Here is a 46494-nt window from a genome sequence, read left to right as displayed (position 1 = left end):
CATGGAACACGGTCATTTCCATAGTCTGATTGTTCAAATCGACGGAGAGGGCGATTGTCGCCTATCCATTCCTCCTGAGGGCGGAAATAACTCCCCCGACTACGCGTCGCAGAGGATGTCTCAGATCCATACAAGAGCCAATCCGGGTGCTGGTGCCGAATATTTTCAAAATTGTCTTCCGCATAATTGAGTCCTACGGCATCTAAATGGGCAGCGATTTTCTCGTGACCTCCTTGTCCGTCTCCAAAACGAAAGGCATCCATCCCCATGGTCACATAGCGACTAGAATCCACTTCTTTAATCACAGATACTAAGCGTTGAACGCTTTCTAGAGAATGCGTATCACCATTTGCCTCACTGACTTCATTTCCGATAGACCACATAAAGATGGCAGGATTATTTCTTCCAGCTACTACCATTCTCCGAAGGTCAAAGTCCGACCAACTATCCCCGTCTCGGGCATCTGGATGAGTCGCTTTTTCTTCGAAAAACCGTCCATAGTCAAAGGTTTTCTTCCCACCATACCAGGTATCAAAAGCTTCTTCTTGAACCAACAAACCAAGTTGGGCCGCCCATTTCAAGGTCTGAGGACTAGCAGGATTGTGACTGGTCCGAATCGCATTGGCCCCCATCTCCTTCATCTGTTTCAGACGGAGATACTCTGCCTTTTCATTTTCCACTGCTCCCAAGGCCCCGTGATCGTGGTGCAGACAGACCCCATGGATCTTCAAAGAGCGACCATTTAGAAAGAAGCCCTCATCAGCAGTCCAATCCATATAACGATAGCCAAAGCGATCTGTTCGTTCGGAGAGAAGTTGTCCGTCGCGATAAAGTCGGGTAACCAAACTGTATAAAACCGGTGTTTGATCCGCTACATCCCACAAGTCCGGATGGAAGACGAGTAAATCTTGTTCAAAAAGACAGGACCTATTTGCCCCTACCGTTTTTGCAACTGTAGTCTGACCGTTAGCCACGACCTTCCCTCTCGCATCAAGAATAAACTGCTCTATATACACCGATGGTTCGACCGCCCCTCGATTCACGACTTCCGTCACTAGTCGGGTCTTGACAAGACCCTCTTGCTCCTTTTCCAGATCAGGACTGGTAATTGTAATCCCCATCTCTGGAATGTGCACAAGGTCCTCGACCAATAAGTAGACATCGCGATAAATCCCACTTCCTGAGTACCAGCGGCTGCTGGGTTGCTGATTTTCTACATAAACCACCAGCTGTTCAGCCTGGCCATCGTTGCGCAGATAAGCTGAAATATCATATGAAAACCCTGTATAACCACTGGGATAGTGACCAACCAGCTGGCCATTCACAAAGACCTTGGCATTCATGTAAACCCCATCAAAGCAAATTCGAGTGGTCCTTTGTGAAGCATCCGTATCCAGTAAAAAGCTCGTCCGATACCAGGCTGTCCCTCCATTGAGCTGACCTGCTTCATTTTGAGCAGGTGAGTGGGGATCAAAATCATTAAAGATACTCCAATCATGAGGGAGACTGATGGCTTGCCAATCTGCTGCCCGAAAATCCGGCGACAAAGCTCTTTCCTGATCCACTGTCTGACTAAAATACCAATCCTTCTTCAGTTCTCTTCTTCCCTGTAAACGTCTCATATTCCGTCTCCTTTTCACTTCACTATACCAAAAAAAGAAAGCGTTCTCAACGCTTTCTTTTTCATTTCCTAAAATGACTCTTATTCTTCTATAATTTGTAGAAAAGCCCTTTCTACTGAAGATCCCTTGCCTTATAGACGGACCGACCGTCTAAGTAGGTCTCGACTAGCTCAAAGTCATCATTTAAGACTAGGAAGTCAGCCGCTAAACCTGCTTTAATCTGACCGCATCGATCCTCTATCCCAACCGACTTAGCTGGTTGAAGACTAGCCATCCGTATAGCTTCTTCCGGGCTGGCCAATCCCCACTTAATAATGTTCTTAACACCATCTTTGAGTTGCAAGATAGAGCCTGCCAGATTCCCTCCATGGACGAGTCGAGCTGTTCCTTCAGCAACGGTCACCGGTAATTCTCCAAGCATATAGTCCCCATCAGGCAATCCCCCTGCGCGCATGCAGTCGGTAATAAGGGCGATTTCAGCCTTCCCTTTTTGCCTAGCTAGGACCTGACAAGCCTTGGGGTCTACGTGATGCCCATCGCAAATCAACTCCGCAGTCGTCCCTGGTAGACTATACATAGCCCCTACAACCCCTAACTCTCGGTGAGTCATATTGCGCATGCAATTATAAGCGTGGACCCAGACCGAAGCACCAGCTTCAACGGCTTCGACAGCCTGATCGTAGGTGGCATTGGAATGACCAATCGCAACGACAACTCCCTCATCTGTCACTTTCCGAATAAAGTCCCTGGCTCCTTCTCGTTCGGGGGCTAGGGCGATTTTTTTGATCAAATGACCAGAAGCTTCCTGCCACGAGGCGAACTCTTCCAAGGACGGGTCCCGCATATATTTCTCATTTTGGGCCCCCTTGTACTCCTCCGAAAAATACGGACCTTCCAGATAGATTCCTTGAATTTTAGCACCGGTTTCTTGACCAGCAAAATCACCAATCGTCTTACAAACCGCTTCAAAATGGGCAGCGGTATCTGTCAAAGTGGTCGGTAAAAAACTGGTTACCCCGGTCGATAGCAGGCCACGACTCATGGTTTCTAGCCCATCTTGCTGATTATCCATGACATCTGCTCCCGCATAACCATGGATATGAGTGTCCACATAGCCTGGTGCGATCTGGTAAGAGCTATAGTCTAGTACCTGAGCTCCATCTGGTATGTCTTTTCGATAGGCACCAAACTTCCCATCCTTGACTTCCAAATAGCCTCCCTTTTGGACAGAATAGGGAAAATAAAAGGTCTTAGCCTTAATGTACACTACCATGCTATCCCCTCGATTCTAGTCTAGTTCCTTCCCAGCTTCTTGGTCTACAATTACGTAAACACGAGGATGACCTTGCAGGGCACTTGCTGGCACGTCTTCGGTCACCTGACCACGAAGCATAGCCTTCACAGCATTGGCCTTATTTGCCCCATAGGCCATGATGACAATGGTTTTTGCCGCTAAGATATTGGCAATCCCCATAGAAATGGCTTGCTTCGGTACTTCCTCTTCATTCGCAAAGAAGCGAGCGTTGGCATGAATCGTCGACGGCGTCAAATCCACCACATGTGTCAACGATTCAAAACTGGTTCCCGGTTCATTAAAACCAATGTGCCCATTATCTCCAATCCCTAAAATCTGAAAATCAACTGGATTTTCAGCAATCAATTGATTGTACTCCCGAACTTCCTTATCTAAATCAGCCGCTAAGCCATTTGGAAGGTAAGAATGTTTAAACGGTTTGTGCGAAAAGAGATGCTCCTCCATAAATGTGACATAGGATTGAGAGCTTTCCTTGCCCAAACCTACATACTCATCCAAGTTAACCGAGATGATGTCTGAGAAATCCAGATCACTAGCAACAATTTGCTTGTAGAATTCAATCGGTGTCGACCCTGTCGCTAGTCCCAGAGTTTTTGCTCCATTCGCCAACGATTCCCGTAAGATCGCAACTGCTTTTTCTGCTCCTTCGATCTGGTTCTTTACTTTGATAACTTCCATGATTTCCTCCTTGTATTGGTATATACCAATCATAGACCTTTTGATGGTTTTTGTCAAGATTTCTACCAAAACCAACTAAAGGTGTTTTTCACCTTTTTATAGAAAAGGCATCCTTCTCTATACGAGACAGACCCATCCATCCAACCTCCCCTTCAGACCCATAGGGTCAAAATCTAATTTCCTCTTTTGTAGACAAATCGAATCTGATACTCCTTTGTCTGTCCTGGATGGAGCCTGGTGTCTCCCCATTCTGGATGGTGGATCGCGTCTGGAGCAAACTGGGCTTCGAGAGCCAGTCCCTGGTGTTTCTGACAAGCTTTTCCCTGATCTCTTGTAAAGTAGGTCAGCTCTTCAGGATCGTTTAAACTATAGACGACTAAAGCTGATCGATCCGAATACACTTCTATTTGGTCCCCACTCTCCCGCTCGCAAAGGACTGCAATCGGGGTCCTTGCGTCTTCTCCTACTATAAAGGCATGGTCCAGTCCCCCCATTTCACCAAGAGCCGGTCCAAGATCTCTTGCTTGTCCAAAGTCAAACGCCGTGCCACTGATTGGGATCCGTCTCCCTGTCGGAATTAAGTCTTGATCCACTTCCAAGTACTCTTGAGACCGGATCTTCAAGCTGTGAGTCTCCAAGTCCTGACGCTCACTCAGGTTAAAATACACATGGTTCGTCGGATTAAACAAGGTTTCTTTCGTTGCATCTCTAGCTGTAAAGGTCAGAGTCAGTTGAGTTGTTTCATCCAGCTCGTAAGTCACCAAGACCCAAAGGTCCCCTGGAAAGCCATCCACAGCTTCTTTAGCGTGATAGGAAAAGGTGAGCCTCGCAAGGGAAGGAAGGAGTTCTGTCTCTACTTTCCAGACTTGAGTGTGAAATCCTTCTGGCCCTCCGTGCAAGCAATGCCCCTTCTGATTACAAGGCAATTGAAGACTTGTCCCATCTAGATCAATTCGTCCCTCCTTGATGCGCCCAGCGACTCGTCCCACTACTTGACCTGCACATAAGTGGCTCCTTAGATAATCAGACGGACGTTCTAGACCCAGTATGCATTCCTTTTCACGCCCCTCCTGGTCCTTGACTGTAAAAGACTGCCAGGTCGCCCCAAGACTCAAGAAACGTGCGCAGGTTCCTTGGTCATTGATGAGCATGATTTGCTCGATGTCTTGATCTCCAATGGTTTCGACGATTTGTCTCTTAATCTGCATGCTATCCCTCACTTTCTTTTGTGTTTTTTCTAGTTCTAAACTAGCAAACTTGTCCGCACAAAACCAGTCTTTCTTTTAGTCATCTGCTACACAAATTATGGAAAATCTAAGGCTAGGAAAAGGAAACACAAAAAAACTTCTAGCCCTGCTACCCAGAAAAGAGCTAAAAGTTTGTTAGAAAGTATGTTAATTAGAAGATAAGGACCTTCTCATCTAGAGTACGGGCATCTGTTCATGCATTCATGCGAATCACCAAAGATCGTGATCAATGGGCATCTCCATTCCAGATTGAATTTTTCACGATGACATAATCGACATGCCGAAGATCCGAGACTTTTTGCCCTCCAGCATACGAAATGGCGCTTTGGAGATCTTGTTCCATTTCGATAAGGGTATCTTGAATAGGGCCTTTCACAGGAAGAAGGATTTTTTTCCCTTCGACATTCTTGTAGGCCCCTTTTTGGTACTGAGAAGCGGAGCCATAGTATTCTTTAAAGAGTTCCCCATCAACTTCGACTACTTCTCCAGGACTTTCCAGATGACCTGCAAACAATGAGCCTACCATGACCATACTCGCTCCGAAACGGATTGATTTAGCTATATCCCCATGAGTTCGAATCCCACCATCTGCTATGATGGGCTTTTTAGCAGCTTTGGCACACCAACGAAGAGCAGCCAGTTGCCAGCCCCCTGTCCCAAAACCTGTCTTGACTTTGGTGATACAAACCTTTCCGGGTCCGATTCCTACCTTGGTCGCATCAGCCCCAGCATTTTCCAACTCTCGGACAGCTTCAGGTGTTCCGACATTTCCTGCAATCACAAAAGTCTCTGGCAGCTGCTCTTTAATATGACGGATCATAGATATGACACTATCCGCATGTCCATGTGCGATATCAATTGTGATAAATTCTGGTGCATCCGCCTTTAAGGACCGTACAAAATCATATTCATAGTCCTTAACCCCAACGGAAATGGAGGCAATCAAACCCTGCTGATGCATCCGCTGGATAAAAGGAATCCGTCCTTCTTCATCAAAGCGGTGCATGATGTAAAAATAACCTTCCTTAGCCAAGCGCTCCGCTAGATCCTCATCCAAAATGGTCTGCATGTTAGCTGGAACAACTGGCAGTTTAAATTGATAGTTGCCCAAAGTCACTCGCGTATCGGCTTCTGAACGGCTCTTTAGCACGCATTTGTTGGGGATGAGCTGGATATCTTCATAATCAAAAATGGGAAATTCATTTAACATTTCTGTTCTCTTTTCTATATGGATTACCTACCTATGCTGACGCATCGCTTAGCCCTGGGCCATTCCATGGATTATTATAGCAATAGTTTGGTTTTTAGTCAATATTTATTGTTTTTTTGTTAAGATATTCGTGTTTTGTAGATATAAACGATGTATAATAACCGATTAGTTCGTATTTCTTAAAACTATTTCATTATGGCCTTTCGGATACATTCTCCTTTTCTTCTATTTCCGAAGTCTTGATGCGATAGGCATCCTATAGAGCTGTAACCGGATCTATTCTAAGAGAGATGAAACGAGTTTGAGTTTCCAAGGAAGGACATAAAAACGAGTGCTTAAACCACTTCAGATAGAGGGGGTTACTTCCTGATTCTTAGGAAAATTCCGACCTTTTGTTCTCAACTTTTTTCGTGCCTCCATCCACTCACTTCTCTGTATCCCTACAGTCAATTTTTGTATTTCTACCTTCTTTACGGTACAATAAATGGGATCTTACAAAACGAATATGAAGAGGAATTCTTGGATGAAAACAGGACTCACACACGCTCAAGTCGCAGAGAAAATTCGACAAGGAAGAACCAATGCGGTGATATCGGACACTGAAAACTCCGTCATCGATATTGTCAAACGAAATACCTTTACTTTTTTTAACCTTATTTTTTTGATGATTGCCCTTTTATTGGCTATCGTCCAAGCTTGGAACCAGCTCACTTTTTTACCGATTATTATCATCAACACGGTCATTGGGATTTACCAAGAAATTCGGGCTAAGCAGATTCTTGATGAAATGAATCTCTTACACGCCTCCCATACCACCGTGATCCGGGAGGGGGAAAAGCAGTCCATTCCGTCCGATGAGTTGGTGGAAGGAGACCTCATCTTCTTAAAATCTGGCAATCAAATCCCTGCAGATGCGCGTGTCCTTGATGGTCAGATTGCTGTAAACGAGGCCTTACTGACAGGTGAAGCGGACGAAATCGAAAAAGGCATGGGAGCAAACCTCCTATCCGGTAGCTTTGTCGTCTCTGGACAGGCCTACGCAGTCTTAGAGAAAGTCGGAGCAGACTCCTATATCTCTCAACTATCTCTCGAAGCAAAAGCGATGGATGTCGGAGAACAGTCCGAGATTTTAAAATCCCTCAATAAGGTGCTGAAATACGTCAGCATCGTCGTGATTCCCATCGGTCTCATCCTTTTTAGCCAAAACTTCTTTTTTAACCAACATAATCTGCAATCGAGTGTTGTGTCGGCCGTCTCTGCCATTATCGGGATGATTCCGGAAGGACTCTATTTATTGACAACCCTTGCCTTGGTCATGGGAAGTGTCAAGCTAGCACGTCAGCAGGTCATGCTTCACAATATGAAGAGCATCGAGTCTCTCGCCCATGTCGACACCCTTTGCGTCGACAAGACAGGGACCATCACAGAACCTACCATGCAAGTCCAGCGGATTATCCCAAGTCGAGAACAGCCACTTTCTACCAGTGAACTCGAAAGTCTCCTCGCTCGCTATGTCGGGGCTAGTCAAGATGACAATGAAACCATGAAGGCCTTAGAGCGATTTGTCCTTGAAAACGACCTCTCCTTTAAACCATTTCCTGTGAAAAAAGTTCTCCCCTTCTCTTCTTCCGTGAAATTTGGTGGCATTCATTTCTCTGACGGAGTTTATTTATTAGGGGCACCAGAATTTGTGTTAGGACCAGCTTACAAAGAGGCCCTTCCCGACTTTCAAGAAGAGCTGACATCTGGAAATCGGGTCCTTGCCTTGGCCCGACACAGCACTCACGAACTCAGTCTTCCCTTACAGGGCAGTGTGACGCCACTCGCTTATCTCGTCCTTGCCAATCCCATCCGCGAAAATGCCGTTCGAACCTTTGCATACTTTGCAGAGCAGGATGTGACCATCAAGGTCATCTCAGGAGACAATCCAGAGACCGTATCTAAAGTGGCTAGCCAAGCAGGGATCCAAGATGCAACATCCTATGTGGACGCGAGTGAATTGCAATCAGAAGCTGACTTTGATCAAGCAATCGAGAAATACACTGTATTTGGTCGGGTCACACCGGAACAAAAGCGGCTGCTGGTGCAGGCCTTGCATCGTGCCGACCGTACGGTTGCCATGACAGGAGATGGCGTCAATGACATCCTGGCTATGAAAGAGGCTGACTGTTCCATCGCCATGGCCTCTGGTAGTGAGGCTGCGACTCAAGTAGCTCAAGTCGTCCTTTTAGACAATGACTTTGACCGCATGACAGATGTTCTCCATGAAGGCCGTCGGGTAGTCAACAATGTCCAACGTTCTGCTATTCTTTTCCTCAATAAGAATATCTTTTCCATGATTTTGGCTATTATTTCCATGACCTTCTTCATCAGCTATCCCATTAAGGCTTCTCAACTTTCACTCATATCCGCCTTTACGATTGGGATTCCGGGCTTCCTCCTTTCATTGGAAGTAAACACCAAGCGGATCCGAAAAAACTTTATACGACAGGTCATGATGAAGGCTTTTCCTGCAAGTCTGACGTCTATCGCGACCGTTCTAACGGTCATGCTCGCAGGCAAGCTCTTTCACATCAGTTCTGACCAAGTTTCCTCAGCAGGTGTCATTCTCATGGCTGTGGTCGGTTTTATGATCATGATTGAGATTAGCTTACCAATGAATTCTTTTAAATGGGGAGTTGTCTTGATCAACCTGATTGGAATCCTCATAGCAGGTCTGTTGATGCCCCGTCTTTTCTCCCTATCAAGCCTATCCCTAGGCGTCCTATTGTTGGTGGCTGCCCTCTCTGTCCTTGCATTCTTTATCTATCAAGTACTGGATAAAGCAGTGATGCGATGGAATCGCCGCCATTCATAAAAAAGAGAGTAAGACAGAAATCGGTCATTCCTTAGAAGTCGATTTGGTCGTCCCACCTCCGCACAGTTGAGTAGGGCTGTAAAAGCGGATGAAATCAGCGGAGTAGAGCCCACTCAACCACTGCGTCTTGCTCGACAATCCAAAACAATTGAGAGGCTAGGACTTTTGTCCTAGCCTCTTTTTGACACATGCGAAGAGTCCTTTTCAATCGAGTCCTGTCCGACTACTCTTTCTTTTCCTACTCAAGATAGAGTCTTTTGATAATGCCTCTTAGCTCGATAGGCTGAAGCTAACTTCCCTAGACCCTTGAAAAAGTGACCATTTACGATGTGTAAGATAGCGGTGACCATTGCTTGGTCTATGCGGTCTCCTGTCATCTTGGCAAGCGCTCGAAAAGGCATATTGTACAAAAAAAGTAGATTTAAATCAGGGATCCCTTTTCTCTCCGCCTTTTGAAGACGTCGGTCCAAAAGATGATAGACCCTTCTTGCTATCCAACTTTTGGCATATTGCATTTTAAGCAAAGGATCATTCAAGCCTAGATCTCGGCCTTTCGCGATCCCTTCGATCGGAAGTTCATGGCCTAATAAAACTGCAAATTCCTGATCTGATCCTTCTTCCACATGACCACTCCAATAGGATGGAAGGTTTTCTTGGCTAGGATACCGGTCTGTCGTCCCTTTTCGGTTGACTTCAGCAGATAAGGACAATTCCTCGACATTTGCTCCGACATACAGCTGGTACAAGCCCTCTTCTACTTCAAATGCCCCCGTTTCAACATTGAAATAACGGAAAGTCCACTCGTCAAATGGAATCTGGACGCGCTTGCTTTCACCTGCTTTTAGGAAAACTTTTTGGAAGCCTTTTAATTCCAAGGATGGACGGTATATCTTGGAATCTTTTTTTCCGACATAAAATTGGACGACTTCAGCTCCTGCAACATCCCCTGTATTCGTAAGAGAAAGCTCGATACCATCTGCTTTCACCTGCAAGTCATGATAGGTGAAGTGACTGTAAGATAAACCAAAACCAAAAGGATACTTAACCGCTCGCTCTACGCTGGTAAAATAGCGATAGCCAACATACAAGGCTTCTCGGTAGTAGGAATACAAGCCTTTAGCAGGAAAATCACGTGAGGATGGAATGTCTGATAAAGCATACGGATAGCTTTCACTTAGTCTGCCAGATGGATTCGCACGTCCGGTTAGGACATCTAAGAGCGCTGTGGCTCCTGCTTCTCCGGAAAGATAGCCATGAACCACTGCATCCACCTGCTCATCCCAAGATAGATCGAGTACAGAACCTGCAGAAAGCACGACAACAATTTTCTTCTCCAGTTTGACAAGCGCTTCTACCAATTGCAATTGATTTTTCGGAAGAGACAAATGACTGCGGTCCAAGCCTTCACTTTCACTGATTTCATCTAAACCTAGGTATAAAAGAAGAGTGTCCGCTTGTTTTGCAAGGCGAACTGCTTCATCGATCAGTCCTTCATCCGGCCGATCCGTCCGCTGGTAACCACTGGCAAATCCTACAAACTGAAGAGGATAATCCTGAATAGCACTCAAGGTGTTTTCAAGGTTCTTTGCCTGGATCAAGGAAGACCCTGCCCCTTGGTAACGGGGATGTTGGGCAAATTCTCCAATCAGGGCGACACGTTCACCCTTGGACAAGGGCAATGCCTTTTCTTCATTTTTCAAGAGGACAATGCTTTCTCTAGCGGCTTTTCGAGCCAAGTCATGTTGTTTGCTAGGATCAATTGGCTGACGGTCTACCACCGCAAGCTCGAAAACCACATCCAACAGTTCATCCACGCGCTGATCCAAGAGCTCTTCCTGCAAGTAGCCTGATTGGACAGCATCTACAATTTCCTTTTGTCCGATGGACTTGGTCCCAGGCATCTCTAAGTGGCTCCCGCTTGCTACACCTTTTACATGGTCATTGGAGCCTCCCCAGTCTGATACGACAAGGCCATCAAAGCCCCACTCATCTCGCAAAATATCTTGAAGGAGCTTCTTGTCTTCATTCGCATAGACACCATTGATCAAATTATAAGAGCTCATGAGGGCTTTGGGATGACCTTCTTTTACTGCTATTTCAAAGCCAGTCAGATACAGCTCCCGTAACGTCCGCTCATCAACAATCGAATCGGAAGCCATTCGGCGCAGTTCCTGACTATTCACCGCAAAATGCTTTGGTGTTGCCGCAATACCTTGTGATTGGATGCCACGAACCATTGCTGCAGCCATCTTCCCAGATTGATAGGGATCCTCTGAATAATATTCAAAGTTTCGCCCACATAGGGGACTCCGTTTGATATTTAGACCTGGACCAAGCACCATCTGGACACCAAGACTTCTTGCTTCTGCCCCAAGGGCGCTCCCGACTTCTTCAACTAATTCCGGATCCCAACTATTCGCCAATGTCGCTGCTGTCGGAAAGCAGGTCGCCGGGATAGACGCATTCAATCCGAGATGATCTCCATCCCCTTCCTGTTTTCGAATCCCGTGGGGACCATCTGATAGAAAGATAGATGGGATTCCCTTTTCAGGGATATCTTTCGTTTCCCAGACGGATTTCCCTGACATGAGCGCAGCCTTTTCCTCCAGCGTCAATGTGTCAATGATATGCTTGTGCTTCATTTTTTATCTCCCAATTCTTTTATCCTGCTATAAGATCTATTTCTAGCTCATCCATTCTCCTATCAAATAGCTCCTCTATCTCATAATGACAAATTTCATCATGGGATAGTTGATCACCACTTGTACTACAATATTGATGACATTGGCCAACATTTGCGCAATCCCAAGTCCGAACCCACAGGATTGGAAGATAGCCGTCGTATAAGGGGGCAACACAATCGATAAAACCCCAGCTACAAGAACCGTTAGAATATACCAATGAAGGGTTTTTCTGAAATCGTTTTGAGCGCCAAATACGAGTGTTCGTTGCACAATATAGTTCACTATTTGTGCACAAATATAGGCTAATAAGAAGGACAAGAAACCATTTAGTCCTCCGCTTTTGACATCATACTGAAAGATAAACCAGTTAAAACTCTGATGGGCAAAGCGGGTAAATAGAAAGTTCGAAGCCAGCCAAAGAACACAAAAATTGGTAATCGTTGCGACATTTGATAAAATATTAAATTTAATAAACTCCCATAAGTCTGGATGTTTTTCGATCCATTCTTTCATACCCTTCTCCTTTAAAAAGAGACAAGGAGGAAAACTCCTCCCTATCCTAATTTGCTACTTTTTTCTTTCTGAACTGTTTTTTCTGCTTTTCTAGCTGTTGATTTGATTAAGCCAAAGGCTGTCAAGGCAACTAGAAGTAGATTCACCACGATCAAGATCACTAACCACCATTTTGTCTTCGGTGAATAAAGGTCAAAGGCTGCTGAGTGAGCGACGGTGTACAAGATATTCTTGCTTGCTTTGCGTAAGGCCGCTTGACCTTCTTCTGTTCCAGTTGACTTTTCAGATGGAAGAGCCCCTAGAGTAGAGAGCATCAAGTCACCACCAGCACGAATAGCCTGATCAGAACTCATATAAGAACCTGGCATAAAGTAGTCCGTGATGACCATTCCTTTAAAGCCCCATTCATCGCGCAAGACAGTTTGTAACAAAGCTTTATTACCACCAGCCCAAAGAGTCCCTAAGCGGTTAAAGGCGGACATAATAGCTGTTGAACCACCATCTTTTACAGGAATTTCAAATGCTTTAAGGTAAATTTCACGGATGGCTTGTTCATTCGCCCAAGTGGCCACACCGATCCGGTTGTCTTCTTGATCATTCAAGGCAAAGTGTTTGGTATAGGTATAAACGCCATTTTTAAGTGCGGCTTGAGACAAAGCTGAAGCCATTTTACCAGAAATCGTTGGATCTTCAGAATAGTACTCAAAGTTTCGACCAGAGAATGGTGAACGGTGGATGTTGACCGCAGGACCATACAGACCGACCACACCATGTGCTTTTGCTTCTTTTGCAAAGGCATCTCCCATCTCTTTTGCCAATTCTGTGTTCCAAGTAGAAGCCACCACCACTTCGGAGTTGTATTGGACGCCGTGGATATTTTGGAAAATTCCGTTTACTCCAGCAGGCCCATCGATGTCCAGAGTGGCTGGCTTGTCTACAGATGCTACCGCACCCGTCGTATATCCGCCATAGCCAATCAATTTAGCCATTTCAGCAGTAGACATTTGATCCAATAACTTGTCCCAGCGCGGATCATCATAGTCTGCATCTTTTAGGTCAAGAAGGCGAAGATCTCCTTTTTGACCGGTTGCTTCACTGGCTTTTGCACCCGAATCCGATACGCGGTCGTTTTTGACGTCTAGTTCTTTGATTTGAGTTTCAGTAGCTTTCTTATTTTCTGTTCGTTTGGTTGGCAGTGTTCCAGCCCAGTCTGCACGGCTTGCATAACTCACATCTCCTGCGGCATCGTCAAACTGATTGGTCACAGCTTGTTTATCAGTTGAACGTTGGTTGCGGATTTCTGTTTGTGCCACGGTATACGTCTTGCTATCCAATACTTGATGGGCATTATTCATCAATTTAATCTGATAATCTCCCTTATCAAGGACATAAGCCTTGGCATTTTTGTAATCATAAGATGCAAGATCATCCCGGTTAAATTCGATATTGAGGGTTTGTGACTCCCCTGGTGCCAAATCCTTTGTTTTAGCAAATCCAGCCAAAACGACATGAGATTTTTCAATGCCTCCTTGGGTATATGGGGCTGTGAAATACACTTGAGCGACTTCTTTTCCAGCCACATCCCCAGTATTCGTTAGTTTAGCTTGGACGGTTATCTTACCATCGGCTTCTGTCAGTCCCGTCATTTCTTGTTTGAAGCTAGTATAGCTTAAACCATATCCAAATGGGTACTGAACTGTCTGGTTGTAGTTTGACTCATCCACTTGACCAGTTTGATTATCGACAAATCTGGTCTCGTAGTAGCGGTAGCCAAGATAGATTCCTTCTTGATAATGAACGAAGTGATGAAAGGCCTCTTTCTCCTTACCATCCATGCCTTTTATCGAATAACCTGTATTGGTATAGGTGAAATCTCCCGTATTAAAGAAAGTTGGGTTGCTTTCCAAATCATAAGCGTAAGTATCCACCAATCGTCCAGATGGATTGACTTCCCCTTTCAGGATTTTTCCTACAGCAGACATCCCTGTCACACCAGGTCCCCCGATCCAAAGCGCTGCATCTACCTTTGAGTCTTTTAAGAAGCCAAGCTCCATGGCATTCGAAGAATTGACGAGGACGATGACTTTATCAAAATTTTCTTCTACTTTTTGAAGCAATTCTTTTTCGACAGTTTGCAACTCAAGGTAATGCTTTCCAGCGTCCCCTTGTTTGTAATCCTTCATATCCTGAGGAAGGTCTGCTCCCTCACCACCATTTCGTGATACGACAAAAATAGCTGTATTTGAAAATTTCTTGGCATTGGCCATCAGGTCCTCTGAGTATTCAGATTGTGCTGGCTCATAGATATTATAATCGCCGCCATTCAAAGAAAAGACATTCTCTTTTTTCTTTTCCGGCAGGTGTTTTTTATAGAAGTCTGTTAATTCATCATTGACCTCGAATCCTGCATCTTTGAGAGATGTTTGTAAGTCGACGTTTTGCGACTCATCGGCTGCTCCTGACCCTGACCCGCCATAGGTCAATTTTACGGATGAGATTCCAAATACATTGACTTTCGTTTCATCCTTTAATGGAAGAGCCTTGTTTTTATTTTCGAGTAAGACGCTTCCTTCTTCCTGGATCGATGAGACCAACTTTCTTGAAACAGCACTTGTCTCCTTTATGGCTGCTTGATCTGCATAACTGGGTGCAAAATAAGCATCGATGACATTGGTATACGCACTTACTGCAACATTAGCAGCAATGACAAGGATCCCTAGTAAGGCAGACAGTCCAAAACTAATCCGGCGTTTGAGCGACTTCAGGGATTTGATTTTGACAATACGGTAAATCCCGAAAACGATAGCAGCTACGACTGCAATGGTCGCTAAGACAAGCGTGTAGCGAACAACTGTTTCAGCATCCCAGGACTGATAGCTACTTGGATAGGTATCTGCAGCAGACACGGGTGAACCAATAAAGGACATGGACACAATCACTGCGAGTAGACTTCTTTGTTGATTTCGATTGATCATGAGAACCTCCTATTTGACTTTGTAAGCCCTTTCTTGTTTTTAGTATAGCGACAAATCAATGAAAAGAAAACCCTTTCTTCATAAACTGTTCATTTATCTGCATAACCTGTTCATTTTGTTAAAATGAGTCAATTCATGCTATACTAAAGGATATGAAACAAACCATACATATCGCCATTGTCGAAGACCAACTTCAAGAGCAAAAGAAATTAAACAACTATATCGTAAATGCTGCAAAGGAGCATGGGGTCTCTGTTTCCCTTCACTACTTTAATGACGGACTTGGCATTACCAGTGATTATCAACGTCAATATGACGTCATTTATTTGGATGTCGAGATGGCTATTATGGATGGGATGACAACCGCCAAAAAAATCCGTGAAGTCGACCCCGATGTCTTGATCGTCTTTGTGACCAACCATTCCCAAGTAGCCATCCAGGGCTATTCAGTGGATGCCATTGATTTCCTCTTAAAGCCGTTGACTGCCTTTGTGTTTGAGGAGCATTTCAAAAAAATCCTTCGCAAGCTGCCGTCCGATGCAGAGCAGGAACAGTTTTTATACATTAAAAACAAGAACAAAACCTATAAAATCCCTCAATCAGAGATTACCTACATTGAAAGCGAAGGGCATTCCATCCATATCCACTATGGAGAGCAAATCTTGACGACTACGACAACCCTCAAAAAGTTAGAAAGCTCCCTTGATGGTCACTCCTTTTTCCGCTGTAATTCTGGATTTATCGTGAACCTCGCCTACGTGGAACAAACGCAAGGAAATCTGATTACAGTAGCTGGAGATACCATACCAGTCAGTCGCCCTCGTAAGAAAGACTTTATGAAAGCTTTGACCGAATATATCGGAGATACCCTCTTATGATGAACACTTTTCCTGATATTCCGCGCATCTACACAGCCTTAGCCGAAAGTGCCGCCTGCTGCATCATCGCCATGGATTCCCTGAAGCATCTGGGGCTTAAAAAGGGTCTCCTTCGGATTTTGATCCTCTTATGCGCTCAGATGATCCTCCAATTGTTTGCAGGACAACTCCCTTTAATTTTCTGGATTCCAGGAATCCTCCTAAATATTGTCTGGATGTTTCTCTCTATTCGGCTCTTAGGCGTCTCAAAGCTCTCCCTGCAGCTGTATCAAACGGCTAAATCCTTTATCGCAGCAGAGCTTGTGGCTTCTGTCTCCTGGCATCTCTACTGCCTTCTTCTTTATAAAAGCCCTTATGACTCAGGATGGAGTCAAGCCAGCTTTATGTTCCTATTTGGCGGATTGACATTATCCATCCTCTATTGGCAAAACCGAAAGCTCTCGACGAGTGATTTAGAATCGATCATTGAAATACGCGATGTCTACACCGCCTGTTTCACCTCATTAGCAATTTTCGTTCTTTCCAACTCTGGCTTTCTGCTCAACCATACGGAGCAATTCAGAGACTCGACGAGCATTTTTATTTTACGGACGACGATCAATGTCTCCGGAATTTTACTATTACTGACCCAGGAGACCTTGCAGCATGAGCGCTATCTCAAAGAAGAACTAACCTCTATTCATTCAATGTTTCAACTCCAGTACAAGCAATACCAAGCTTACCAAGAAAATAGTGAAATGATTGGTCGTAAAGTCCATGATCTCAAGCATCAATTAGCCATTTTAGAACAAGAAGCTGATCATAAACGTAGACAACGGTACTTCAGCGAGATTAATGAAGCCATTCAAAATTTTGAAGCCAAGGTTAACACTGGAAATCCCGTTTTGGACACCATTTTAACCCAGAAAAACCACTACTGTTTGCACAATGATATCAATTTCACCTGTCTCGTGAATGGTGCTGGTCTAGATTTCATGGATGTGATTGATTTATCGACCCTCATTGGCAATGCTATTGACAATGCTATCGAGGCAGTGGAAAAGATTTCTAACCTGGATCAACGGCTGATCACTGTAAAAATCGCCCCTTACAGTCAGTTTATGGTCTTTCGTTTTGACAACTATTTTCCTCACCATCTGCAGGATCATCTAGCTGATTTCCCAACTACTTCAAAAAAAGACAAAGAGGCTCATGGCTATGGTTTAAAGAGTATGGATTACATCGCCAAAAAATATGGTGGCCACATGACCTTTCGGCAAAAAGGAGATTGGGTTCATGTAAAAATCTTGATTCCTACCAATTCCAGCTCATAACAAAAATCTCTTTCCCGGATGAGAAAGAGATTTTTTGATCCTTCTATACTCATGAAAAATCCAATCCTTACAGGCTGTGTACGCCATTCTTTAGATTAGTTCCTGAAAGGCTTCTTGGTCTAGATAGATCCCCAAGTAGGGAAAGTCTGGATTTGGATTGATCGTGACATCATAGTGATCAATGATCTCCGCAATCGTCATCATCCAGCCGTCATAATCAAGATCGTAACGCTTTCGAAATTGATTCCAATCGGTAAACATCTGTATGGCCTTGCGCTTTCCTCTTCCATCCATGGTGACGAGAGCAAGGCTACTTCCTTGAGACAAAACAGCATTCCCCTCCTCATCATAGGAGAGTCCATCCACCTGGCTCGGAACCAAGAAACGTGCCTCTGCTAGGTTCTGGCGCATCAGATAATGATAATGAGCATAGTCTCCTTGACTTTCAGGGTGCTCTCTAACATCCCCTAACTGTGCCATTAAAAGCAACCACCGCATGATCGACGGGTTATGAATAGGCCGTTGGACCTCTGGTAAGTGACTGAAGTCGGGCTCTTCTAGTAATTTTGAAGACGCTATGGAGACCGCATCTGATCCCAATTCAATCCCCATCGCACCGTCGATATAAAAAGCATGATGGAGAAAATTCAGAATTCCTTGACCATCTGCTCGGTCGATTTTGACAATGGAAAATTGGTCCTCTGGATAGGAAGCCGCCACTTCCAAATCTCGATCAGTAAAAATCCGAATCATCGGCTCTGAGGAAGACCGTCGTCCATCCTCTAACACCGTTAGCTGGCTAAAGAGGGCCGGCTCATCGGTATTTCGATGATACAGGCAATAGAGATGGTCTAGCTCAAGGATCTTTTGCGTTAACACTTCAGCCAGTCGACGAATCCTCTGATTGGCTATGGCCAACTGCTCTTCCGTCAGCTGGTCCATCCCGACACGCTCTTTTAAAAACCATATAAAGAGCCGCCAAGCTTCAGCTAGATCGGTTACCCTTGCTTCCTTAAAATCCTCTTCCGACAAGTCTAATTCTTTAAAGGCGACATAGTACTCCCCAATCTGATTTAGATAGTCGTCGTAAGCTTCAATACCTTGGTCTGGACGAGAAACAGCCTCTTTGGATGGCTTCTTTCGTAAAAAATCAAATACTCCCATATCTATTCTTTCTCTTTTCTTCTATCATGATGTCTGTCCACTGAAGGATGGATCTGCATCTTGCCATTATCCTTTAGACCATTAGCCTAATTCTGAAATATTCCGAATAACTGGATGATTCATTGGGTTCAGATGATGCAACTGATCCTCAGAATAAGGAAAAGTGTTCAACAAAATTCCATCCAAACCAATAGCGCCTGCTCCAGCCATATCGGTAAAAAGGTCATTGCCAACCATGACCGTTTCGGATACCTCTAGATGATTTTCCGCTAGGACACGACGGTAAAGGTCTGCTTGAGGCTTGCGCATCTGGTAATCGGAAGAGAGATAAATCTTCTCAAAAAATGGACGACAAGCTGTCAGATCAATTTCCGACTGAGTGAAAGAAGCTTGAGCATTGGACAGCAAGAAAAGCCTAGCTCCTTTCTTTTTCAACTTCTCCAAGGTCTCATGGGTACAAGGGTAAGGAGCCAAGCGCTTTCGACTAAGGATACGAAAGGTATTAGCAAGGTAATCCCCCCAAGATCGCAGATTCACGCCCTTAGATAGGTGGGTCTTTTGCTTTTCGCCGGATAGATAGAGCTGGGCAAAGATCACTCGCAGATCAGGCTCTGGAAAATCGATTTGCAAGTGACTTTTTAATTCCTTTTCCGCCCTAGCAATCAAATCTTTGTAGGCAATATGTAACCCTTCCCCACTATAGTTTATGCCATAGGCACGGTAGAGCGCTGCAAGTTGCTCCCAAACAAGAGGGTCTTCCTCATCTGTATGGATATCCACTAAGGTACCATAAAAATCAAATAGGTAGTTTTTATATGCGAACTTGGGCATTTTCTAGTCTTTCTCCTGTAACAAACATGGTAAAAGTGGCCTTGCAAACATTGACTCCATCTTGATTATGGATCTCAACGTCCACCACGCGGGTAGTCCGTCCACTATGCACACAAACCCCTGTGATGGTCAAGATATCCCCCAACTTTCCAGCCTTGAGGTAGTTAATCGAAGACTGGAGGGTCACGCCATCTACCCCCTGAGAAACCACGACTAGACCAGAAATCTGATCACATAGGGTAAATAGATAGCCACCATGCGCATTCCCGTAGTAATTAAGGGATGAATCCACGACCTTTGTCGTCACAACCACACGTCCATCTCTCATTTCTTTGATTTCATAGTTTTCAAATGCCGAAATAGCATCAAAATGAATATCTTTCATCCTTTTCTTTCCTCCTACCACAACCCTTTAATCATACTACTTTTGGCGATGACAGGCAAGTTTACCTAGAATGAGGCCTTTCTATTTTATCTCGCTAAGAAGGAAAAGAACCGATTTGTTTTTCTCGACCTTAGAGAACTTCACTGGTATAATAATAGCAATAAAGAATCAACAGCAAGGAGAATCTGATGACGAGCATTTATGATTTTACCGTGATGGATCAAGCCAACCAGGCTTTTCCCCTTTCCAACTTCCAAGGAAAGGTGCTACTCTTAGTCAATACAGCGACAGGTTGCGGCCTCACTCCTCAATATGAAGGATTACAGTCTCTTTACGACCAGTTTCAGGACCAAGGATTTGAAATTTTGGATTTCCCCTGCAATCAATTTATGGGACAAGCACCTGGTAGTGCGGAAGAAATCAATAGCTTTTGTAGCCTCCACTACGCTACCACCTTTCCGCGCTTTGCAAAGATCAAAGTGAATGGAGCAGAGACCGACCCCCTCTATCAGTGGCTAAAAGACCAGGCATCGGGTCCTCTAGGAAAGCGAATTGAATGGAATTTTGCAAAATTCCTGGTCAACCAAGAAGGACAGGTGGTCCAGCGCTTTTCATCCAAGACACTCCCTGAAGAGATCGCATCCAGTATCCAGAAACTCTTGGCTTCTCCTGAGACGGACTAGACGACTTTCTAGTATCGCAGCAGACAAGTTCAATTTCCCATCTTAACCAAGGATTTAGCTCTGTATCCACAGGCTAGATCCTTTTTTTGACCACTTCGTTTGTAAAGCTATCTGAGACACTAGATTGAGGATAGAAAGAAGAGGGAACGATCTAACAGTCTCGTGGGGGGAAGTAACGTTTAGGGGACAGCAGGATATCCATTTCAATCAAAAACACCCCAAAGAGAAAGTTTTTCTCTCCCTTTTGGGGTGTAGGAAATACTGTTTTAGAATCAGGTTAGCGAAACCATTCCTTTTAACTATTTGAATCACTGTCCAATAATCGAAGGAAACGATTGAAATAGCTCGTTTCTTGTTTTAGTTCTTGGCGAATCGAAGCCGCTTCTTCTGTCTCATCTGTAATGATGGCATCAACTGGACGCTGAAGGTAGTTTTCGATTTTTTGTGAATCATTAATGGTCCAAACAAATATTTTTTTGTTTTCTTGATGCGCCTGAGTGACTAGTTCTTGCCGATAAGAAAAGTCTTCGATGACATAAAAATCGACCTGATTCTCAGCAAACAGACCAAATTGGATGGGAATCACATAGCCTGTTTCAATCGCGGGATCTTTTTCTTCAATTTCCTGTATGAGGTCAAGATCCAAAGACATCACACGGTATTCTTTTTCAATACCTAGGCGCTTAGCTTCAGCAATAAAAAGGTCTGCATAGTTGGATGGTTCTCCCCCATGTGGTTTTAACTCGACCAAGAGAGGCATGTGTAATTCCTTGGCCCGCTTGACATAATCCTCAAAAGAGGAGATATGCGAGCGATGTCCATCCTGAGTGATTTCAACCTTTTGCAATTCTTCTAGCGTCATATCTTGCACCCGGCGGTCTATCCCTGCAAGACGTTTCAACTTGTTATCATGCATCACTACGAACTGGTTATCCTTTGTCAAAAGAATATCCATTTCGACTGCATTGGCCTTATTCTCAGACGCTGCTTCTAAGGCCTCGAGCGAATTTTCTACTCCATGCCGGATATCTCCTCGATGCGCTATAATCATCTCTGATTGATTCAAGGTTGCAGTGGCGATGTCATAAGCCGATGAAATGGAGACAGCTAATAATGTACCTACTGTTCCCAAAAAGAGCCACTTCATCCGTCCAGAAACTTGACGTGGCTGAAGCATGGCTTTGTTCTCATGTTGCAAACCGGACACCAAGATACTTAAGACACCAAGTTTTGTAAAGACCGAGAAAGCAAAACTAAAGACCCGAACCAAGACCAAAAAAGCAATTTCCATCCACCGATTTTGACCACTTGGATCTAAAAAACTGACGACCCCAACAAGTAAAAATACTAAAATAGCATAGGCCAGGGACAGGATAAATTCAAACAATCCGATCGAAATGAGCAAGGGAAAGAGGCCCTTTCGGGTCTTTTTCCAGCTATCTTTGACTGAGTCTAAAAAAGGTTGGTCCTTGGTGATGAGATAGGGAACTACGTAGAGCAAACGAGCATTTAGATAGACAAATCCTATCAAAACGACAAAAGTCCCGATTAGACCGCTGGTCGACTTCATGAATTCTCCAGTAATAAAGTCTGGAACATAGAGATGCTCGGTTAGGCTGGAGCCAATGACCAAGCCAGCTAAGGGAATGGTGACGATGAGGTAAAGGAGAAAATACAAAAACTGAATTCCAAAAATATTTTTAAGCCTTCTCAAGGACTGCTTGAGAACCTCTTTCAATTCAAGATCTCCGCCAGCTTGTGATACATAAATCACTGAGACGAGCGTCGAAAACTCCACCAGGAAGAAAAAGGCAAATACAATTAGAAAAAGAGCCAGCAGGAACACACTGATGGGATTGGACAAAATCACGAAAAGATTGTTTTTATCCAAATTGTATTCATCCGAAGCGATGATGGCCAATCGAAACACCCACCGTAAAACCTGAAAGCCAAACGCCATCACAATCTGTAGCATTATCGCGACAGAAAGATAGGAAAACTTGTATCGATTAATCATAGACAAAGCTTGGCCAATGCGGTGTCTAATAGCCTTTTTTCAGACATAACTACCTCTCAATAATAGAAACTTGCTTTATTGTATCCAAGTTTTAGAACCTTGTCAATTGACTTTTCTTATCCATCTCCAAAACTTATTCTGACGATTGTTTTCAAAGAATAGCCTATCTCGTCGGTCTCCCATCGTCCATTCTAGAGAAAAGACAAAATGGTCTGACGTCAAAAAAAATCTGAGACGCATCTGTCTCAGATTGTAGGCTAATCAATTTCTAATCCACCCGTGTAGAGTCGATAATAGGTTCCCCGCTCAGCCATCAAACTTGCATGATTGCCTCGTTCGATGATGCGTCCATGGTCCATGACCATGATGACATCCGAATTGACAATCGTCGATAAGCGGTGGGCAATGACAAAGACAGTCCGACCTTTCATCAGACGGTCCATTCCTTCTTGGACCATTTTCTCCGTACGAGAGTCGATAGAGGAAGTTGCTTCGTCTAGGATGAGAACAGGAGCATCTGCTAAGGCTGCTCGTGCAATCGCAATCAACTGACGTTGGCCATTGGATAAGCCAGCTCCATCATCAGTTAAGACTGTCTCGTAGCCCTGGTCCAGATTTTTGACAAAGCTGTCGACATTGGCAATCCGAGCCGCCTCTAAAATTTCTTCTCGAGTGGCGTCTTTACGACCATAGGCGATATTCTCTGCAATGCTACCTGTAAAGAGGTGCGTATCTTGCAAAACGATTCCTAACGAACGGCGGAGGGAATCCTTTTCAATCAATTTAACATCGATCCCATCATAGGTGATCGAACCTGACTGGATATCATAAAAGCGATTAATCAGATTGGTAATGGTCGTTTTACCAGCTCCGGTCGCTCCGACAAAGGCTACTTTTTGACCCTTATCCGCAAAAAGGTTGATATCATGAAGAATCTGATGTTTGCCGTCATAGGAGAAATCCACATCCGTAAAGACGACATTTCCGACTAAATCAACTAGCTCAAACTTCCCATTTTCCCGTGGATGTTTCCAAGCCCAGTAATTGGTTTTTTCTTCAGTCACGACCTTTTCGCCATCTACTAGCTTATAGTTGACTAAGGTCACCACTCCCTGGTCAACCTCTTCTTCCTCGTCCAACAAATCAAAGATTCTGTCCGCCCCAGCTAAGGCCATGAGGACAAAGTTAATTTGTTGGGAGACCTGTGTGATGGGACTGGTAAAGGACCGGTTGAGCTGCAAAAAGGCCATCAAACCTCCGATTGTCAAACCACCAACACCCCCTAAAGCTAAACTTCCACCGACAATGGCTGTAATGACGAAGGAGATATTCCCTAAATTTCCAAGGATGGGCATCAACACATTCCCATAACGATTGGCAAGATAAGAAGACTCAAAGAGTTGTTCGTTAATCCGATTGAATTCGGCGATACTTTCTTCTTCATGGACAAAGGCTTTCACCACCTTTTGACCAGACATCATTTCTTCGATATAACCATTTTCAATCCCGAGATTCGCTTGTTGCTCTCCGAAGTAACGCCCTGACTTGCCCGAAATATCACGAATGACAAAAATCATTACCAATAGCATGAGAAGGACGACTAGAAAGAGAAGCGGACTCACTCCAAGCATCGCGAACGTAACACCAATAATGGTAATAGTTGATTGGAGCAACTGAGGAATGGACTGTTCAATCGCTTGGCGCAAAGCATCAATATCATTCGTGTAGATAGACATGATATCTCCATGCTGATGCGTATCAAAATAGCGAATCGGCAACTTTTCCATTCGACTAAAGAGCTGATTCCGAAGAGTGCGCAACATATCCTGAGAGATTGTCGCCATGATGAGCGAAAAGCCGTAGTTGGCCAAGACTCCAAAAAGAGAGAAAATGGCAACACCCGATAAGAATTTCAAGAGAGGTCCAAAATCACGACTTCCTGTAGAAAGCATGGGCTCTATATACTGGTCCACCAGTGACTGGATAGACGCCGTAATATTTACAGTCGCAAGAGAGGAGATAACGATAAGGGCAAAGGAAACTAGGAGTGCAACCTTATAATCCTGCCACATGAACTTCAAGAGTCGAAGGATGGATCCAAAACCCGCTTTTTTTCTATTTTGCATCTGCTTCTCCTTTCCCTTGTGTTTGCATTTCATAGATTTCTCGGTAGATTGCGTTGGTCAAAACCAAATCCTCGTGCCTGCCAATCGCATCAATTTTCCCATCATTCATGACGATGATGCGGTCTGCATCTTGAATAGAGGAAATTCTCTGACCGATGATAATTTTCGTTGTATCCTTCAGACTCGCAGCCAAGCCCTGACGGATAGAGGCATCTGTCTTGGTATCGACGGCAGATGTCGAGTCATCCAAAATCAGAATTTTTGGATTCATCAAAAGAGCACGTGCGATACAGAGACGTTGGCGTTGACCTCCAGAGACATTGCTTCCACCACGCTCAATTTTTGTGTCATAGCCATCTTTAAAGTCTTGGATAAATTCATCCGCTTGAGCAATTTTGCAGGCTGCGATAATTTCTTCATCCGTCGCATGTTTATTTCCCCAGCGCATGTTTTCCTTAATCGTCCCACTAAACAAGACATTTGTCTGAAGAACCATCGCTACTTGCTTGCGCAAATAGTCCAGATCATAGTCTTTCACGTCCTGACCACCGACCCGAACTTGACCTGCTTCAACATCATACAAGCGAGGAATTAATTGAACAAGACTGGATTTCCCAGAACCCGTTCCTCCAATAATCCCAATAAACTCACCCGATTGGATATCTAAGTTGATATCTTTTAATACGTGGGTTTTATCGCCATTTTCATCTTGATAGGAAAATTGGACATGATCAAACGAAACACTGCCATCCGCCACTGCTGTAAGACCCGACTCTGGAGAGACGATCGTCGACTCCGTATGCAAGACCTCATTGATCCGAGAGACCGATGCAATCGAGATCGACAGCATGACGAAGATCATCAAAAACATCATCAAGGACATCAGGATGGTCATCGTATAGGTAAACATCGAAGTTAGTTCACCTGTTGTCATTGTCCCTCCAACGATTAATTGGGCTCCAAGCCAGGAAATCAGGATAAAGGACGTATAGATGGACAACATCATTGCCGGATTGCTGAGGGTAATCACTCGAATGGCTCTCATAAACATATTGTAAATCCGCCGAGAAGATTTTTTAAATTTAGATGTTTCTTCAGCTTCCTTGACATAGGATTTGACTACCCGCATGTTGGTGATGTTTTCTTGGATATTGTTGTTGAGTTGGTCATAGGCCGCAAAAACTGCTGTAAAACGCGGGTAGACAATCTTTGTAATCAAGAACAGAACAGCCCCTAAGAAAAGACTAACACCAACGAAAATAAAGGCCATCTCCGCATTGATGAGGAAACTAGCTGCAATTGCAAAAATAAGATTCAAGGGTGCCCGAACACAGACCCGAATAATCATTTGGTAGGAATTCTGAACATTTGTGACATCGGTCATCATCCGCGTCACCAATCCTCCAGATGAGAAGGAATCGATATTTTCAAAGGAGAAGGTCTGGATCTTCTTGAAGAGGGCTTTACGTAAGTTTTTCGCAAAGCCTGCTGAGGCAAAAGCCCCGTAGCGTGCCGATTGCATTCCACAAAAAAGGGATAAAAAGGCACAAACCAGCATAATTCCTCCATAGAAAAGAATATTGTCCATATTGGACTGTTGGACTCCTTGGTCCAACAAACTTGCCATTACAAAGGGAATCGAAATTTCAAACATAACCTCTAGGACCATATAAAAAGACGCTAGAAAGGATGGTTTTCGATATTCCTTTATCTCAGCAATAAGTGACTGAAGCATACTTACCTCCATAAAAATAGTTGTTTTTCAAAATGAGAAATCTTCTCTTCTAATAATAGAAAATCATTGTAAAGAGTAGATGAAAGGTCTCATCCATCTCTTATAGGTTATCAGGGGAAGTTCCCTATTTCCTTTACATAGATAAACTTACCTAGCAGACCAGCTGTAGGTAAGTTTTTTTGTATGATCCGGTACCGAATCATTATACTGAAAAAGTTTTAAAAAAGCAATGAACCTTAGTGCTGCAAGGTTTCCTTTTCTTACTTAATCCTTTCGCTTCTTTCCTCCCCAAGCAAAGACAAGGCAAGTCAGCTCATATAGGAAGAAAAAGACGAGAAAACAATGGAGAAAGAAGACCTCGGGCAGGATCAAAATCACCGGATCGTGAGCAGGATCAAAGAGCCAGGTTGAATCCCCGACAAACAATACTTGGTGGAATAAAACAAAAAATTGGTCAAAGCCTATGAAGAAAACAAAGAGGAAAAGAAGGAATGGACACACAGCTAAACCGAAAAAAATTCTCCGGTAAAGCCGGCCAAAACCTTTCCCAAAAATCTCTTTTAGATAGCACACAAATCCGGGAAGCGAGAGGAAAAAGAGGAACTGTACGAGATGAAATAAGAGTTTAACCTGTGCAAAGTGATGAAGACCATTCGTGGAAGAGGGCAAATCTGGCATGGCTAAAGTCCAACTGAAAGGATTGGTCAGGTAATCCATGAGATGGTGAAAATTTAGCAGGATCCGCTCAGACGAGAGACCCGACAGAGCTGTTAAATCCAAGCCTGAGATTTCTAAAGGATACAAGAGCCAGGCAAGGTAGATCGTAGCGAGAATGGCAAAGCTGAAGCTAAAAACAATCGTTGAAAAAAGGACAATCTTATTTTTCATCCAAACTCCATTCATCTAGGTCACGAACGACATGGGTCGGAGGGATCGGTAGGTCAGGCACTTCTTCTTTAGTCGTAAAGCCGGTCAAGGTCAAGAGAGTGGGAAAGCCATTGTCAATACCAGCTCGGATATCCGTTAGATAATTATCTCCAACCATCAAGGTCTCTTCTCTTTTAGTCCCCAATCGCTCAAGGGCTTTTTCCATGATGGTTGCTTTGGGCTTGCCAATAATGGTCGCTTGTACACGCGTTGCTGCCTCTAGAAAGGCTATCAAACTTCCAGCTCCAGGAAGGAGACCACGTTCGGTTGGAATATTAAGATCAGGATTAGACCCTATGAAGTGGGCACCTTTTTGGATTGCTAAGGTCGCAATGGCAAATTTTTCATAGTCTACTTTCCAATCAAGGCCCACTACCACATAGGCTGGATTTTCCGTATCCTCGGTGTAACCCGCCGCTAGAATGGCCTCCTTCAGACCTGATTCGCCTATGACATAGGCTGTTTTCCCTTTTCCTAACTCCTCCATATAGTCGATCGTAGCGAGACTAGCCGTATATATCGTCTCAAGACCCGTCTGAATCGAAAATTTATCTGCCAGCATCTCTTGGACAGCTTGAGGGCTTCGGGTGGTATTATTCGTAACAAATAAATAAGGGATCCCCTTCTCTTGCAAGCGAGCAATAAATCGTTCACCAGCAGGGATTCGTTCATTCCCCTTATAGATCGTTCCATCTAAATCTATCAAATAGCCTGAGTAGTTCATCCTCTTTCCTTTCCTAATCGACTACGGTTTCCCAGTGTTCTGCTGCTGCCGCCTCAAAACACAACTGGAGTTGCGCAACTGTGTTTTTTCCTTCTGCTAATGGTGGAAGTTGATCCATAGAGAAATAGGCCGATTGCAGAGTTTCATTATTTTTTTCAAATTGACCTCCCAGCTCTCGACACAAAAAGAATAGCTTGGTCACATAATGAGCAGAGGTGACAGGATTGTTCTTTCTCTTATCCAGAACGGCAACCAATCTTTCGACGGCAATCTCAAGCCCCGCTTCTTCCTTAGCTTCTTTCTGGACATTTTCTAGAACCGACTGATCGACGTCACACCAGCCACCTGGTAATGACCAGGTTCCATTATTCTCTTGGACGAGTAAGATTCGTCCTTCCTTGATAATCGCAGCCCGTGTGTCAATCTTAGGCGTTTGGTAACCCGTTTCATTGGCAAAGAGATCCCTCACCTTGTCCTCGGGAAGCCCAGATGCACAGGCTAACATTTCCACCGAAATTTGTCGGATTTCTTCAAAACGTTCTCTGTCAAAGACATTTTCAGTATAAGCCAAACCATTCTGTGCTAGAGATTGGAGCTTGGTTGCCCAGGTCAACCATTCATCTTTATGAGACATAATCCTCCTCCACATTTTGCCAGCGAACAATCGCCTGAGCATTAACTTGTCCATCTGAGACAATTTCATGCTGGCTGGTCAATCCGTCCAGCTCATAGCGTGACTGAATCAAACCACCCGGTGAGACCTCTTTTGAGTACTTGAGTTGCAACCGTTTCGGGATGTGGTGGGATAGAAAATCAAATCCCATAACCTCATAGACCCATTCAATATAGCGTCCATTATTGACATGTCCATTCATGTCAATGTCATAAAACCGAACCCGATAGTCTTCGCTCGCGAAATGATCTAAAGTAGAATATTTGGGTCCCCGACGCAACTTCTTCTCAAAATCCGCTTGGTAACACGCTACAATTTCGGGCAAAACAGGGTGAACTTTTCGGCTTTCCCAGTCAAGGAGAGCAAAGCTACTGCAGATATCAACCAAGAGCTGACCTTCCTGGTCCAAGACGCGAAAAGCACGGTAACAAAAGAACTTGTTGTAGGCCAAGGCTTCAGTCTCAATGACAACCGTCTCATACAAGCGAGGAAGATGGTTGACCTGAATATCATGATCCGTAATGATCCACACCAGACCATAGTTTTCAAAGACCCAATCATCGCTATTATCTAGAGCGATGGACTGACGTCCCGATACCGAAATACATTCTCCTAGCAAGGCCGGTAAATTGGCTAAATGGTTGACATCCGACATACTGTAGGGAATGGTAAATTCCTCTTTATAAATTAATCCCATAGTCCATAACTCCCTTCATCTAAAATAAATCTCTCCGCGACCGTATCACCGAGGAACAGACCTCGCTTGGTCATCCGTAAACGATCGCCCTCCTCTTGTAAAAGCCCCTCTTCTTTTAATCGGTCAGCAATCGGCCCATAAACCCGGTCAAAACTGACACCAAACTTGGTTTGAAAGTCTGTGATGGAAACCCCAGCCTTCTTCCTCAAGCCTAGAAACATCTGCTCTTCCATCATTTCCTTTTGAGTGAGCTGTTCCTCATGCAGGCGGGCATGCCCCTTTTCTTGGATGGAAGTCAAATAATGCTGGATAGGCCCCCGATTACGGTAGCGCATCCCAGCTAGATAGCCGGAAGCCCCAGCTCCTAAACCATAGTACTCAGCATTATCCCAATACATGAGATTGTGACGACTTTCAAAGCCTGGCTTGGTAAAATTCGAAATCTCATAATGTTCAAATCCATGTGCCTCTAGTTCGGACAGGATATACTCAAACATCTCTGATTCCACGTCCTCTCCAGGCAAATGAAGTTGGCCCCGCTTTTGACGATTCATAAAGATGGTGTGTTGCTCAAGGATAAGGCTGTAAAGACTCAGATGGGGGATATCTAGGTCTAAAGCACGCGCTACATTGTCTTTTACCTGGTCTAAGGTCTGGTCCGGTAGGGCATAAATCAGGTCAATGGAGATATTGGTCAAACCCGCTTCTTTTAAGGCCTCAATGGTTTCATAAATCTGCTGACGATTGTGACTTCGACCAATCCGCTTGAGCATCCCATCATCAAAAGTCTGCACCCCGAGGGAGACACGATTACAGGCCGATGCCTGAAGCACTTGAATTTTCTCCTTCGTTAAATCACCTGGATTGGCTTCAATGGTAAACTCCTCAATGTGACTGAGATCAATTTCTTTTGATAAGTTGGTCAGAAGATAGTCGAGTTGAGAAGCGGAGAGAGCAGATGGTGTCCCACCTCCGATATAAAGAGTCCGCAATTGGGGTAATTTATAATGCTGGATTTCTTTAATAAGAGCCTGAAGATAAGCATCTACAGGCTGGTTCTTGATAAAAACTTTCGAAAAATCACAGTAATAGCAAATCTGTGTGCAAAAAGGGATATGAATATAGGCAGACGTCGGTTTTGATAACATGTGTTTATTATACCATATTTTTGAATGGCTAGCTAAGAGCCATTGGGGGAGGAGCCAACATTTGAAAAACCAATAGAATGTCCCTTAGATCAACTCATTAAAATCCCAAACAGCATCTACCCATCCCTCATAAAAATCAGGTTCATGGCAGACCATCAAGATAGAGCCTTTATAAGCTTGGAGGGCACGGCTTAACTCCTCTTTGGCATCCACATCCAGATGATTGGTCGGCTCGTCAAGGATTAAGACATTGTTTTCTCGATTCATCAACAGACAAAAGCGCACCTTCGCCTGTTCACCACCGGATAGGACTTGAATCTGACTTTCAATGTGCTTGGAAGTCAAGCCACACCGTGCTAAGGCAGCACGAACTTCTGCTTGGTTCAAGGAAGGAAACGCATCCCAAACGGCTTCCAAGGGAGTTTTCCGATTTCCAGAGGCTACTTCTTGTTCAAAATAACCAATTTCAAGGTATTCTCCCCGTTCCACTTGCCCTCCTAAGGAAGGGATAAGGCCTAAAAGACTTTTCAATAGAGTGGATTTTCCGATACCATTGGCTCCGACAATTGCAATTTTTTGATTCCGTTCAAAGGTTAAGTTAAGCGGGACCCTGTTTAAAACACGGTCATATCCAATCTCGAGATTTTTTGTCTGAAAAATGAAACGACTAGGCGTTCGAGCTGATTTAAACTCAAAGGAAGGCTTTGGCTTTTCAGATTGTAACTCAATAAGTTCCATCTTATCCAGCTTTTTCTGACGGGACATGGCCATATTTCGAGTCGCGACACGCGCTTTGTTGCGGTTTACGAAGTCTTGTAGGTCGGCGATTTCCTTCTGTTGGCGCTCATAAGCTGCTTCAAGCTGAGCTTTTTTCATAGCATGCACTTCTTCAAATTGGACGTAATTTCCACTATAGCGAACCAAATCCTGGTTTTCGACATGGTAAACGATGTTAATGACATCATTTAAAAAGGGGATATCGTGGGAGATCAATACAAAGGCATTTTCATACTCTTGTAGGTAGCGTTTCAGCCACTCGATATGCTCAGCATCCAAATAATTGGTCGGCTCATCTAAAAGGAGAATGTCCGGTTTTTCGAGAAGCAACTTCGCTAGAAGAATCTTTGTCCGCTGCCCTCCTGAAAGAGCTGTGACATCTGTCTCCATCCCATAATCCATGACCCCTAAAGCTCGAGCCACTTCATCGATCTTGGCATCTAATGTATAGAAATCACGGCTCTCCAGACGATCCTGTAGTTCTCCGACTTCTTCCATAAGGGCATCCATATCTGCTGCCTCATCCGCCATAGCCATGTAAATGTCATTGATCCGTGCTTCTGTCTTAAACAATTCATCAAAGGCCGTCCGCAACACGTCGCGCACCGTCATTCCTTTTTCTAAAACAGCATGTTGATCTAGATAGCCTGCAGTGACATACCGGGACCATTCTACTTTCCCCTCATCTGGCTGCAAACGACCCGTCACAATGGACATAAAGGTGGATTTTCCCTCTCCATTTGCCCCGACAAGACCGATATGTTCCCCCTTTAACAGGCGAAAGGAAACATTCTCAAAGATGGCTCGATCGCCAAAACCATGACTTAAATTTTTTACCTCTAATATACTCATCTATTTTCCTTACAATGCAAAAGACGGCTTGGCCGCCTTTTATCCTCTTAGGTTTTCACCCAATCCTTACACTATTCCGATTTCTTCTTGGACCACTGCTGCAATCGTATCGACATAATAATCCACGGCTTCATCCGTTGGGGCTTCAGCCATCACACGCAAGAGGGGCTCCGTCCCACTTGGTCGAACTAAGATTCGGCCATTTCCAGCCATTTCCTCTTCCATTTGGGCAATGATTGCAGCAATCGCTGGGACCTCCATCGCGACATCTTTTTTACTATTGTCTACACGGATATTAACTAGTTTTTGTGGATAAATGGTCACTTCATCAGCCAACTCTGAAAGAGACTTCCCGGTTTCTTTCATGATTTTTGTTAGCTGTACAGCAGTTAATTGACCATCTCCAGTAGTGTTGTAGTCCATCAAGATGACATGACCGGATTGTTCGCCACCCAGATTGTACCCATTTTTCCTCATTTCTTCCACCACATACCGATCGCCAACGGCTGTAATCGCCTTTTGAATACCACATTGATCGAGGGCTTTGTGGAAACCAAGATTTGACATGACGGTCGTGACAATGGTATTTTCAGCTAATTGATTGGCTTTAGAAAGGTATTTCCCGATGATAAACATGATCTTATCTCCATCGACGAGTTGACCTCTTTCATCCACCGCAATCAAGCGATCGGCGTCACCGTCAAATGCCAGCCCAATTTGGCTCTTACTTTCAAGCACTAACTCTTGAAGGGCTTCTGGGTGGGTAGACCCCACTCCATCATTGATGTTGATGCCATCTGGACTTTCACCCATGACTAGAAGATCCGCCCCCAAATCCAGGAATACTTGGCGAGCTGAAGTTGCGGCTGCACCATTTGCTGTATCAAGAGCAACCTTCATCTCTCCAAGCTCAACCCCTGTAGAAACCAAAAATTTCTGATATTTGCGAACCCCTTCAGGATAATCTACCACATCTCCTAATCCTTGAGCAGACGGTCTTGGAAGCAAGTCTTCAGTCGCATCTAGCAAGGCTTCAATCTCCGCTTCTTTTTCATCGTCCAATTTAAAACCATCTCCACCGAAGAACTTTATCCCATTGTCCAGAGCTGGATTATGACTGGCCGAAATCATCACCCCTGCACTGGCTCTTTCTGTTCGAACCAAGTGAGCAACTCCTGGAGTTGCAATCACACCTAACTTATAAACGTGGATTCCAACGGAGAGCAGGCCGGCTACCAAAGCCGCTTCCAACATTTGCCCTGAAATACGTGTATCACGAGCCACCAATACCCGAGGAGTCTCCGTCTCATGTTGACTTAAGACATACCCACCAAATCGGCCTAATTTAAACGCTAACTCTGGTGTTAATTCTACATTGGCTTCCCCACGCACACCGTCTGTTCCAAAATATTTTCCCATTTTCTAATTTCCTTATATTCCTATTTCTTTTTAATCGTTACATGCATCTGTGTCTCATCGCTTGAGAGAGAGACTGGTAGTACATTTCCTTTGCTATCTACCGCCTGAAGACGAGCTGTCCCAGAAAAATCAGCCTTTAAGGCGGTTTCGTCTGGAATAATCGCTTCGATATGATCGATCCGAGCTAAGGTGCTTTCGTCTGTTGTGATCGTGATGCTCGTTGTATCTACTGTCACTTTGTCCACTTGATAACCAGTAGCCACTTGTTCCGTTTTCACAACCCCTTTTACAGCGAAATCCTTTTTGGCAATTTTCCCAATCTGCACCGTAATGGTTGAGGGATCGATGTTGGCCGTGATTCCAGTCGGCAAATTCACGGCTTCCAATTTGACCGTATGAGTTCCAGGTTCCAAGTTTCTCAAGTTTGCCCGAATCTTAAAGCTTCGCGTTCCCTCTTCTGTCTCCCCTTGAAGCAAGACGCGATTGGAGCCAGAAAGTTCCACTGTAACCGTTGAAGTAAATCCTGAGATATAATACTGACTGCTATCATAGTCCATCTCGATAGGGATATACGTCAAGGTATGTGAATAATTTTCAGTTGGAGAGGCTTGACTGGGTTCGACCTTATTTTGATAATTGCCAAGAGTCGCATTGAAAAACAAGGCCAAGGCTACGATGATTGATCCGGTCAAATGACCAATCCATTTTAATTTATTCTTCATTTGCGAAGCCCTCCAATTCGTTTAATCCAACCAGATGGTTGGGTGTCTTCCGTTTGGAAAAGGGTTCTAAGTTCTTCTTCAAACTCTTCAATCGAAAGCCCATGCTTGAACACGCCATTTCGTGCAATCGAAATGCCTCCCGTTTCTTCTGAAACGACAAAGACAAAGGCATCAGAAGCCTCCGACAAACCAATCGCGGCCCGGTGACGGGTTCCAAATTCCTTTGAAATACTCTTACTTTCTGATAGAGGGAGATAGGCACAAGAGACCGCAATCTTATTGTCTTGTATAATCACAGCTCCATCGTGTAAGGGAGTATTTGGAATAAAGATATTGATCAATAATTCTCCGGAGATATCCGCATCCAACGGAATCCCTGTAGAAATATATTGTTGCAAGGTTTGAGCTTGTTCAACGGCAACCAAGGCCCCGATTTTTCGAGGTGCCATATACCTGACCGACTTCACAAATGCCTGGATCAGAAGTTCCTCTGCTGGGACCGATTGACTATTGAATATCTGAGTCGTTCGACCAAGCTTTTCGAGTGCCGCTCTTAGCTCTGGTGCAAAGATAATAACACCAGCAATCACCCCATAAGTCAGGACCTGATTCATCAGCCAAGCAATCGTTTGAAGCCCCAAAAGCGTCGCAATCACATAGCCTGCAATGAAAAACAAGACCCCACGAATCAGTATCATAATCTTTGTTCCAGAAACAAAGCGGATAAAATTATAAATAATGATAATGACCATGAGAATGTCAAACAGGTGCATCAAAGCCATCCATGGACTAGAGACTAAACTCGCCCAATAATTGGCATTCATAAAGTTTTGAAGATTCATAATCTTCCCTCATACTTTCCGTCTACATACAAAGAATATTATACCACAAACTTGGCTATTCGGTAGATAAATGACTGATGTTCATTTCTAGTCTTTCTGTTTGTTTTATGATAGAATAAGACTATAAATGAAAGACAATCATCGACTTTAAAACCGGTCAGAGTGCACGTTTATCCTTTTCGAAATCGGACGAAATCCCACTCTTTCCAACAACCTCGCTTACAACTTTAAAAACACCAATCCAAAAACTATTGAACCAAGGACTAAGACTATGAAACTAAAAACAGCCATGGGCCTTATCGCTGGACGGAGTGCACATTTTGTCCTTTCAAAGGTCGGACGTGGGTCAACTCTTCCCGGCAACATCGCCTTAAAATTTGATTCAGATATTTTAAACCACTTAGCCAAAGATTATGAGATTGTCATCATCACAGGCACAAATGGAAAGACCATGACCACCGCTTTGACAGTGGGGATCCTGGAAGAAGCCTTTGGCTCCGTCACGACCAACTCTACGGGTGCCAATATGTTACCTGGGATTACGACGACTTTTTTGACAGCTAAGACCAATAAAAACGGGAAAAAGATTGCCGTCCTAGAGATCGACGAAGCAAGCCTCGCTAAGGTCACCCGCTACCTGACCCCAACTCTGATCGTCTTTACCAATATCTTTCGTGACCAGATGGATCGGTATGGCGAAATCTATAATATCTACAAGATGATCGCAAAAGGAGCTGCTCAAGTCCCTACTGCAACCATTTTAGCAAATGGAGACAGTCCACTGTTTCAATCAAGTGACCTGGTCAATCCTATTCGCTACTACGGTTTCGATCACAATGAAGGACCTGCTCAGCGAGTTCACTACAATACCGAAGGAATCCTCTGTCCAAACTGCCACCATATCTTGACCTATAAGATGAACACTTATGCAAACCTAGGACATTATCTCTGTGAGCATTGTGATTTTAGACGTCCTCCTTTAGACTATCGTTTGACTCAGCTACTCCATCAAACAAACGTCTCCAGTCAATTTGTCATTGACGGACAGGAATACGCCATCAATATCGGTGGCTTGTACAATGTCTACAATGCCCTTGCTGCTGTTTCAGTTGCGGAGTTTCTCGGTGTTCCTTCAGATAAGATCAAGGCAGGATTTGATAAGAGTCGAGCTGTTTTCGGACGACAAGAAACCTTTACCTTAGGTCATACAAAATGTACCCTCGTCCTCATTAAAAATCCTGTAGGAGCTACGCAAGCAATTGAAATGATGAAACTAGCTCCTTATGATTTCAGCTTGTCTGTCTTATTGAATGCCAACTACGCAGATGGAATCGACACCAGTTGGATTTGGGATGCAGACTTCGAACAGGTCACTGATATGAAGATTCCACAGATCCTGACAGGAGGGGTTCGCTCTTCAGAAATGGCCCGCAGGCTCCGTGTCACAGGTTATCCAGCCGATCAAATCCATGAATATCCTGAGCTAGAAGAGCTCATTTCAGTGATCGAACAGCAAGACTGTCCTCATGCCTATATCTTAGCAACCTATACTGCTATGTTAGAAATGAGGGAATTACTCGCTCAACGTCATGCTGTGAACAAGGAGATGAAATAATGGTTTACACTTCCTTAGAAACGACTCGTAAAGTCGGAGATTATTCCCTACGTATTGCTCATTTATACGGGGATCTGATGAATACTTATGGGGATAATGGCAATATCCTTATGCTCAAATACGTTGCTGAAAAGCTAGGAGCTTCGGTACATGTGGATATCGTATCCCTCGAAGACCCATTTGATGAGGACCAATATGACATCGCTTTTTTTGGTGGGGGCCAAGATTACGAGCAGTCGATTCTTGCTTCTGATTTACCCCTTAAAAAAGAAGGCTTAAGCCATTTTATTGAGAAGGACGGCGTGATGCTGGCGATCTGTGGTGGTTTCCAACTTCTTGGTCAGTATTACATCGAAGCCGATGGGAAGCGAGTTGACGGCCTAGGACTGATGGACCATTACACCGTCAACCAGTCCAACAATCGCTATATTGGAGATATCAAAATCTACAATGAAGACCTTGATGAAACCTACTATGGGTTTGAAAATCATCAGGGACGGACCTTTCTAGCCGACCATCAGCGCCCGCTTGGAAAAGTCATCTATGGAAACGGAAATAATCACGAAGATGGAGTGGAAGGCGTTCACTATAAAAACGTCTTTGGAAGTTACTTCCATGGTCCAATTCTCTCTCGCAATGTCAACCTAGCCTACCGCATGGTCACAACGGCTCTCAAAAATAAATATGGCCAGGATATTTCTCTTCCGACCTATCAAGACATCCTGTCAAATGAAGTTCCGGAGGAATACCATGATGTAAAGTCGAAAGCTGATTTTACTGAAAACTAAGATGTTTTTCTCCTATAAATCAAAGAAACCAGATGGTGTAGTTGGAGCTTATTCCCACTACACCATCTGGTTTTTTAGAATACCAAGAATATCTGAAGATCACGGATCACTGATCCTCAGTCCTTCGCTTCTTCTTTCTTTTGATGACGGATTTGATGAATTTCTGCGACGCGTCCAGCACGATCATCCCAAACCAATCCCGTCAGAGCCCCACCATAGGCTGCTCCGGTATCAATTCCGATTTTCCCATCCTTTTCCCAAATCGTTAGTCGTGTATCGTCTTTAAAGAGATGACTAGTTACCGTATGTCCAAAAATAATGGTCTTATCCAAATGGTTCGGAGTCGAATGAAACGGCTCTCGTTGCCAAATAAAGTCACGGATTGATGTTTCGTGCCAGTCGTCAAGACTTAGGTCGACTGCAGCATGGACACAAATAGCCGTTTCTGTCTCAAAATAGAGGGGGCGATTTTTTAAAAAATCAAGTAAATCAGGGTATTGTTTGTGAATGCTTTGCGCCATTTCTTCTGGCGAAAGAACTTCAAAAGCTTCTTCGCCTAATAAACTCGTGATGGTCGCCCCACCCCCATTTCGCATATACCAGTCAAAGGCCTCTCGTGGATCTTCCAGCCAATCAAAGAGAATCTTTTCATGGTTCCCGCGGATATAAATCGCCCCTTCCTCTTCTACCAAGCGCTTCCCTTCTAGGAAACACTCTAAACTTTGTGGCCCTCTTTCTGCCAAATCTCCAAGCAGGACCAACTGTTGTTCTTCTTTTTTCCAATACTGAAGGATATCCTTCATCATCGCATATTCGCCATGGATATCGCCAACAATGTATAATTCTCTTTTCATACCTTATGAACTCCCATTAATTCTTCAAAACTAGAAATAGCATGCCCTTCACCACACAAGCTTCGAAAATCACGTGTTAGCGGATGACGGACTCCAATGACTTCTATCTTTGCAGCTTGGGCAGATTGAACACCGGAGATTGAATCCTCAAACGCCAAGGCCTGATTCGCTGTAAGTTGAAAATGGTCTAGGACCTTCAAGTAGGGAAGAGGATCCGGTTTGGCCCTTTCGACATCGTCTACAAACAAACAAAAATCCATCTTTTCGTAGAGCCCAAGATACTGTAAAATTCTCTTCCCTCTTTTTCTAGGAGAGGAAGAACAGACCGCACACCTTTGATCCACCGAGAGATTTGTGAGATAAGCTTCTACTCCAGGCATCATCTCAATCCGCCCTTGTTGAAGGGCAAAATCAATGTAATCCTCGCGAAACTGTCGTATGTTAGATACTTGCTTCTCTGTCAATCCTTGTTGATAAAAAACGCATCAATCGCTCGTGGGGATTGTCCAGATAAGGTTGAAAGCTGGCATCTGTCAATCGACAAACCAATCTGGTCAAGCCCTTGCTTCCAGCCTTCAAGATAGACATCTTCTGTGTTACATAAAAGACCATCCAAATCAAAAATCAGTAAGGATTTCTTTCCGAATACTTTCATGTCCCCTCTGTCTATCCTCCTTAAGCTTCCAACTTTAGTGAGAGCTCTTCCCACTCTGCTAAGAGTCTTTCCTGTCGTTCTTCGATTTGCTCCAGCTCTTCTTGTAGTCGGCTCAACTCTGCAAGCTCATTGGTCGCTCCCATACGATCTTGAAGCTCTTCTAGTTGGACTTCCGTATTATCAATCTTTTCTTCCAGTTCTTCTAAGAGCCGACGGAGTTTTCGTTCTTCCTTCTGATTGGCCTTTTGCTGTCGATACTGGTCTTGTCCCGATTGTTCGTCTGGCAAGTCCTCCTGGCTAGAAACCAGCTCTTCTTGCTGGCTTTTTTTACTTAGGTAATAATCATAATCCCCTAGATACAAATGAGAACCGTTTTCTGAAATTTCAAGAATTTGTGTCGCCACACGATTGATAAAATAACGGTCATGGCTAACAAATACCAAGGTTCCATCAAAGGCTATCAAGGCCTCCTCTAATACTTCCTTGCTGTCAATATCCAAGTGGTTGGTCGGCTCATCTAACAGCAGAAAATTGTGGTTTTCCATAGATAGCTTGGCCAATAATAATCGAGCTCGCTCCCCACCAGACAACATAGAAACCGTCTTTTTCACATCGTCACCTGAAAAGAGAAAGGCTCCTAGCCGATTGCGAATGTCCACTTCTGGACTTGTCCGAAAGTCATTCCAAATCTCGTCTAGCACCGTATTACTCGGTGTCAATTGGGAATGTTGCTGGTCATAATAGCCCATATCTACATTGGCTCCCAAGCGAATATCACCCCTGATTGGAGATAAACTTCCCTCGATAGATTTCAGAAGGGTCGTTTTTCCGATTCCATTGGGACCGACGATTGCGATTGCGTCCATTTTCCGGACGTCTAGCTGGATGGGTTCTGACAAGACCTGCCCATCATAACCAATCGCAACATCCTTTACTGTTAAAACAACATTCCCAGATGGCCTCTCAGCAGAAAAGGCCATGTGAGCGGACTTTTCATGATTTTTTGGTTTTTCCAACCGGTCCATCTTTTCCAACTGTTTACGTCTAGCTTGGGCCCGTTTAGTTGTCGACGCACGAACGATATTGCGTTGAACAAAATCTTCTAGTTTTGCAATTTCCTTTTGCTGTTTTTCATAGTTTTTCTCTTCAGTGGCCAATTTTTCAGCCTTCAAATCCATGAACCGAGAATAATTCCCCACATATCTATCCAGAGAGTGTGGATTTAAATCTAGGGTAACCGTCGCGATTTTATCCAGAAAATAACGGTCATGACTTACGATTATTAAGGCACCACGATAATTACTTAGATAGTTTTCCAACCAAGAAATCGTTTCGATATCTAGGTGGTTGGTCGGCTCATCCAGAATCAAGAGCTCCGGCTGTTCCAACAGCATCTTGGCTAGCGCTAGACGAGTATTTTGTCCTCCAGAAAGCTCGTGAATCTTCATTGGCCACATCATCTCATCAAACTGGAAGGCCTGTAAAATGGAGCGAACATCCCGTTCATAGGTAAAACCGCCCCGCTGACGAAAATCCTCTGACAAGGCATCGTAAGTCGCCATCAGTCTCGTCAAGTCCTCTCCTGTTGATTGTGACATCTCTTCTTCCAGCTTCCGTAATCGTTTCTCATCCGAACGCAATTCGGAAAACACCGATAACATTTCTTCATAGATCGTTTTATTGGACTCGAATCGACTATTTTGTGCCAGATAAGAATAGGAAAGCCCTTTTTTCATCTGAACTGTTCCGGATGTGGGGCTTTCTTCTCCCACCAATAGTTTCAAGAGGGTAGACTTTCCTACTCCATTTCGCCCGACCAAGGCGATACGATCCCGCTCATCAACCTGTAGGGAAATATTTTCAAATAGCACATCTCCCGCAAATGAGCGCTCTAATTTGGTTCCTTGTAAGATAATCATAGCCTTATTGTAACAAAAAATAGGAGTCAGAACTAGTGGCACCTATATCATTTTATATATTATTTCTTTATCAAAAAAAAACGGCCCAATAGCCGTTTCCTCTGTTATTCTCCTGAAATAAGCGTTTCTAGTCCGACCTTCATCATATCGGTGAAGGTGTTTTGCCGTTCTTCTGCCGTTGTATCCTCATCTGGATTGACCAAGCTATCCGAAATGGTCATGATGGCCAGAGCCTCTACTTGGTGTTGGGCAGCCAAATAGTAAAGGGCTGCTGCTTCCATTTCGACCGCCTTGACGCCCCATTTTCCAAGCTCAATGTTCTTTTCAAAGTAGTTTGAGTAAAAGACATCTGATGACAAGACATTTCCGACATGAGTCGTCATACCCAAGTCTTTGGCAATATGGTAGGCCTTGTCTAAAAGATCAAAGCTTGCGATTTGTGGGAAATCAAACTGTGGCCAGTCGTTGCGGATAATGTTGGAGTTGGTCGCCGCTGCTTGGGCTAAAACCAATTCTCGCACATGAACATCCTTATTTAAAGATCCTGCAGTCCCTACACGGATCAATTTCTTCACACCATAATCGACAATCAACTCACGCGCATAGATGGAAATCGAAGGCATTCCCATCCCAGTCCCCATGACCGAAACACGCTCCCCTTTATAGGTTCCCGTGTACCCAAACATATTACGGACTTCATTGAAACAAACAGCATCTTCAAGAAAATTCTCAGCGATAAATTTAGCCCGAAGAGGATCTCCTGGAAGAAGAATTTTATCAGCAATTTCACCTTGCTTAGCAGAAATATGGATAGACATAATATAAGATACCAAGGGCGTTAAAGAGGCACAGTAAAAATAGGAAATCCGACAAAGATGCATCGCATCTAGGAGGATTTATCTTTTTTACACAGCCTCTAGCTCGGGTTCAATTTCAAACCCGAACTCCCTTTCCTTTCATTTTTATTTTATCAGTTTCAGAAAGTTTTCCGCTCGTGTTCAAATCTGAACGCACGCTCTTTCCTTTCTATAAATTTTTTTGAGTGATAGGCGTTAAAGAGGCACAGTAAAAATAGGAAATCCGACAAAAATGCATCGCATCTAGGAGGATTTATCTTTTTTACACTGCTTCTAGCCCGGGTTCAATTTCAAACCCGAACTCCCTTTCTTTTCATTTTTATTTTATCAGTATCAGAAAGTTTTCCGCTCGTGTTCCAATGAGAACACAGGGTCAACTTTTCTATCGTTTGAGGTATTGAGAAATCTACAGCAGTTAAAAGGATAGCATACCTGTAAAAACCAAGCGGAACAAGAAAGAGCCAAGCAAACAATTCAGCGGTTGCGCAATGTCTTCTAAATGACACGATAATTGACCTACATTAGATCACAATTTATGCCGAGAAAGCTAACCGACCGTCCACAGATTATTCCAAAGAACAGCCCCAATCTCGCCTTCATCGGTCTGTTTGTAGAACTCGAAGGGGATGTTGTATTGACAGTAGAGACATCTGATAAGCCCATCCTGCCACTTTTTCAAGGATAGTATGATATCCGGATGAGGGCTGTCACTCTAAAAACTCTACTCGAAAAAGAAGAATTACGAGCTACGGATCTCTTTAGTGGCAATCCTCTGGAACAGTCCACGCTCTTAAAATCCGTTAACCACCTCTTTAAACATATCCCTGATGTGCCGGACTATTCTCAAGAAACACGAGAAAATCAATAAACACTGCTTCTCATTCCCTTCTTCTATTTTGGAGAAGGGGTTTTATTGCTTTTTCTCTGATCTTATCAAGAATCCTCGAAAGCCACTGAGCTGAAAAGCTAGCGAGTAACAGGGGGAGACTTAGAAGGAGCGGCTGCCCCGTAAATCCAAGAACCAAGGTTGCCCCTGTCAAAGGGGCTTTTAGCGTGGTCCCTAAAAAGACACTAGCTCCCAAGAGCATTCCCATAGAGGGTGAAAAAGCGAACCCTAAACGATTTGCGATCACGGTTACCAAATAGCCTGCTCCAATCCCCAAAGCAAAAGAAGGCGTCAAGGTCCCTCCGTAGGCTCCATTTCGCAAGAGAAGGTAAACAAATAGTCCCTTCAAAATCAAAACGAGAGGCAAAGCTGGCAGAGATTGTTCCGATAAAAGCAACTGGGCCATGACTTGCCCATTCCCCATAAAGATCGGGAAATCGATAGCAACCACTGCCAAGGTTAGAAAAACGATTGGCAAGACCCAGAGGATTTTACGGTCTTTAGTCCGATTCTGGCTGGCTCTTTTGGTCAACCAAGCAAAGCCCATAGCCAAGGGGGTTACCACTGTTGCTAACAAAAGGGCTTGCAAGAAACTACCTGCTGTCCATGAAAGGGAGGCCATTTGGTAGAGAGGAGCATTTCCCACAAGCGGTTGGGCCAGAAAATCAGCCAAGTAACAACTGATCAGAATCAAGAGGACATTGCGACTGGTCCAAGCAATCCCCAGAGTCTCAAGGACAAAGAGACTACTTGCAAAAGGAACCTGATAGACAGCAGCAAGACCCGCACCTGCTCCGCAAGCAATCAATAATTTGCGATCCTTTTTCATCAAATCCAGCCATTTGGACAAACGACCACCGATTAATGCACCGACCTCCCGTGGTGCCCCTTCCTTGCCAACTGAGGCACCCGCTCCAACAATGGCTACTTGCGCTGCAGCATGAGCGATTTGAAGACGAATCTTTGGCTCTCCTTCCCCTACAAGGTTCATTTGCTGTTTGATTGATAAGATCTTGTACCGTCTCTGAAGTTCAAACCAAAAGACAGCAGCCAATAAACCCGTCAAGCCGAGAGCCAGAAAGCGCCGTAGCCCTCCAGCCTGATCATACTGTTTCCATAAATTACTAGCATCACTCCCAAATGCTACTAGTTGAACCAATTCGAGTAAGTAATGGCAAGCCATCCCGACAAGGCCCGCCCCAACTCCAAGAGCAAAGATCGCCAAAATCAACCTTAGTGGGTAAGGAAGACGAAGGATTCTAGATCGCATCTTTTTACAGTTCTGCCAAGATGGCTTTAATCAATCCTTTAAAATCCCCCTTGACCTGCTGAGTCACTGCGACCACTTCTTCGTGACTAAGCGAATCTTGGAAACCAGCTGCGTGATTGGTGATGCAGGAGATACCAAGCACCTTTAAACCTGAATGAACGGCAACAATCACCTCTGGCACTGTAGACATGCCGACTGCATCTGCTCCTAGTGTCTTAAGGGCACGAATTTCAGCAGGTGTTTCATAAGCAGGTCCTGACCATCCACAATAAACCCCTTCGTCCAACTTGATACCAGCTTCTTTCGCTACACGATGCGCAATCTCACGGTATTCTGGCGTGTAGGCTTTCGACATATCTGGGAAGCGAGGACCAAACTCATCTAAATTTTCACCAATGAGGGGATTTGCCCCTGTCATATTGATGTGGTCAGAAATAGCCATAAGCGTTCCAGGACCAAAGCTAACACCTCCAGCCGCGTTGGTTACTAAGATACCTGTACAGCCAAGGGCTTTCATGACACGGACTGGGAAGGTGACGGCTTGTAGGCCTAGGCCTTCGTAGTAGTGGATCCGTCCTTGCAATGCCAGAACCTTCTTACCAGCCAGGTCTCCATAGACAAGCTTCCCCGCATGACCGACAACCGTTGATTGGGCCCAGTTGGGAATATCTGCATAGTCAAAGACGAGGGCATTTTCAATCTCTTCTGCAAGTTCTCCCAATCCTGATCCAAGGATTAACCCAAATTCCGGTGCTTCCACACCAGCGTTTTTCAAAAAATCACGCGTTTCATAAATGTTTTCTAAATAAGTCATTTTTTCTCCTTCAATAGTTTATTAGTAAGTGACCGATTTTATCAAAAGTATTGGCATTTCGGATGGTCAACGTGCGGTAGAAAGGCAACTTGAGTAGTTGCTTGTGATAAGCTGTCTGGGCGTAAGTTGCTTCAGAGAATTTCCCCCAGAAAATCCCAAGTTTCCCAAAATGAAGCACTTCATCCTGTAGGTTCAATTCTGAAACTTGCCTGATAACCCGATCCATATCCACTCCCTCCGTGTAAAAGAGGACATCTTTTCGAGCCATGTCTTTCTTCCACCAATCTGGTAGATGTTTCAGCTCCGTCTCAAACTCCTCCTGACTCAGCAAAGAAAAAGACTGGATAAAAGGATAGTGTTTTGCAAAGAAATGCTTCAATAGAGGAACTAAGTCATCTTTAGGCTGCGTGGCGTCAAAGAAGGCATTGCCACTGTTGATGTAGGTCTCAACCTTTTCAAGTCCCAACCCTGTCAACTCTTGACGAAGCTCTGCCATGACGACCTTATTTTTGCCACCGACATTGATGCCTCTGACCAGAAGTGCAAAACGGGTCATCTTAGTTCAATTGATCCAAGAAGCTCTCTCCAATCATGGCAGTTTCAACACCGAAGTTATCAGCAATAGTAGCTGAAATATCCGCAAAATGTCCGACAGGGATCACGCCATTGCCCCTAAAGGATGGGCTGTAAGCCAAGAGGGGAATATACTCACGGGTGTGATCTGTCCCTGCATAGGTTGGATCATTTCCATGATCAGCAGTGATCAAGAGCAAGTCGTCTTCACGCAAGCCAGCGATGATTTCTGGCAAGCGCTCATCAAACTCATGCAAGCAATCCCGGTAGCCATGTGGATCCCGACGGTGACCATAAAGGGCATCAAAGTCCACCAAGTTGGTAAAGGAGAAGCCTTTTTCAAATTCTGGCAGACCCAAAGTCTTGATCAGGGTATCGATACCGTGACTGTTGGATTTGTTGTGCCCCATGTCGTGATTGATTCCAGCGCCGTTAAAGATATCGCTAATCTTTCCGACAGAATAGGTATCAATCCCTGCATCGTTGAGTTTATCCAAAACTGTTGGGGCAAAAGGTGATACGGCTAAGTCTCGACGATTGGCTGTCCGTGTAAAGTTTCCAGGCTCACCCACATAAGGACGAGCGATGATCCGGCCAAGAAGGGCAGGACGCTCAAGTGTAATCGAACGAGCGTATTCACAGATCCGGTAGAGTTCGTCCAATGGAATAATATCTTCGTGGGCCGCAATTTGAAGCACAGGGTCCGCAGAGGTATAGATAATCAGCTCACCCGTTTCCATCTGACGAGGGCCAAAATCGTCGATGACCGCTGTCCCTGAGTAGGGTTTATTGGCCTCACGGATAACCTTACGGCCTGAAAATGCTTCGATTTTGGTGATGATTTCTTCAGGGAAGCCATTCCAGAAGGTATCGAAAGGCTCGGTAATATTTAGGCCCATGATTTCCCAGTGTCCGGTCATGGTGTCTTTTCCAAGGGAAACTTCCTGGAGTTTGGTCACATAACCCGTGGGATTTTTTTCAGCAGGCACTGTCGCAAGGGGTGTCTCCCGCGGAATATTTCCAAGGCCAATCTTAGCCATGTTGGGTACATTCAGCCCAACGGTTTTCGAAATGTGACCTAGGGTATCTGATACGCCATCAGGTACGCCGGCATTGACAAAGTTATTGGCATCGGGTGCCGCCCCGATTCCGACAGAGTCTAACACCACTAAATGGATGCGCTTAAATTTAGACATAATGTCTCCTTTACAAGTAGAAAATATACTTTTATTATACCATATCACACTAA

Annotated in this window: 40 protein-coding genes; 8 read left to right on the top strand and 32 right to left on the bottom strand. The window is 44.3% G+C overall.

All coding sequences use genetic code 11. The annotated features are described in order from the left end of the window. The 5 genes from STRDD13_RS01400 to guaC all read right to left on the bottom strand — a co-directional run. Window positions 1-1622 (bottom strand): glycoside hydrolase family 2 protein (locus STRDD13_RS01400; RefSeq protein WP_197457134.1); only part of this gene is annotated, 1622 nt, incomplete at its 3' end. A gap of 112 nt (window positions 1623-1734) precedes the next feature. Beyond that, on the bottom strand, window positions 1735-2895 hold the full coding sequence (gene nagA, locus STRDD13_RS01395) for an N-acetylglucosamine-6-phosphate deacetylase (protein WP_067100899.1): 1161 nt from the start codon (window positions 2893-2895) through the stop codon (window positions 1735-1737). Window positions 2896-2910: 15 nt separating this feature from the next. Continuing rightward, window positions 2911-3615, bottom strand: coding sequence for a glucosamine-6-phosphate deaminase (locus STRDD13_RS01390; RefSeq protein WP_067100897.1), 705 nt, complete (start codon window positions 3613-3615; stop codon window positions 2911-2913). A gap of 173 nt (window positions 3616-3788) precedes the next feature. Further along, the gene (locus STRDD13_RS01385; protein WP_067100895.1) at window positions 3789-4823 is read right to left on the bottom strand and encodes an aldose epimerase family protein; all 1035 of its coding nucleotides are present in this window, start codon (window positions 4821-4823) and stop codon (window positions 3789-3791) included. A 265-nt stretch (window positions 4824-5088) separates the two neighbouring features. Beyond that, window positions 5089-6072: a GMP reductase gene (gene guaC / locus STRDD13_RS01380; protein WP_067100892.1), complete on the bottom strand. Its 984-nt coding sequence runs from the start codon at window positions 6070-6072 to the stop codon at window positions 5089-5091. A gap of 523 nt (window positions 6073-6595) precedes the next feature. Between guaC and STRDD13_RS01375 the strand changes: the two genes are divergently transcribed. Then, complete coding sequence (locus STRDD13_RS01375; RefSeq protein ID WP_067100889.1) at window positions 6596-8929, top strand: HAD-IC family P-type ATPase; 2334 nt, start codon at window positions 6596-6598, stop codon at window positions 8927-8929. Between the two features lie 242 nt (window positions 8930-9171). Here the strand turns inward: STRDD13_RS01375 and STRDD13_RS01370 are convergent, their stop codons facing one another. From STRDD13_RS01370 to STRDD13_RS01360, 3 genes are all read right to left on the bottom strand, one after another. After that, entirely contained in the window at window positions 9172-11571 is a 2400-nt protein-coding gene (locus STRDD13_RS01370; protein WP_067100886.1) for a glycoside hydrolase family 3 C-terminal domain-containing protein, read from the bottom strand. A gap of 75 nt (window positions 11572-11646) precedes the next feature. Then, complete coding sequence (locus tag STRDD13_RS01365; RefSeq protein WP_067100882.1) at window positions 11647-12126, bottom strand: GtrA family protein; 480 nt, start codon at window positions 12124-12126, stop codon at window positions 11647-11649. Between the two features lie 41 nt (window positions 12127-12167). Beyond that, window positions 12168-15101 (bottom strand): glycoside hydrolase family 3 protein, encoded by a 2934-nt coding sequence (locus STRDD13_RS01360; RefSeq protein WP_067100879.1) that lies wholly within the window; start codon window positions 15099-15101, stop codon window positions 12168-12170. A 152-nt stretch (window positions 15102-15253) separates the two neighbouring features. On the opposite strand from STRDD13_RS01360, the gene STRDD13_RS01355 reads away from it, so the two are divergent. Together STRDD13_RS01355 and STRDD13_RS01350 are read left to right on the top strand one after the other, a co-directional pair. Then, complete coding sequence (locus STRDD13_RS01355; protein WP_231852534.1) at window positions 15254-15979, top strand: LytR/AlgR family response regulator transcription factor; 726 nt, start codon at window positions 15254-15256, stop codon at window positions 15977-15979. Beyond that, window positions 15976-17292 carry an ATP-binding protein gene (locus STRDD13_RS01350; RefSeq protein WP_231852533.1) on the top strand — a complete coding sequence of 439 codons (1317 nt, stop codon included), beginning with the start codon at window positions 15976-15978 and terminating at the stop codon, window positions 17290-17292. The genes STRDD13_RS01355 and STRDD13_RS01350 overlap by 4 nt, the downstream gene beginning before the upstream one ends. Window positions 17293-17382: 90 nt before the next feature. Here the strand turns inward: STRDD13_RS01350 and STRDD13_RS01345 are convergent, their stop codons facing one another. The 3 genes from STRDD13_RS01345 to STRDD13_RS01335 form a co-directional block, all read right to left on the bottom strand. After that, on the bottom strand, window positions 17383-18456 hold the full coding sequence (locus STRDD13_RS01345; RefSeq protein WP_067100877.1) for an SseB family protein: 1074 nt from the start codon (window positions 18454-18456) through the stop codon (window positions 17383-17385). 81 nt (window positions 18457-18537) lie between these two features. Further along, window positions 18538-19287 (bottom strand): HAD family hydrolase, encoded by a 750-nt coding sequence (locus tag STRDD13_RS01340; protein WP_067100874.1) that lies wholly within the window; start codon window positions 19285-19287, stop codon window positions 18538-18540. Then, window positions 19268-19672, bottom strand: coding sequence for a PaaI family thioesterase (locus tag STRDD13_RS01335; protein WP_067100871.1), 405 nt, complete (start codon window positions 19670-19672; stop codon window positions 19268-19270). The genes STRDD13_RS01340 and STRDD13_RS01335 overlap by 20 nt, the downstream gene beginning before the upstream one ends. Window positions 19673-19860: 188 nt before the next feature. On the opposite strand from STRDD13_RS01335, the gene STRDD13_RS01330 reads away from it, so the two are divergent. Next, window positions 19861-20355 carry a glutathione peroxidase gene (locus tag STRDD13_RS01330; RefSeq protein ID WP_067100868.1) on the top strand — a complete coding sequence of 165 codons (495 nt, stop codon included), beginning with the start codon at window positions 19861-19863 and terminating at the stop codon, window positions 20353-20355. A 295-nt stretch (window positions 20356-20650) separates the two neighbouring features. Here the strand turns inward: STRDD13_RS01330 and STRDD13_RS01325 are convergent, their stop codons facing one another. The 12 genes from STRDD13_RS01325 to cdaA form a co-directional block, all read right to left on the bottom strand. Then, window positions 20651-22372, bottom strand: coding sequence for a glycerophosphoryl diester phosphodiesterase membrane domain-containing protein (locus tag STRDD13_RS01325; RefSeq protein ID WP_067100864.1), 1722 nt, complete (start codon window positions 22370-22372; stop codon window positions 20651-20653). A 257-nt stretch (window positions 22373-22629) separates the two neighbouring features. Continuing rightward, complete coding sequence (locus STRDD13_RS01320; RefSeq protein ID WP_067100861.1) at window positions 22630-24498, bottom strand: ABC transporter ATP-binding protein; 1869 nt, start codon at window positions 24496-24498, stop codon at window positions 22630-22632. Continuing rightward, window positions 24488-26233, bottom strand: a complete 1746-nt coding sequence (locus tag STRDD13_RS01315) for an ABC transporter ATP-binding protein (RefSeq protein ID WP_067100858.1) — start codon at window positions 26231-26233, stop codon at window positions 24488-24490. The genes STRDD13_RS01320 and STRDD13_RS01315 overlap by 11 nt, the downstream gene beginning before the upstream one ends. A gap of 264 nt (window positions 26234-26497) precedes the next feature. Continuing rightward, window positions 26498-27121 carry a TIGR01906 family membrane protein gene (locus tag STRDD13_RS01310; RefSeq protein ID WP_067100855.1) on the bottom strand — a complete coding sequence of 208 codons (624 nt, stop codon included), beginning with the start codon at window positions 27119-27121 and terminating at the stop codon, window positions 26498-26500. Further along, complete coding sequence (locus tag STRDD13_RS01305) at window positions 27111-27884, bottom strand: TIGR01457 family HAD-type hydrolase (protein ID WP_067100852.1); 774 nt, start codon at window positions 27882-27884, stop codon at window positions 27111-27113. The genes STRDD13_RS01310 and STRDD13_RS01305 overlap by 11 nt, the downstream gene beginning before the upstream one ends. A gap of 13 nt (window positions 27885-27897) precedes the next feature. Beyond that, entirely contained in the window at window positions 27898-28518 is a 621-nt protein-coding gene (locus STRDD13_RS01300; RefSeq protein WP_067100849.1) for an NUDIX hydrolase N-terminal domain-containing protein, read from the bottom strand. After that, window positions 28508-29254, bottom strand: a complete 747-nt coding sequence (locus STRDD13_RS01295) for an acyl-ACP thioesterase domain-containing protein (protein WP_067100846.1) — start codon at window positions 29252-29254, stop codon at window positions 28508-28510. Before STRDD13_RS01295 ends, STRDD13_RS01300 begins: the two co-directional genes overlap by 11 nt. Then, window positions 29245-30402, bottom strand: a complete 1158-nt coding sequence (hemW, locus tag STRDD13_RS01290; RefSeq protein ID WP_067100843.1) for a radical SAM family heme chaperone HemW — start codon at window positions 30400-30402, stop codon at window positions 29245-29247. Before hemW ends, STRDD13_RS01295 begins: the two co-directional genes overlap by 10 nt. 84 nt (window positions 30403-30486) lie before the next feature. Next, complete coding sequence (locus tag STRDD13_RS01285) at window positions 30487-32031, bottom strand: ABC-F family ATP-binding cassette domain-containing protein (RefSeq protein ID WP_067100840.1); 1545 nt, start codon at window positions 32029-32031, stop codon at window positions 30487-30489. A gap of 66 nt (window positions 32032-32097) precedes the next feature. Then, window positions 32098-33450 carry a phosphoglucosamine mutase gene (gene glmM / locus STRDD13_RS01280; RefSeq protein WP_067100837.1) on the bottom strand — a complete coding sequence of 451 codons (1353 nt, stop codon included), beginning with the start codon at window positions 33448-33450 and terminating at the stop codon, window positions 32098-32100. A 20-nt stretch (window positions 33451-33470) separates the two neighbouring features. Then, on the bottom strand, window positions 33471-34172 hold the full coding sequence (locus STRDD13_RS01275) for a CdaR family protein (RefSeq protein WP_067100833.1): 702 nt from the start codon (window positions 34170-34172) through the stop codon (window positions 33471-33473). Next, entirely contained in the window at window positions 34169-35014 is an 846-nt protein-coding gene (gene cdaA, locus STRDD13_RS01270) for a diadenylate cyclase CdaA (RefSeq protein ID WP_067100831.1), read from the bottom strand. Before cdaA ends, STRDD13_RS01275 begins: the two co-directional genes overlap by 4 nt. A 271-nt stretch (window positions 35015-35285) precedes the next feature. Between cdaA and murT the strand changes: the two genes are divergently transcribed. Both murT and gatD read left to right on the top strand, forming a co-directional pair. Then, window positions 35286-36629, top strand: a complete 1344-nt coding sequence (gene murT, locus STRDD13_RS01265) for a lipid II isoglutaminyl synthase subunit MurT (RefSeq protein ID WP_067100829.1) — start codon at window positions 35286-35288, stop codon at window positions 36627-36629. Beyond that, window positions 36629-37417 (top strand): lipid II isoglutaminyl synthase subunit GatD, encoded by a 789-nt coding sequence (gene gatD, locus STRDD13_RS01260; protein ID WP_067100826.1) that lies wholly within the window; start codon window positions 36629-36631, stop codon window positions 37415-37417. Before murT ends, gatD begins: the two co-directional genes overlap by 1 nt. Window positions 37418-37533: 116 nt before the next feature. Here gatD and STRDD13_RS01255 read toward each other — a convergent pair whose 3' ends face one another. The 5 genes from STRDD13_RS01255 to deoD form a co-directional block, all read right to left on the bottom strand. Next, window positions 37534-38271, bottom strand: a complete 738-nt coding sequence (locus STRDD13_RS01255) for a metallophosphoesterase (RefSeq protein ID WP_067100824.1) — start codon at window positions 38269-38271, stop codon at window positions 37534-37536. Next, on the bottom strand, window positions 38268-38735 hold the full coding sequence (locus STRDD13_RS08180; protein ID WP_082781155.1) for an HAD family hydrolase: 468 nt from the start codon (window positions 38733-38735) through the stop codon (window positions 38268-38270). Before STRDD13_RS08180 ends, STRDD13_RS01255 begins: the two co-directional genes overlap by 4 nt. Next, on the bottom strand, window positions 38732-38926 hold the full coding sequence (locus STRDD13_RS01245) for an HAD family hydrolase (RefSeq protein WP_067100817.1): 195 nt from the start codon (window positions 38924-38926) through the stop codon (window positions 38732-38734). Before STRDD13_RS01245 ends, STRDD13_RS08180 begins: the two co-directional genes overlap by 4 nt. Before the next feature lie 20 nt (window positions 38927-38946). Continuing rightward, window positions 38947-40845 (bottom strand): ABC-F family ATP-binding cassette domain-containing protein, encoded by a 1899-nt coding sequence (locus tag STRDD13_RS01240; protein ID WP_067103124.1) that lies wholly within the window; start codon window positions 40843-40845, stop codon window positions 38947-38949. Window positions 40846-40949: 104 nt separating this feature from the next. Next, window positions 40950-41663: a purine-nucleoside phosphorylase gene (deoD, locus tag STRDD13_RS01235; protein WP_067103122.1), complete on the bottom strand. Its 714-nt coding sequence runs from the start codon at window positions 41661-41663 to the stop codon at window positions 40950-40952. Window positions 41664-42213: 550 nt separating this feature from the next. Here deoD and STRDD13_RS08175 point away from each other — a divergent pair. Together STRDD13_RS08175 and STRDD13_RS08370 are read left to right on the top strand one after the other, a co-directional pair. Further along, window positions 42214-42387, top strand: a complete 174-nt coding sequence (locus STRDD13_RS08175; RefSeq protein WP_269450092.1) for an oleate hydratase — start codon at window positions 42214-42216, stop codon at window positions 42385-42387. A gap of 12 nt (window positions 42388-42399) precedes the next feature. After that, complete coding sequence (locus STRDD13_RS08370; RefSeq protein WP_156471227.1) at window positions 42400-42570, top strand: hypothetical protein; 171 nt, start codon at window positions 42400-42402, stop codon at window positions 42568-42570. A gap of 10 nt (window positions 42571-42580) precedes the next feature. On the opposite strand, the gene STRDD13_RS01230 is transcribed toward STRDD13_RS08370, so the two are convergent. From STRDD13_RS01230 to STRDD13_RS01215, 4 genes are read right to left on the bottom strand one after another with little or no spacing between them, the layout of a single operon-like run. Then, window positions 42581-43858 carry a chloride channel protein gene (locus STRDD13_RS01230; RefSeq protein ID WP_067100814.1) on the bottom strand — a complete coding sequence of 426 codons (1278 nt, stop codon included), beginning with the start codon at window positions 43856-43858 and terminating at the stop codon, window positions 42581-42583. A gap of 4 nt (window positions 43859-43862) precedes the next feature. Continuing rightward, window positions 43863-44672, bottom strand: a complete 810-nt coding sequence (locus STRDD13_RS01225; protein ID WP_067100811.1) for a purine-nucleoside phosphorylase — start codon at window positions 44670-44672, stop codon at window positions 43863-43865. A 10-nt stretch (window positions 44673-44682) separates the two neighbouring features. Further along, window positions 44683-45228, bottom strand: coding sequence for a DUF1697 domain-containing protein (locus STRDD13_RS01220; protein ID WP_067100808.1), 546 nt, complete (start codon window positions 45226-45228; stop codon window positions 44683-44685). 1 nt (window position 45229) lies between these two features. Then, entirely contained in the window at window positions 45230-46441 is a 1212-nt protein-coding gene (locus tag STRDD13_RS01215; protein WP_067100805.1) for a phosphopentomutase, read from the bottom strand. Between the last annotated feature and the right edge of the window lie 53 nt (window positions 46442-46494).

The organism is Streptococcus sp. DD13, from assembly GCF_001578875.1.
GTDB lineage: Bacteria > Bacillota > Bacilli > Lactobacillales > Streptococcaceae > Streptococcus.
The sequence above is the reverse complement of the archived record's forward strand: the minus strand, read 5'-3'. Positions and strand labels throughout refer to the sequence as shown.

What these genes read in the sequence shown, in the direction of transcription:
- hemW (WP_067100843.1), bottom strand. Translation starts at nt 30,402, where the DNA reads ATGTTATCAAAACCGACGTCTGCCTATATTCATATCCCTTTTTGCACA.
- nagA (WP_067100899.1), bottom strand. Translation starts at nt 2,895, where the DNA reads ATGGTAGTGTACATTAAGGCTAAGACCTTTTATTTTCCCTATTCTGTC.
- cdaA (WP_067100831.1), bottom strand. Translation starts at nt 35,014, where the DNA reads ATGAATCTTCAAAACTTTATGAATGCCAATTATTGGGCGAGTTTAGTC.
- STRDD13_RS01245 (WP_067100817.1), bottom strand. Translation starts at nt 38,926, where the DNA reads ATGAAAGTATTCGGAAAGAAATCCTTACTGATTTTTGATTTGGATGGT.
- glmM (WP_067100837.1), bottom strand. Translation starts at nt 33,450, where the DNA reads ATGGGAAAATATTTTGGAACAGACGGTGTGCGTGGGGAAGCCAATGTA.
- STRDD13_RS01215 (WP_067100805.1), bottom strand. Translation starts at nt 46,441, where the DNA reads ATGTCTAAATTTAAGCGCATCCATTTAGTGGTGTTAGACTCTGTCGGA.
- STRDD13_RS01320 (WP_067100861.1), bottom strand. Translation starts at nt 24,498, where the DNA reads ATGCAAAATAGAAAAAAAGCGGGTTTTGGATCCATCCTTCGACTCTTG.
- STRDD13_RS01300 (WP_067100849.1), bottom strand. Translation starts at nt 28,518, where the DNA reads ATGTCTCATAAAGATGAATGGTTGACCTGGGCAACCAAGCTCCAATCT.
- STRDD13_RS01355 (WP_231852534.1), top strand. Translation starts at nt 15,254, where the DNA reads ATGAAACAAACCATACATATCGCCATTGTCGAAGACCAACTTCAAGAG.
- STRDD13_RS01255 (WP_067100824.1), bottom strand. Translation starts at nt 38,271, where the DNA reads ATGAAAAGAGAATTATACATTGTTGGCGATATCCATGGCGAATATGCG.
- STRDD13_RS01335 (WP_067100871.1), bottom strand. Translation starts at nt 19,672, where the DNA reads ATGAAAGATATTCATTTTGATGCTATTTCGGCATTTGAAAACTATGAA.
- STRDD13_RS01390 (WP_067100897.1), bottom strand. Translation starts at nt 3,615, where the DNA reads ATGGAAGTTATCAAAGTAAAGAACCAGATCGAAGGAGCAGAAAAAGCA.
- STRDD13_RS01315 (WP_067100858.1), bottom strand. Translation starts at nt 26,233, where the DNA reads ATGCTTCAGTCACTTATTGCTGAGATAAAGGAATATCGAAAACCATCC.
- STRDD13_RS01345 (WP_067100877.1), bottom strand. Translation starts at nt 18,456, where the DNA reads ATGGGAGTATTTGATTTTTTACGAAAGAAGCCATCCAAAGAGGCTGTT.
- STRDD13_RS01360 (WP_067100879.1), bottom strand. Translation starts at nt 15,101, where the DNA reads ATGATCAATCGAAATCAACAAAGAAGTCTACTCGCAGTGATTGTGTCC.
- STRDD13_RS01230 (WP_067100814.1), bottom strand. Translation starts at nt 43,858, where the DNA reads ATGCGATCTAGAATCCTTCGTCTTCCTTACCCACTAAGGTTGATTTTG.
- gatD (WP_067100826.1), top strand. Translation starts at nt 36,629, where the DNA reads ATGGTTTACACTTCCTTAGAAACGACTCGTAAAGTCGGAGATTATTCC.
- STRDD13_RS01275 (WP_067100833.1), bottom strand. Translation starts at nt 34,172, where the DNA reads ATGAAGAATAAATTAAAATGGATTGGTCATTTGACCGGATCAATCATC.
- STRDD13_RS01340 (WP_067100874.1), bottom strand. Translation starts at nt 19,287, where the DNA reads ATGCCCAAGTTCGCATATAAAAACTACCTATTTGATTTTTATGGTACC.
- STRDD13_RS01305 (WP_067100852.1), bottom strand. Translation starts at nt 27,884, where the DNA reads ATGAACTACTCAGGCTATTTGATAGATTTAGATGGAACGATCTATAAG.
- STRDD13_RS01350 (WP_231852533.1), top strand. Translation starts at nt 15,976, where the DNA reads ATGATGAACACTTTTCCTGATATTCCGCGCATCTACACAGCCTTAGCC.
- STRDD13_RS08370 (WP_156471227.1), top strand. Translation starts at nt 42,400, where the DNA reads ATGAGGGCTGTCACTCTAAAAACTCTACTCGAAAAAGAAGAATTACGA.
- STRDD13_RS01330 (WP_067100868.1), top strand. Translation starts at nt 19,861, where the DNA reads ATGACGAGCATTTATGATTTTACCGTGATGGATCAAGCCAACCAGGCT.
- STRDD13_RS01385 (WP_067100895.1), bottom strand. Translation starts at nt 4,823, where the DNA reads ATGCAGATTAAGAGACAAATCGTCGAAACCATTGGAGATCAAGACATC.
- STRDD13_RS01240 (WP_067103124.1), bottom strand. Translation starts at nt 40,845, where the DNA reads ATGATTATCTTACAAGGAACCAAATTAGAGCGCTCATTTGCGGGAGAT.
- deoD (WP_067103122.1), bottom strand. Translation starts at nt 41,663, where the DNA reads ATGTCTATCCATATTTCTGCTAAGCAAGGTGAAATTGCTGATAAAATT.
- STRDD13_RS01220 (WP_067100808.1), bottom strand. Translation starts at nt 45,228, where the DNA reads ATGACCCGTTTTGCACTTCTGGTCAGAGGCATCAATGTCGGTGGCAAA.
- STRDD13_RS01310 (WP_067100855.1), bottom strand. Translation starts at nt 27,121, where the DNA reads ATGAAAAATAAGATTGTCCTTTTTTCAACGATTGTTTTTAGCTTCAGC.
- STRDD13_RS01325 (WP_067100864.1), bottom strand. Translation starts at nt 22,372, where the DNA reads ATGATTAATCGATACAAGTTTTCCTATCTTTCTGTCGCGATAATGCTA.
- STRDD13_RS01285 (WP_067100840.1), bottom strand. Translation starts at nt 32,031, where the DNA reads ATGAGTATATTAGAGGTAAAAAATTTAAGTCATGGTTTTGGCGATCGA.
- STRDD13_RS01365 (WP_067100882.1), bottom strand. Translation starts at nt 12,126, where the DNA reads ATGAAAGAATGGATCGAAAAACATCCAGACTTATGGGAGTTTATTAAA.
- murT (WP_067100829.1), top strand. Translation starts at nt 35,286, where the DNA reads ATGAAACTAAAAACAGCCATGGGCCTTATCGCTGGACGGAGTGCACAT.
- STRDD13_RS01370 (WP_067100886.1), bottom strand. Translation starts at nt 11,571, where the DNA reads ATGAAGCACAAGCATATCATTGACACATTGACGCTGGAGGAAAAGGCT.
- STRDD13_RS01295 (WP_067100846.1), bottom strand. Translation starts at nt 29,254, where the DNA reads ATGGGATTAATTTATAAAGAGGAATTTACCATTCCCTACAGTATGTCG.
- STRDD13_RS01375 (WP_067100889.1), top strand. Translation starts at nt 6,596, where the DNA reads ATGAAAACAGGACTCACACACGCTCAAGTCGCAGAGAAAATTCGACAA.
- guaC (WP_067100892.1), bottom strand. Translation starts at nt 6,072, where the DNA reads ATGTTAAATGAATTTCCCATTTTTGATTATGAAGATATCCAGCTCATC.
- STRDD13_RS01225 (WP_067100811.1), bottom strand. Translation starts at nt 44,672, where the DNA reads ATGACTTATTTAGAAAACATTTATGAAACGCGTGATTTTTTGAAAAAC.